A 55,591-nucleotide genomic window follows, 5' to 3' on the forward strand; every position below is an offset into this window, starting at 1 on the left:
CGACAGAACGGCGCCGATCAGGAAGCCGATGGCGGCGGTGATCGAAAGCAGCCACCAGGCGAGCACGAGCACGACCACGCCGACGATGGCGATGGTGGTGTATTGGCGCGCCAGATAGGCCTGGGCGCCTTCGCGGATGGCGGCGGAGATTTCCTGCATGCGTGCATTGCCCTGATCGGCCGCGAGGACCGAACGTGTCGCCCAGATGGCGTATAGGATTGAAAGCAGGCCGCAGGCGATGACGGCGGAAATAATGGTCATTGCCGAATTTTCCTCGATTGTTGGCCCAAAAGAACCCCTCCCTGGGCCGTTGAGACAAAGACCGGATTCCGCGCGCGGAATCCACCTCTTCGCATCGGTGTATGCGAAACAGGGCCGCGAACGTCAAGATATTGTTCGGTTTTTGCCCGGCTTTCGCCCAAAAGACAAAACCCGCGACGGCAGAGCCGAAAGGGCCTTCGATTTAGATCGATTGAAATCACGCTAGGGAACCATCCAGGGCAAGACCTCCGGTCTCCCCGAGGATCATTCCGCTTCGCGGCCCATCCGGCGCGCCGTATAGCGCTCTACCGCCGACAGTCCGTCATAGATCAGCACGGCAAGGGCCGCCACGATCAGGCCGCCCTGCAGGATGAAGGCGAGATTGTTGGATAGCAGGCCGGCGATGATCACCTCGCCGAGTGTCTTGGCGGCCACCGTCGAGCCGATGGTGGCCGTGGCCAGGCTGATCACCACGGAGAGCCTTATGCCGCCAAGGATGATCGGTGCACTGAGCGGCAACTCGACCTTGGTGAGCCTTTGCCAGCCGGTCATGCCGGCGCCACGCGCCGCCTCGACGACGTTAGCCGGCAGCGTCGTCAACCCGGTCAGTGCGTTCTCGAAGATCGGCAGCAGTCCATAGAGAAACAGCGCGATCAGCGTCGGCTTCTCGCCGAAGCCGACTGCCGGCACGGCGAGCGCCAGCACCGCCACGGGCGGAAAGGTCTGGCCGATGTTGACCAGGCTGCGCGACAACGGCAGAAATTCGACGCCAGCCGGCCGGGTGACGAGGATGGCGAGCGCCACCGCGACGATGGTGGCCGCGACGGTCGCGATCAACACGGTGCGCAGATGCAGCAGCGTCAGCGTCAGCAGGCTGCCCTGATTGTAGATTACGGGAGCGTTGTTTTCGGTCAGCGGCTTCAGCAACGGCTCGAACCACCCCGGACTGGTGATGAAGGCAACAAGCAACACCACCAGCGCAAGCCTGAGCAGCAGCGGCAGCCAGGCCTTCATGCCGGCCTCGCCGCGCGCTTGACCAGTCCGTCCACGGTAACGCGGCCGATCGGCTGGCCGTCGGCACCCTTCACCGGCAGCGCCGGCCTGCCGGACCAGAGAAGTTCCGCGAGCGCGTCACGCTGGCTGGCGTCACCGGGGATCGCCTCGCCTTCGGCACCGCCCTGCTCCACCGCATCGCGTACCCGCCCCAGCGACAGCAGCCTGAATGGTTTTTCGCTGGCTCCGACCAGGGTTTCGACAAAGCTGCTGGCCGGGTTCGCCAGGATCTCCGCCGGCCTTGCATATTGCACGAGCTTGCCGGCATCCATCACCGCGATCTTGTCCCCCATGTGCACGGCCTCCTCCATGTCATGAGTGACGAGGATGATGGTGGTGCCGAAGCGCTTCTGGATTGCCAGCAGATCTTCTTGCGCCTTGGTACGGATGATCGGGTCGAGTGCGCCGAACGGCTCGTCCATCAACAGCACGTTGGGTTCGGCGGCGAGCGCGCGGGCAACGCCGACGCGCTGCTGCTGGCCGCCGGACAGTTCATGCGGGTAGCGCGGCCCAAATTCCTGGGGGTCGAGTTGGTAGAGCGTCATCAGCTCGTCGACGCGGGACTTGATGCGTGCGTTGTCCCAGCCAAGCAGCACCGGCACGGTAGCGATGTTCTGCGCCACCGTGCGATGCGGAAACAGGCCGTGGCCCTGGATGGCGTAGCCGATGCTGCGGCGCAGTTCGTACCCCGGCACCGATCGATTGTCGGCACCATCGAGCTTGATGACGCCGGCGGTTGGTTCGACCAGCCGGTTGATCATGCGCAGCAGAGTCGTCTTGCCGGAGCCCGAGGTGCCGACAATGACACAGACCGTGCGCGGCTCGACGACCATCGAGACGTCGTCGACGACAGTGGTCGCGTCATAGCGCTTGGTGATGCCTTCGATTTCGATCATGCCGTTTCAACCCTGCGCTTGGTGGCGGTCATTTCGATCACGGCGTCGAGGATGATGGCGGCGGCAAAGGCGAGTGCCACGGTCGGCACTGCGCCAAGCAGCACCAAATCCATCGCCGTCTGGCCGACACCCTGGAAGACGAACACGCCGAAACCGCCGCCGCCGATCAGCGCGGCGATGGTGGCAAGGCCTATATTCTGCACCAGCACAATGCGGATGCCGGTGAGGATCACCGGAAAGGCCAGCGGAAACTCCACACCGAAAAGGCGCTGGCGGTCCGTCATGCCCATGCCCCGCGCCGCGTCATTGGCGGCACGCGGCACGCCGGCAAGGCCGACCACGGTGTTGGCCACCACCGGCAGCAGCGAATAGAGGAACAGGGCGACGAAGGCGGGCGCCGTGCCGATGCCCCTGATACCGAGCGCGGCGGCTCCCGGAACGTGGGCCGCGACCCAGCCAAGCGGCGCGATCAGCAGCCCGAACAGCGCGATCGAGGGAATGGTCTGGATGATGTTCAAGACGTTGAGGACGCCGGCCCGCAGGCTCTCGACACGGTGGCACAGGATGCCGAGAGGCAGGCCGACGATCACGGCGGCAAGCAACGAGCCGAGAGCAAGAGTCACATGCTTGGAGCCTTCGGCCCAAAAGCTGTCGGCGCGGTTGGAGTATTCCTTGAGGATCGAGAGGCTGTCCCAGCGTCCCGAAATCAGCAGCAAGCCGATGGCCAGCGCCGCAACGACAAGCACGCCGACGCGCGCAGAGGGCGACAGGTTGAGCCGGGTCAGCACGTCGGCGAGCAAAAGCGTGAAGGCGAAGATGAGAATCCAGAAGCCGGATGCCGGCGAGACCCGAGCAAAGGTATTGCCGGCTGGAGTGAGGAATGTGCCGGCGACGCCGATGAGCAGCGCCAGCGCGACAAGCGTCACGACGCTCGCTGCAAGGCGCAAGACGAGCGGCGTTTTGAGCAGCGCGATGATTGCCGCCACGACAATGATTGCGAGCAGCAACGGCCCTATCGCCTGCGGCAGCGCCTCGACGATAGAGCGTGCCTGGCCGGGAACGATGCGGTTCGCGCGGAAGGTGGCGAACGGCGCGAGAAACGCGGCGTAAGCAGCGAGTGCAGCGATGACCACGCCGAGCTTATCGAAACGCGGGGTCATAAGGCGCCTCGCCCTGACGTCGCTATCGACGCGTCGCTATTTCAAAAACCCGTTCTTCTTCAAAAAGTCCTCGGCGACGCCCTTGACCGGCTCGCCGCCGACCTGCACGCGGCCGTTCAGCTCCTGCAGCGTGACGAGATCGAGCTTGGCGAAGACCGGCTTCAGCAGCGTTTCGATCTCGGGATGCTCCTTCAGCACCGCCTCGCGGATGATCGGCGCCGGCTGATAGACCGGCTGCACGCCCTTGTCGTCAGTCAGCACCACGAGGCCCGATGGCGCGATGCCCCCGTCGGTGCCGTAGACCATGGCAGCATTGGCGCCGCTGGTCTGGTTGGCGGCGGCCGCGATGGTTGCCGCCGTATCGCCACCAGAGAGGGTGATCAGCTGGTCCGGCTTCAACGTGAAGCCGTAGGTAGTCTGGAAGGCCGGAAGGGCTGCCGCCGAATTGACGAACTCGGCGGAGGCCGCCAGGACCACCTTGCCGCCGCCGGCGACATATTTGCCGAAGTCCGACAGCGTGACGAGCTTGTTCTCGTCCGTCACTTCCTTGCGCAGGGCGATCGCCCAGGTGTTGTTGGCCGGCGCCGGTGACAGCCAGACGATCTTGTTGGCGTCGTAGTCGAGCTTCTTGGCCGTCTCATAGGCCTTGGCGGCATCCTTCCACACGGGATCATCGGCCTTCTCGAAGAAGAAGGCGGCGTTGCCGGTGTATTCGGGATAGATGTCGATCTCACCGGCGGTGATCGCCTTGCGCACCACGGGCGTGCCGCCGAGCTGGATGCGGTCCGTGGTCTTGATGTTGTTGGCGTTGAGGACGAGCTGGATAATGTTGCCGAGCACGCCACCCTCGGTGTCAATCTTCGAGGAGACGACAACCTGAGCGCTCGCGGAAGCCGCCGTGATGGCGAGCGCCATAGCCGCGCTGGCCAGAACCTTGACTGAAAACATTGTGAAACCCCTTGCTGTGAACCGGAATGCGGTGGCCGCATATGAGCATGGCTTCAACGGCCAGTCGGGGCACACGGTTTCATAAGAAGGGGGACCAGCGCAATATTTTTGTTCCGGACGCGCCGATTTGGGCCTGGCGGCAACAGCGGGCTGGCGATTGGCCGCTATCGGGTGAATAATGCCACGAGGGTGGCGGCAAACACGGAGAGCGTGTCATGGCCATACACAAGGTCGGTTATCTCATCGGCAGCCTTGCCCAGGCATCCATCAACCGCAAGCTCGCGAAGGCGCTTGTTCAACTTGCCCCTCCCGAGCTCGAAATGACGGAAATCGGCTTCAAGGATCTGCCTCTCTACAGTTACGACTACGACGCCAATTTCCCGCCGGCCGCCCAGGCTTTCAAAAAGGCGATCGCCTCCGTCCAGGCCGTGCTGTTCGTCACCCCGGAGTATAATCGCTCGATCCCCGGCGGACTGAAGAACGCGATCGACTGGGCCAGCCGCCCCCACGGCAAGAATTCATTCGCGCGCAAACCGTCGGCCGTCATCGGAACATCGCCGGGCGCGATCGCGACCGCTGTCGCCCAACAAAGCCTCCGCAGCGTGCTGAGTTTCTGCAACTCACCGCAGATGAATGCGCCCGAAGCCTATATCCAGTTCACGCCGGGACTGATCACGGATGACGGCGAGGTGACGGTTGAATCCACTGAGGATTTCCTGCGCAATTACATGGCTGAGTTCCATATGTTCATAGCGCGGGTGCTTCAGGTTCTGCCGCCGGACGCATAGCTTTCAAATTCGCGTCAAGCCGGCCGCAAGCTTGTGATCTTCAGCGCGCCGAGTGCCACGAAGCAAAGTGCGGCGACGGGAAAGATCATCCAGTTGAGCATGGTCCAGCCCCAGGCGTTGTAGACCATGCCCGACATCAGCGACGCACAGGCGACGGAGCCGAACAGGACGAAGTCGTGGAAGCCCTGCACCTTGCCCTTTTCGGAAGGGTGGTAGCTGGCCGCCACCATGGCGGTGGCGCCGATGAAGCTGAAATTCCAGCCGAGGCCGAGCAGGATCAGCGCCGTCCAGAACTGCCACAGCGCCAGGCCCGACAAGGCAACGACGGCACAGCCGATCAGCAACAGCAGGCCGATGGCGACAATGCGCTCGGCGCCAAAGCGATGGATCAGCGAGCCGGTGAAGAAGCTCGGCCCGAACATCGCCATGACATGCCAGGAGATGCCCAGCGTCGCATCGTCCTCCGACAGGCCGCAGCCCACCATGGCGAGCGGCGCGCCGGTCATGACGAAACTCATCAGCGCATAGCTGCCGACGGCGCAGAAGAGCGCCGCGACGAAACGCGGCTTGGTGACGATTTCGGAAAGGGGTCGGGCATCGCCGTCGGCAACGTCCACCTTGCTCGCGGTCCTCGACGGCAAACGAAGGAACGACAGGATGACGGCGCCGACAACCGCCAGCGGCAGGATCGAGGCGAAGGAACCGGCAAACATGACTGGTGCGAATAATTCGCGCGTGAAGATGACGATCTGCGGCCCGAGGATGGCGGTGATGATGCCACCGGCGAGCACGAAGGAGATGGCGCGGGCCTTGAACGCCGGCGGCGCGTTGTCGGCCGCGGCAAAACGGAACTGCTGGACGAAGGCGCCGCCGACACCGATGACGAGCAGCGCGAACGCGAACAGCCAAAAGCTGCCGTGGAATAAAGCCAGGGTGGCGACCAGCCCGCCGAGCGCGGTGACCACGGTTCCGGTCATGAAACCGCCACGCTGCCCCAGCCAGCGGATAATGGCGGCCGCGGGCAAGGCGCCTAGCGCCACACCGAGATTGAAGCCGGTGATCGGCGCGGTCGCCAGGGATTTGTCGGCGCCGAGCAGATATTGCCCGGCCAGCGCGCCCATGGAAATGGCGATGGGAGCCGCCGAGCCGATGATCGCCTGCGAGGCGGCGAGGATCAGCGCGGTGCGCCGCGCCTCCTTGCCCGCCTCGACGGCGATGGCGGTCACGAAGCGTCCTTGCCGCGTCCCTCGCCACGCACCCGGCGTGACACGCGGTCGAGCACGGCATTGACCAGCTTCGGCTCGTCTTCCTCGTAGAAGGCCTTGGCGATGTCGACATATTCGGTGACGATGACCGCGACAGGAACGTCCTCGCGCTTCATCAGTTCGTAGACGCCCGCGCGCAGAATGGCACGGAGCGTCGAATCGAGGCGCGACAGCGGCCAGTCGTCGGTCAGGGCCTGGCGGATGATCGGATCGATGGTCTTCTGGTTCTCGACGACCCCGGTCAGGATGGCACGAAACCACTGCGCGTCCGCCTCGCGATAGAGCGCGCCGTCGACTTCCTTGCCGAGACGGAACGCCTCGTACTCGGCGGTGATCTCGAACACGCCGCTGCCGGCGACATCCATCTGATAGAGCGCCTGCACGGCGGCCAGACGGGCAGCGCCGCGCTTGTTGGCGTGGCGCACCGCGGGCTGTCCGGGCGAAGCGGGTTCGCTCACGATTGCGCTCCCAGTTGTTCCTTCAACGCGATCATGGTCAGCGCCGCGCGCGCGGCAAAGCCGCCCTTGTCGCCTTCGGAGCGCTTGGCCCGCGTCCACGCCTGCGCATCGTTCTCGGTGGTCAGGATACCGTTGCCGATGCAGACCGAGTCCTGCACGGACAGGTCCATGAGCGCACGGCTGGATTCATTGGCGACGATGTCGAAATGATAGGTATCGCCACGGATAATGGTGCCGAGTGCGACAAAGCCGTCATAGCCCGTCCCGCCTTCGGCCATGCCGTCGAGCGCGAAGGTGATCACCGCGGGAATTTCAAGCGAACCGGGAACAGTGACGACGTCGTAAGTCGCGCCCGCTTCGTCGAGTGCGCTTGTCGCGCCATCGAGCAGTGCGTCGGCAAGGTCGTCGTGAAAGCGCGCCTCGATGACGAGGAGGTGAGCCTTCTTCTTGGGACGAATGAACGCCTTGCCGTGTTGGGATGTGCCAGCCATAGATGTCTCCGGAGTCGCCGGTGACTTAGGCCGAAGCCGGTTTGATCGCAAGCGGAAGATTGCCCGACGCGTATCAGATTGCCGTGGGTCGGACTGTCCCGCAGGCGATCAAAGCCCCTCTTTCGCGGCCTCCGCCAGCCGGGCAGCGTAGCGGGCCATGGTGTCTATCTCGAGATTGACGCGGTCGCCTGCCTTGCGCTCGCCCCAGGTGGTGACGGTCAGCGAATGATGGATCAGAAGCACGTCGAAGCGGGTGCCCTCGACCCTGTTGACCGTGAGCGAGGTACCATCGAGCGCGACGGAGCCTTTCGGCGCGATGAATTTCGCCAGATCGCGCGGCGCTTCCAGTGTGAAGCGCACCGCATCGCCCTCATCCCGGCGTTCAACGATCTCGGCGGTGCCGTCGACATGGCCCGAAACGATGTGGCCGCCAAGCTCGTCGCCGATCTTCAGCGCCCGTTCCAGATTGATCCTGGTGCCGGACTTCCAACCGGACGCCGTGGTCAGCCTGAGCGCCTCCTCCCAGGCCTCGACCTCGAACCAGCGCGCGTTCGAGCCGCTGTCGGGCAAAGCCGTGACCGTCAGGCAGACGCCACCGCAGGAAATCGACGCGCCGATGGCGATGGTCTCGGGATCATAGGCGGTGTCGATGCGCAGTCCCACCCCTTCCCGCAGCGGCTTGATGGCGGCCACGGTGCCGATATCGGTGACAATCCCGGTAAACATCGATCGCTATCCCTGAAAATCCCTGATCCATTCGGCGTAACCGTCTTCGCCGAACCGCATCTCGCGCAGCTTGCGAAAACCCACCGGGACATGGTCAGCGTCGACAGGCGATGCAATGCCATCTTGGCCGATCGCTTCCGGACCATGGAACAGCACGATGCGGTCGACCAGCCCGTCGGCCAGGAAGGCGCTCGCCACCTTGGCGCCGCCCTCGACCAGCACGCTTGCCATGCCAAGCGCCGCCAAATCCTCGAGCAGCTCCGGCAACGCGACGCCGCCCTCGTGCGTCTCCGTACCGATGAAGCGCACGCCGGCGCGCTCGAGCACGGCCCGGCGCTGCGGGTCGGCCTCCAGGCAAGCCGCCACGTAAAGAGGTACGCGATCAACGCCCGACACCAGCTTCGAGCCCTCCGGCAGCCTGATCTGGCGGTCGAGCACGATGCGTGCCGGCGAGCGGTTCTCCAGTCCGGGCAAACGCACCGTCAGCGCCGGATCATCTTCCAGCGCCGTGCCGATGCCGACCAAGATGGCGTCCGCCTCGGCGCGCATGAGGTAGACTTCGCGGCGCGCCATGTCGCCTGTTATCGCGACCTGGCCGGCGCCTTCCCTGCCGATCTTGCCGTCGCTGGAAAGCGCAAGCTTCAGAATTACTTCCGGGCGTTTTCTCAGAGAGCGAATCAAATAGCCCGCCATCTGTTCGGCAGCTTCCGTGGCGAGGACCTTTTCGACCACTTCGACACCGGCCTCGCGCAGGATGGCGTAACCCTTGCCGGAGACCCGCGGATCGGGATCACTGGCCGCACCCACGACACGCGCGATGCCGGCACTGACCAGCGCGTTGGCGCAAGGCGGCGTGCGGCCGTGATGGGCGCAAGGCTCGAGCGTGACATAGGCGGTGGCGCCACGCGCGAGTTCGCCGGCCTCGGCAAGCGCCTCGGTCTCGGCGTGCGGCCGGCCGCCGACGGCGGTGACGCCGGTTCCGACGATCATCGGCCCGGTCCCATCATCGCGCACGATCAGCGTGCCGACGGAAGGGTTGGTCGAGGTGCGTCCGGCGTTCTTGCGCGACAGCCGCAAGGCCGCGGCCATGAAACGGCGGTCAAGGGCCGCTTGTTCGGCCTCGCTGCGTTGCGGTGCTGCCATGCTCAGCCGGCGTCCTCTTCGCTCTTTTCCTCGTCCCCCTTCAGCTCGCCGAGCAGCTCGTGGAAATCCTTGGCCTCACGGAAATTGCGATAGACCGAGGCGAAGCGCACGTAGGCGACATCGTCGAGCGATTTCAACGCATCCATGACCAGCCGGCCGACCTCGCCCGAGGCCACTTCCGTTTCGCCGGAGCTTTCCAGTTGGCGCACGATCCCGGTCACCGCGCGATCGATGCGCTCGGGATCGACATTGCGCTTGCGCACCGCGATCTCGACCGAGCGCAACAGCTTGTCGCGGTCGAACGGCACTTTTCGTCCCGACTTCTTGACCACGACGAGGTCGCGCAACTGCACGCGCTCGAACGTCGTGAAACGGCCGCCGCAATCGGGGCAGACACGCCGCCGGCGGATCGCCGCGCCATCCTCGGCGGGGCGCGAATCCTTCACCTGCGTATCTTCGGACTGGCAATAGGGACAGCGCATGGAGAGCCTTGGGTTCGCGAATCTGGTGGGGTGAAAGGCTTAGAACCTTTCCAGTGCGGATTGAAGCAGTTCCGCTTTTCCACGGCCTGCCGTACCTCAGAGATAGCGAGGCGCGAGGAAGATTGCCAGCACGGCAAGCAGTTGCGCCGGCCAGCCCGCTATGGCGCCACGTCCTTGGTTGGAAAGCCACAAGACGCGCCGAGATTGCGATAGGCCTTTGTAAAACCGTCCATCGGAATGCTGGCGACAGCCTGCTTGCCGAAAGCCACATCGAGCGAGGTAACCTGGCGCATGGCCCGCAGCAGCGCAAGACTGGTCTTGGCCTGGTTGTCAATCGTCCAGCTCGGACGGCCGTTGACGGCGTCATTGGAATAGACAGTCGTCGAAACCTTGACGCCGGGATCGCCGAAAGTCGCCGCGATCTTCTTGCCGGTTAGCAGGCTCTTGTTGTCGATGGTGATCAAGATTGCCGGATAAGCATCGGGCGGCAGCGCGTCGCCGGTCGAGATCGACAATGTCAGCGTGCCCGAATTGCCACTCGCATCGAAGAAGGCTGTGGAAGCCGCGCAGGTCTTGTGCGCGTCCTGGCCGGTGTCGAGCGTATCGACCATGGTCGTCCACCGGCCGAAAGTGCTGGTGGCAGGCATGTCCGCGGCGGGCTGCGTCTGCGCCAAAACGGGGCCGCAGGCGGCCAGCCAACCGAAGGCGCCGAGAGAAGCAAGACAGAAATTGCGCATCATCAATTCTCCGGTTCGATGCGTCACCCGATCAGGGGTGACGCGATGCCGGTGGATAAAAGATGACGCTTCGCGCCCGGTCAACCGAGATAAGGGGTCAACCGAGATAGGGATAGAGGGGGAATCGATCGGTCAATGCGACGACCTTGGCCTTGACCGCCGCCTCGACCGCGGCATTGCCTTCGTCGGAATTGGCGACCTTGAGCCCATCCAGCACCTCGGCGATCAGCTTGCCGATCTCGCGGAACTCGGCCTGGCCGAAGCCGCGCGTGGTGCCGGCGGGCGTGCCGAGCCGCACGCCAGAGGTAACGAAGGGCTTCTCTGGATCGAAGGGGATGCCGTTCTTGTTGCAGGTGATGTTGGCGCGGCCAAGGGCCGCCTCGGCGCGCTTGCCGGTGGCGTTCTTAGGCCTGAGATCAACCAGCATCAGGTGGTTGTCGGTGCCGCCGGAGACGATGTCGAGGCCCGTTTCCTTGAGGCTGGAGGCAAGCGCCTTGGCGTTGGCGGCGACGCTTTCGGCATAGACCTTGAAGCTTGGCTTCAATGCTTCCCCGAAGGCCACCGCCTTGGCGGCGATGACATGCATCAGCGGTCCGCCCTGCAGGCCGGGGAACACCGCCGAGTTCATCTTCTTGGCGATATCCTCGTCGTTGCAGAGGATCATGCCGCCGCGCGGGCCGCGCAGCGATTTGTGCGTGGTGGTCGTCACCACATGGGCGTGCGGCAGGGGCGAGGGATGCACACCGCCGGCAACGAGGCCCGCAATGTGCGCCATGTCGACCATCAGATAGGCGCCGACGGCGTCGGCGATCTCGCGAAAACGCTTCCAGTCCCAGATGCGCGAATAGGCTGTGCCGCCGGCCAGGATCAGCTTCGGTTTGGTCTCGTGCGCGGTCTTTTCGATGGCATCCATGTCGAGCAGATGGTCGTCCTTGCGCACGCCATAGGAGACGACCTTGAACCACTTGCCGCTCATGTTGACCGGCGAGCCATGGGTGAGATGGCCGCCGGAATTTAGGTCGAGGCCCATGAAAGTGTCGCCGGGCTGCAGCAGCGCCAGGAACACCGCCTGGTTCATCTGGCTGCCGGAATTCGGCTGGACGTTGGCGAAGTTACAGCCGAACAGTTTTTTGGCACGCTCGATGGCCAGTTCCTCGGCCACGTCGACGAACTGGCAGCCGCCATAGTAGCGTTTGCCCGGATAGCCCTCGGCATATTTGTTGGTCATGATCGACCCCTGCGCCTCGAGCACGGCCCGCGAGACAATGTTTTCGGAGGCGATCAGTTCGATCTCGTGGCGCTGGCGACCGAGCTCGTTGCGGATGGCGCCGAAGATCTCCGGATCGGCATCTTCCAAAGTGGTTTCGAAGAAGGATTCGAATTTGTTGGACGCCGCCGCTGCTGTTGCCATGGCCTGAGTTCCCCTAGGGTTGGAAGGGCAAATTCGTGCACGCCGTCGTCCCGAACCACTCAACGGCCTTGGGCGACATGCATTGCGTTCGCCGGGCCATTAACACAGTTGTTTTGGGCTCGCCACGTTTGCAGCGCGAAATTTGCTGGCCGGTTTGCGCCAACGGATCGCGGCGGATCGCTATTTCCTGTCCCGCCGCTGCTTCAACAAGGCCTCGGTCAAGGTGATTTCAGAAAACAGCGCGCGCATCGTGTGATCGTTGATCTCCTGGCTGCGGAACATGGCGCGCAGCGCTGCACGCTCGGCTTCGATGCCGGCCGCCCTGAGTTCCAGTTCCAGCCTGCCGGCCTCGCGAGCCTCGGCGCGGGCCTCGTCGGCTTCGTCCGAAGCCGCGATGCGTCTACGGTAGCCTGCCACGATGCTGTCGGCGACGGCCAGCCGGGCCTGGACCGCCTCGCCCTCGCCTGCCTCATTGGCGATGCTCTCGATCATGGCGATCGCCGCATTGGCGGCGCACACGCGCGCCCGGCGCTCTTCCGCCGCCGCCGGATCCTTGCCCGGCTCGACCAGCCCCCGCGCTATCCTGGGCAAGGCAAGGCTGGCGATCAGAAGCGAGCAGATGATGACGCCGGCGGCAAGGAAGATCACCACATCGCGTGCCGGAAAGGGAGAGCCGTCCTGCAAAGCGAGCGGCAATGACAGGATGCCCGCCAACGTGATGGCGCCGCGCACGCCGGCCACGGAGCCGGCAAGCCGGACGCGAAATCCGAACGGCTCGGACTCGCGTTTGCCGATGCGCGCCGCGATCGCCTGGGCGATGTCGCCGACCCAGATCCACAGGAAGCGCAGTCCGATCAGGCAGAGCGTCAGGATCAGCACCGTCGCCACCGGCTCGATCAGCCAATGACGGCTGGACAGTTCCGGTGGGACCTTGCGGATGACGTCGGGAAGCTGCAGGCCGAGCAGGATGAACAGAGCGCCGTTGAAGACGAAGGTGAGCGTCGCCCAAAGCGACAGGGTCTGCATGCGCGCCGACACGCCGAGGAAGCGGTACATGCCAGAAGCCCCGGTCAGCAGGCCGGCGGTGACCGCCGCCAGGATGCCCGAGGCGCCGACATGCTCGGCGCCGAGATAGGCGACGAAAGGCAGCAGGATCATGACGAGAACCTGCGCCTCGGCCGGCACGCCGCCGATGCGGTTGAGCAGTTGCAGCGCCTTGGCGGCGATGAACAGCGCCGCGACACCGGCCAGGATGCCGGCGGCGACGGCGTAGAGGAAGCTGAGCGAGGCTCCCGCGAAGGAGAAGCTGCCGGTCAATGCCGCCGCCACCGCAAAGCGGAACATAACCAGGCCCGACGCGTCGTTGAGCAGCGACTCGCCCTCCAATATGTGCATCAGCCGGGACGGAACCACATTCCTGTCGACGATCGCGGACACAGCCACGGCGTCGGTCGGCGACAGAACGGCAGCCAGCGCGAATGCGACGACGAGCGGAATGCTCGGCACCAGCCAATGCAAGGCATAGCCGAAGCCGACAATGGTGAAGAAGACGAGCCCGATGGCGAGATCGAGTATGGGTCCGCGCAAGGCGACGAGTTCGCGTTTGGGCGCCGCGAAGGCGTCGCCGAACAGGAGCGGCGGGATGAACACCAGCAGAAAAAGCTCCGGATCTATCTCGACATGCAGGCCCTTGGCCGGCCAGGCAAGGGCCGCGCCGATGGCGATCTGCAGCACCGGCAGCGGCACCCGAACCAGCCGGACGAGCGCGCCCGACAGCGCGACGAAGACGAGCACGACGAGAATGAAGATGGCGACGTCCATGGCATGATCCCGGCTGTTTGCCGACCATCGCCAATCGCCTGAGCTTCGTCCAGCCGGCCGAATGAGTGGATCTGACGGCGTCCGCAACAAAAAAGCCGCCCCTGAGAGCGGCTTTTTAAAAAAATATCAGCTCGTTACAGCGAAGACGTGATCTGCAGTTCGCTGTTGCCGTCGAGCGCATAGACGTCGTCGCGGAACTGGACGACGCCGGGTCCTGTCGACCAGGCAGAGAGATAGAGGAAATGCACCGGCACCGGGTTGGTGACCTGGATCGGCGTGTTCTGGCCGGTCTTGATGGCCGCCTCGAAATGCTGGCGATCCCAGCCGGGCGTGTCGCGCAGGATCCAGGTGACGAGATCGCGCACGTTCTGGACACGCACGCAGCCCGATGAATCGAAGCGCATCATCTTGCCGAACAGGCTCTGCTGCGGCGTGTCGTGCATGTAGACGCCGTCCGGGCTCGGGAAATTGATCTTGACCGACGCCATGGCGTTTTCGGAACCGGGATCCTGGCGGAAACGGTACTTGGCCGCATCGTCCGTCGACCAGTCCACATTCATCGGATCGACTTCGCTGCCATCGGGCGCGAACAGGCGGATATGGCTGTTCTTGAGATAGTCGGGATCCTTCCGCATCAACGGAATAATGTCCTTGCGCACAATCGAGACCGGGGCGTTCCAGTACGGATTGACGATGATCTCGTTGATCTTGGAATTGACGATCGGCGTCTGGCGATCGATCTTGCCGACGATCGCGGTGTGGCGAAGCACGACGCGGTCGTTCTCGACCGCTTCGATCTGCGCCGCCGGAATGTCGACCAGAACATAACGGCTGCCCAGCGTGCCGGCCTTTTCCTTCAGCCGCTGCAGATTGGTCTGCAACTGGCCGAGCCGGATCTGCGCCGAAACGTTCATCGCGGCGTAGGTGTATTTGCCCATCGAACCGTCAGCCGGCAGGCCGTGGCGCAACTGGAAACGCTTGACCGCCGAGTCAACATAGGAATCGAACGCTGTCGAAATGCCGGCGCTCTGCGACAGGTCGCCCGCAACCATCAGGCGCTTGCGCAGCGGCACCACGTCCGGATCGTCGACGCCGAGTTGCAGCTTCTTGGTCGCGGGAACGTCCGTCCAACCGCCCTGCCCGACAATGTTCTGATACTGCGCGACCGCCTGCTCGGTGAAGGCGACGGTCTGGGGACTGAAGATGGGCAGCGTCGAGGCCACCTTGCCGCCTTCGCTGGCGCGGGCATCGAACTGATCGTCCCAGTTGCCGCGGGCCGAGGATTTCAGGATATCCCCGATCACATCCTGCGCATTCGCACGCCCAGCCATCACGGCGGCGGCGAGCGCGGAGGCTCCGGAAAGGAAAAAGCGGCGGCTGGTTCTCATGGACGTTCCAGACATTCTTGTAGCGGTTCGATCACTTGCTGCGTCGACCATCGCGCGATCTCGCCCGCACTCTAAAATCGGCAATCTTAACAATTAGCCAACCATGGGCCGTATCACATTGGCGACCAAGGCAAGGGGCGCGACACGGTTGCGGGTGGACGCATGGTCTTCACCACAGCATCACTGCCGCTCTCGGTTCCATTGGAATATGGCGGCAACGTGGCCTTGGCCCGTAATTTGCTTTGGCCGAACGCGCGAAAAGAGAAGACCGGTGCTTTTCGGCACCGGCCCTGACTGGAGGTCGCTGTTTCGGCCACGCTTCTGCGGCGGGGCTCCGTTTCCAGGATGCTCTTACATCCGGTAGGCAATCGTGTCGTTCCAGAAGCGGTCGAGGCGCTGCAAAGCGCGGTTCATCTGCTTGAACTCGTCGGTGTTGATGCCGCCGACCTGTTCGATCGAGCCGACATGGCGCTCATAGAGACCGGCAACCACGTCTGCCACTTCATTGCCTTTCGGCGTCAGCGAGACACGGACCGAACGGCGGTCGATGCGCGAGCGCTGGTGATTGATGAAGCCGAGATCGACCAGCTTCTTCAGATTGTAGGAAACGTTGGAGCCGAGATAATAGCCACGCGAGCGCAGTTCGCCGGCGGTCAGCTCGGAATTGCCGATGTTGAAGAGCAGCAGCGCCTGGATGGCGTTGATGTCGGAGCGGCCGTTGCGGTCGAATTCGTCCTTGATGACATCAAGCAGACGGCGGTGCAGGCGCTCGACCAGCTGCAGCGATTCCATGTACAGGGAACGGATAGCCTCGCGGCGATCGTCGGAAACGTTGGCGGTCTTCGCCGCCGGACGCGAATTGATCATTGTCTTTGCCTCTCGTTTGTCGCCTTGGTGATTTTTTGTTTTTCACCTTGATCGCGACACTATCGAATACTCATAAAATTCGACTTAAACGCTAGGGCTAACAAGAGCTTACCGGTAAGAGGTTTCGCAAGACGCTTAACGAACGGTCACCCGAGCAAGGATGATTAACCTAAAGATTTAGGCAATGATCGCCGCGCCGGATTCAGGCGGTCGCCAGGTCGTCAACGCGTACAAGGGCTTGCAGCGTGTCGCGGCGAACAGGATTCGCCCGACCTGCCGCAGGCTTCTGATTTTATGCATGTCGTTGTCCCGCAACCGAGGACACTTCGGGGCGACATGCATTAGTGCCGTGCCGGTCGTTTCTGCAGGTATATGACGACGCGAAAGACGATATAGAGCAGCGCCACGCAGGCATGCGAGACGATAATCAGCAGACGATGGCCGAAAAGCTCGGGAAAGCCGGCATACATGACCGTCTCCGTGACCGCGCAGATGAACCAGATCACCGGACCCCAGGACGCCAGCATCCACAACCCCGCCGCGGCGAAGGGAAAGAACACGGCGAGCATCACCGCCGCCACCTGCCAATGCACCGGCATAAGGTCGAACCGCCACAGCGAGCCCGGATAGAAGCCGATCAGCTTGATCCAGTAGAGGATGCCGAACAGCAGGCAGTAGCCCGCGATGACGCGCTGGAACCAGGCGAAGATCACCTCGACCGTCGAGGGCTGCAGGATGACGCGTCTCGATGTCACTTCGCTCACAGCTCGAGCTCCCGATCGCCGAGCGGGGCAAAATAGGCCTCGACATCCGCCTCGCTAACCGCATCGATCGCTGCCGGCCGCCATTGCGGCTTCGAGCCCTTGTCGATGATGGCGGCACGGATGCCTTCGTAGAAATCGTGGCCGGCCAGCATCCGGTTCAGGATGCGGAACTCCATCCTCATGCAGTCGTCCATCGACAATGTCTGCCCGGCGCTGATCTGTCGCCAGGCGACGCGAAGGCTGGTCGGCGAGCGCGTGCGGATCGTTGCCAGCGTCCCGGTGGCGAATTCGTCATTGCCCGCGCGGTCCAGGCTGTCGATCAGATCCGGCAGCGACGGTTGGGCGAAATGGCGGGAGATCGCCTCCAGGATCGGCCTGTCGGTCTCCCGCTTGGCCGAGACAAAGAAACCGCGCAGCACCGATTCCGGATCGCCCGTCAGCGCCAGCCGATCGAGGAAGCTTGCCTGGTCTTCAGCCTTGATGGTGTGGGTGGCCAGCCCCGACCACAGCGCATCGCCATAACGAATGCGGTTCCCGGTCAGCGCCAGGTACATGCCGAAGGAACCGCCAAGGTCGGGCAGCAGATGACTGGCGCCGACATCCGGGAAAAAGCCGATGCCGACCTCCGGCATGGCGAACTGGGCATTCTCGGTCATCACCCGGTGCGAACCGTGGAAGGAAATGCCGACCCCGCCGCCCATCACGATACCGTCGATGAGCGCCACATAGGGCTTCTTGAAACGCGCGATGTAGGCGTTGAGGCGATACTCGTCGGCGAAAAATTCGACCGGTGGGTTTCCAGCCCGGCCGGCTTCGTAGATGTGCAGGATGTCGCCCCCGGCCGAAAACGCCCTGCCCTCGGCCTTGACCACGACGACATCCACACCCTCGTCGCGCTCCCAAGACCGCAGGGCCTTGCCCAGTGCCTTGATCATGCGATGGGTTACGGCGTTGAGCGCCTGCGGCCGCGTCAGCGTGACGACCCCGGCCCTGCCCAACCTTTCGAAGCGAATTTCGTCGCCTCCACCAAAATCCATCGCCAGAGAATCCTTGTTCCCGCGCCTGCGGGACTGAAGTGCTAAAGGCGGCACATGGGTGCGTCAATGGCTGCAGCCTGGCCGCCTCGATCTTGGCGGCTAGCGGTCGCCGATGCTAGACATTGGTGGCCGGTACTACAGGCCGAGAGCAGGATACTTAGCCATGCCGCAATTTTTGCGCTTTGCCTTTGTTCTGAGTTGCCTGTCGTTTTTGTGGGCAACCAATGTCCCCGCGGGGGCAGCCGACCTTGGCGACCTTTACCACTCGCAGACCATTGTCACCGGCCAGGGTGAAGAAAATCGTCAGCTCGGCTTCAGGACCTGCCTCGACAAGGTGCTCGTCCGTGTTTCGGGCGATCAGCGGCTGCTTGCCAGACGCGAAATGGACGCGCTGCGCGACAAGGCCGGCAGCTTTGTCGACTCGTTCCGCTACCATGACCGGATGGAGGGCATTCCGATCCATGACGAGCAAGGGACGCATGACCGGCCGCACGATCTCACCTGCTTCTACAAGCCTGATGTGATCGACAGGCTGCTGGCGTCGCTCGGCAGCAGGCCCTGGCTTGGCGAGCGGCCGACACTCACCGTCTTCCTCACGACCGAACAAGGCGCGCGGCATTTCATGCTGAGCGCCGAGGAAGGGCGTGGCGAGACGATGCGCGAATCCTTCGTCAATGCCAGCGGGCCGATGCTGATGCATGTCGCGTTTCCCAAGGCCGCGCAACTTGCCGGCTTGGGCGAAGAAGCGCTGCGCGCGACGGACATGGCAAGGCTGGATCGAGTGGCCAAGCAAGCCGGAGGCGACCGAGCGCTCGCCGGCACCATCGTGTGGAGCGACAAGGAACTGGGCTGGGTCGCCGATTGGCGACTGGCCGATCACGGCAAGACCTATCGTTGGCAGGTGCGCGGTGTCAGCTTCGACGACGCGTTCCGTGTGGCAATCGGAGGCGCGGCACAGATCCTTTCGGGCAACGGGCAGCCCTGAACCAATAGGCGTGGCGGGACAGCGCTGTGGCAGCTTTCGGCGCTGGCACAAACGTGTCGCATTGGTCAGCACAAGGGCTCGTGGTAAAAGCCGCGGATCCGGAGTTTTGGCCATGAACAAATTCACCCCAGCAAAAGCTGCCGGCACGCGCAGCGTCGATGACGTCACCGGCAGCCGCCGCCTGCGCCGCATGCGCAAGGCCGACTGGTCGCGCCGGCTCGTGCAGGAGAACAGGCTGTCGGTCGACGACCTGATCTGGCCGATCTTCGTCGTCGAGGGCAGGAATGTCCGGGAGCCGATTGCCGCCATGCCCGGCGTCTTCCGGCTGTCGGTCGATCTTGCCGTCAAGGAGGCCGAACGCGCGGCCAAGCTCGGCATCCCGGCCCTTGCCACCTTCCCCAACGTCGATCTCGGCCTGCGCGACCAGACGGGTTCCCACATCCTCGACCCTGAAAACATCATCAACCGCGCCACACGCGCCATCAAAAACGCGGTACCCGAGATCGGCATCATCACAGACGCCGCACTCGACCCGTTCACGAGCCATGGCCATGACGGCATCCTGCGCGATGGCATCATCGTCAATGACGAGACCGTCGAACAGGTCGCGGCGGCGGCCGTCATCCAGGCAGCGGCCGGCGCCGACATCATCGCGCCGTCCGACATGATGGACGGCCGTATCGGCGCCATCCGCGACGCGCTCGACGCCAACGGTTTCCAGGACGTGGCGATCATGTCCTACGCCACCAAATTCGCCTCGGCCTTCTACGGCCCCTATCGCGAGGCGGTCGGCACCGCCGGTCTGCTCAAGGGCGACAAGAAGACCTATTATATCGACCACGCCAATTCGGACGAGGCGGTGCGCGAGGCCGAACAGGACCTCGCCGAGGGCGCAGACATGCTGATGGTCAAGCCCGGCCTGCCCTATCTCGACATCATCCGCCGGCTGAAGGACGAATTCCAGATGCCGACCTTCGCCTACCAGGTCTCGGGCGAATATTCGATGATCAAGGCGGCTGATTCCAATGGCTGGATCGATGGAGAAAAGGCGATGCTGGAATCGTTGCTCGCCTTCAAGCGCGCCGGCTGCGACGGCATCCTGACCTATTTCGCGCCCGAAGTGGCTGTGATGCTGAAGGGGTAGCCCGACTTCCCGGGCAAGGCACTTCAGTAGATGTCACCACTCTTTCAACTGGTCGGCGGTTCTATCGAAAACCCGCTGACAAAAACTGGCGACTGCAGCTATGATGGAAGCATGGCCGGAAGCGGCCGGCAGCCCGCACCTCGGCCAAGAGGTATGGCGAACGCCTCCTGAGGATGCTTCCTGACCCGTTTCACCGTCGGGCGAAGGTGTCGGCATTGCGGGCACTGACGAAGGCTTCGCCGTGACCCGAGGAAACGGACATGCTTGCCTATCGCGACGCCAAGACGATGGCGAAAGCCATGCGGGAGGCGCTTGCCGCCCGCGACCTGACGATCAGCCACAGCGAGGCCCTTGAGATCGTCGCGCGCCAACCGACCGCCAATGAGGCGGCGGCCGTAGCTTGGCGGCAATCGGAAATACCTTTTCCGGCTCGAAAAACCACTTGCAATTCAAAATCAGTTTGCTAGAAGAAACCACTTGCAAAAGACAACCGGTTCTCAAGGAGGAGGTTCTCATGTCCAAACTTCGCGTCAACGCTTTCAGCCTGTCGCTTGACGGCTATGGCGCCGGTCCCGATCAGAGCCTTGAAAATCCGCTCGGTGTCGGCGGACCGGCCCTGCACAAATGGGCTTTCAGCACCCGCACCTTCCGCAAGATGTTTGGCCAGGAAGGCGGCGAGACAGGCGTTGACGAAGACTTTGCGGCGCGCAGCTTCGAGAATGTCGGCGCCTGGATCCTCGGCCGCAACATGTTCGGGCCGATCCGGGGCGAGTGGCCTGACGACAGCTGGAAGGGTTGGTGGGGCGACAATCCGCCCTATCACGTCCCGACCTTCGTGCTGACGCATTACAAGCGCGATCCCATCGTGATGGAAGGCGGCACGACTTTTTATTTCGTAACCGACGGCATCCATTCGGCTATCGAACAGGCCAAAGCCGCCGCGTCAGGCAAGGATGTGCGGGTCGGCGGCGGCATCTCCACCATCCGGCAGTATCTGCAGGAAAAGCTGATCGACGACATGCACGTGGCGATCTCGCCGGTGCTGCTTGGCAGAGGCGAGAACCTTTTTGCGGGCCTCGACATGCTGAATCTTGGCTACCAGTGCAGCGAACAGGTTGCGACGGCACTGGCCACGCACGTCGTCATCAAACGGGCGTAAGGTGGAGAAACCCTCGACGAAAGCCCATTTCTCCCCGTCACTATACGGGGAGAAAGACAAAACTCTCGCTCAATACTTCTCCGGCACGTAAAGCTCGCGCGGCAGCACCTGGCGCTCGTATTCCGGGTTGAAGACGCGCTCCGGCAGCGTGATCTCCTCGTGCGGCACCTCTTCATACGGCAGCTGCTTGAGCAGATGGTCGATGCAGTTCAGCCGCGCGCGCTTCTTGTCGTTACCCTCGACGATGAACCAGGGCGCCTCGGGAATGTTGGTGCGGGCGAAGGTCTCCTCCTTGGCCTTGGTGTAGTGTTCCCAGCGCACCCGCGACTGCAGGTCCATCGGCGACAGCTTCCACTGTTTCATCGGGTCGTGGATCCGCATCAGGAAGCGCATTTGCTGTTCCTCGTCGGTGATCGAGAACCAATATTTGACCACGGTGATGCCCGAGCGCACCAGCATGCGCTCGAACTCCGGCACGTCATGGAAGAACTCCTCGACCTGCTCGGGGCTGGCAAAACCCATTACCCGTTCGACGCCGGAGCGGTTGTACCAGGAGCGGTCGAGCAAAACGATCTCGCCGCCTGCCGGCAAATGCGGGACATAGCGCTGGAAATACCATTGCGACTTCTCGCGTTCGGTCGGAGCCGGAAGCGCCACGACGCGGCAGATACGCGGATTGAGCCGCTGTGTGATGCGCTTGATGACGCCGCCCTTGCCAGCGGAGTCGCGGCCCTCGAATATCACCACCAGTTTCTTCTTGTGATAGGCGACCCAGGATTGCAGCTTGATCAATTCGGACTGGAGGCTGATCAGGTCGCGAAAATACTGCATGCGATCGATCGAAGGCGGATGCGAGTTCTTGTAGATCTTGGCGATCTCCATCGAGAGGGCCGGCTCCGACATTTCGAGCTCATAGTCCTCGTCGAGCGTGTCGGCGAGCTCGGCTTCAAGCCAGTCCTTGGCAGGGGAATTCTGTTTCAGCTCGGTCATATCAACTGCTCCGCTTGCAAGCCCTGTCGGTTACCACTGGGCGCTCCAAATTGCTGGCCGGCGGCCGGGAATGGAAACACCTGAGCCGACTTCAATATAGGCCGGCGGTGACGGTTTTATTGCAGCACAGGCGCAATTGCCGACGTTGCAAATTCCGCGATGTCTGATCGATCGACCGTCGTCGCATGGCGACAAGCCGGCCGAATTGTCCTACAAATGCGCGGTCGCCTTCCAGGCCTGCCTTGCCGGCACGCCTCTTCAACAAAATCGTGAGGATCTGACATGGAATACCGCACCCTTGGCCGTTCCGGCCTGAAGGTTTCGACACTGACGCTTGGCACCATGACATTCGGCGGCGCCGGGCCCTTCGCCGCGGTCGGCAACAGCGATCTCGCCGAAGCCAAGCGGATGATCGATATGTGCATCGATGCCGGCATCAACCTCATCGACACCGCCAATGTCTATTCCAACGGCCTCTCCGAAGAGATCATAGGCGAAGCTCTCGGCGGCAAGCGCAAGAACGATGTGCTGATCGCGTCCAAGGCGCGGATGCGGATCGGCAAGGGCCCGAACGACGAGGGCCTGTCGCGCCATCATCTGATCCGTGAATGCGAGAGCAGCCTGAAGCGCTTGAAGACCGATGTCATCGACATCTATTTCGTCCACCAATGGGACGGCCTCACTCCGCTCGAGGAGACCGTTGCCGCGCTCGACAGTTTGGTCAGCCAGGGCAAGGTGCGCTACATCGGCTGCTCCAACTATTCCGGCTGGCAGGTGATGAAGGCGCTTTCCATCAGCGACAGCCGTCACCAGCAACGCTTCGTCACCCAGCAGATCCACTATACGCTGGAAGCGCGCGAGGCCGAGTACGAGCTCTTGCCGATCTCGGTCGACCAAGGGCTGGGCGTTTTGGTCTGGAGCCCGCTCGCCGGCGGCCTGCTGTCGGGCAAATACCGCCGCGACAGCCCGACCGCTCGCCAGCTTGCCGGCTGGTCCGAGCCGCCGATCCGCGACGAGGACCGGCTGTGGCGGATTGTCGATGTGCTGATCGAGATCGGCAAGGATCGTGGCGTCTCGGCGGCGCAGGTGGCGCTCGCCTGGCTGCTCGGACGCCCTGCCGTCTCCTCGCTGGTGATCGGTGCCCGCAATGACGTTCAGCTCAAGGACAACCTTGCGGCGGCGGCCCTGAAGCTCGGCACCGAAGAACGCCAGCGCCTCGACGCGGTCAGCCGGCCGGCTCTGCTCTACCCCTACTGGCACCAGCAACTGACAGCGAAGGATCGCTTCGGCCCAGCCGACCTGGTTCTCGACCGCAGCGATATCTGATCAGCGTCAGGCAGAGAGCAAGAGCTAGCCGCCGATAAACCGCCAGAGTTCGGGATCGGGTTCGATCTGGCCGCCGAGCACGAAATATTTGTAGAGGACGAGCAAAGAGATCGCATGCTCGTCCCGTTCATTGGAGAATTTGCGGCAATAGGCATTGGCTGCGGCGATGATGCGCTCCGCCGCGGCCGGGTGCCCTTCGAAATAGCGCACTTTTTCGCCGAGATCGGCAAAATCCGGGTCGAGCGGCGCATAGTGGATACCGGCCTCGAGCTGGCTCTCGCCAAACCATGTTTCGTAGGTCGGCGGCGGCATCAGACAGAGCGAGTTGGAATTCATGATCCATTTGAGGTTGGTCGCCACGTCATTGCCCTCCAGCGAGACGATGTAGCGATAGCGCAGGTGCTGGCTGATGCTGAGGAAAGGCTTGCTGTACTTAGCCGGTGCGCTGCGCTTGTGCGAACCGGCATCGCAGAACGGCAAGTCGCGCGCGACATCCAGGAACCGTGTCCTGATCGGGTTGTTGAGGTCGCCGCGCCAGACCACGGCAGGGCGCTTGTCGGCGAAGGCGACGGTATCGAGGGGCATGTGGAAGTGGCGGAATTTGTTGAACTTCATGACGACGGCATTGCCGTTGTCGGCGCGGATCGGCCGGTCCTTGACGAGGGTCGGCAGCTTGGGCACGCCGATGACATCGCCGAACTTCAGGTCGATGAGCAATGATCGATCGAAATAGCGGGCAAATTCCTTCAGGTCGTAATAGTACATGCTCGGTTCAAACGGTATCTTGTCGATGCGCACAGCATCCGGGCCTGGTGTAAAAGCGTCCTGCAGCTTGTTGTAGTGATTCAGTCGCCGGCGCACGGCCTCGTCCGAGAGCCTGGCCTGCTGCAGGCGGCTGGCCAATCGCCGCCGGAAGATCGCCTGGGGCGCGATATCGCGCATGACGTTCCGCGCATAGTAGAAGACCTTTGCCGTCGTTCGTTGGAGGGTGGCCATGGACTCTTTTGATCAAAGATAAACGCGGTTGAACAAGTGAAGGTCGGGATGGTTCCCGCAGCATGATTGCCCTACCATCCAGCCACGCATTCCGATAGCGCCCGAATGCGGCTGGCGGCCTCGACCGAGCGCCGCAACTAGCCCGTTATGTAGCGCCACACCTCGGCATCCGGTTTGATCTGGCCCGACAGCACGAAGTATTTGTAGAGCACCAGCAGGGAGATCGTCTGCTCGGTCTGTTCGTCGTCGAATGTCCGGCAATAGGCGTTCGCAGCCGCGATGATGCGCTCCGCCTCCGCCGGATTCCGCTCGAAATAGGCGACGTGGTCCTCAAGGTTCGAGAAATCCGCCGCGAGCGGCACATAGTGGACGTTGGCTTCGAGCTGCCGCTCCGCAAACCATGTCTCATAGGTCGGCGGCGGCATCATGCAGAGCGACTTCGAATTCATGATCCATTTGAGATTGGTCGCCACGTCGTTGCCCTCGAGCGAGACGATGTAGCGATAGCGCTGGTGCTGGCTGATGCTGAGAAAAGGCCTGGCGTATTCGGGCGGTGCGTTCGGCTTGTGCGAACCGGCATCGCAGAACGGCAGGTCGCGCACAGCGTTCAGAAATCTTGTCCTGATCGGATTGTTGAGATCACCGCGCCAGACAACGGACGGCAGCTTGTCGGCGAACGACATCGCGTCAGCCGGCATCTGGAAATGACGAAACTTGTCGAGTTTCATGATGATCGCGTTCTTGTCGTCAGCACAGATTGGCCGGTCCTTGACGATCGAAGGCACCTTGGGGACATTCCTGACGTCGCCGAATTCCAGGTCGATGAGCAGGCCGGGATCGAAGTAGCGGGCGAACTCCTTCAGGTCGTAATAGTACATGGTCGGCGTGAAGGGCAGTTTGCCGATGCGCATGGCATCGGCGCTTGGCGCGAAACCATCCTGCAACTTGTTGTAGTAATTCAGCCTGCGGCGCGCCGCCTCACCGGAAAGCCTGGCCCTTTCGAGACGGCCAGCCAGCCGGGCACGAAACAACGCTTGCGGAGCGACATCGCGCGCGACGTTTCTCGCATAATAGAAAACTCTTGCTGCGGTCCGCGAAATTGTGGCCATCGGTCACTTGATCAAAACAAACGGGCGGTTCTCAATCCATGGCGCCCGCATGTCCTACATCATTGTGGCGCCGATCTGGCAAGCGCCCGCATCTCTTCGATGCCAGCAGCCACGCATTATCGCTTCGGCTGTTGTGTTTGACGGCTAATGCTCCTAGGCAGGCTCAGGGCCGCAAGGCAGTCACAAAAAGGAGCCGACATGGCGCGAGCACCAAACTACGATCAGGAACGCAAGGAGCGCGACCGCCAGAAAGCGGCCAAGAAGGCTGAAAAGCTGGCGGCCAAGGTTGCCGCGCGCGAACGTACGAAGCCTGAAACCGAGACTGAGACCGAAACGAAGGATTAACGGCATCCGGCCCGCTAATGCGGGCCGAGCCTCAAATCCAATTGTCAGCCCAAACCGCGAGCTAATATCAGGCTGGCGCCTTGTCGCTGATGAAGACATCCACTTCCCGCGCCGCGGCGATGAAAGCGCGCCTGGCATTCATCGCCGGCTTGTCGCCGGCGAGCGCGTCGTGACAGGCCTGCAGCGCCGCACGATGCTTGGGGCTGCGCTTGCCGGGCCAGTTGTTGAGGAGGTAATCGGAAGCCTCCCTTGCCGAACGCAAGAGCTGAGTGCTTCCCGCCGTGACGGATTTGACGGTCACGGGTGTTTCAAACCGGTTGTTTTCCATCGCCGCTCTTACGCCATCGGCTTCCTTGAAGCGAGGCCGAAAGTGCGCTTCACGTCAGACCCGTCTGTTTTTCCGGCCAGCGCGCCGCAGCGCATGGACCGCACTAAGCGGCGACGACGGCAAATCCCCTGGCGCGAAGGCCACGTCGGTCGTTGGCAAGCGACGTCACCAGCCGATCACGGCTGCCGACGATGTGGGCCGACAGCAGCCGCGCGGCTTCATCAGCCTGACCGAGGCGTGTCGCGGCAAGAATGGCGCGATGTTCGACCCAGGCACGGCCAAGGGCCGTCTCGTCACGCACTTCCAGCCAGCGGGCGCGCGACAGGCGCGTCATCGCGTCACGAACCGCCCGGAACAGGAATTCGTTGCCGGAGAGCCGCGCCAGCTCGATGTGAAAATCCATGCCGACACGATGCCACTCCTCGCGCGGCGTATTTTCGTCGCAGGAATCGAGCATCGCCTCGATGACATCGATGGCGCTCTTGTCGGCTTGCCCGCACGTCAGCCGCAATGCCGCGATCTCGACCGCCTCGCGATAGACCGCAACCTGCTCGAGTTCGGCCAGATTGATGGGCGAAACGGTCCAGCCGCGCCCGTCCCTGCCGACCAGCCCCTCGGTCTCCAGCCGCAGCAGCGCCGCTCTGACAGGCGTGCGCGAGGCGCCGAATTGGCTTTCGATCCAGCGTTCGGTCAGCCGCTCTCCCGGCCCGATCTCGAGCGCCAGGATCATCTCGCGAAGCTGCCGTTCGACATTCTGCATCTGCGACATCGCGCGCCCTTTCCGAAGCCGCATTGACAGCGGCCGGCGTGAAGTTCATGACGGAGACCAGTTTGGTATCCCAAAATGGTATCCGCAACAAGCGCTGATACCGGGCAGGCAGGGCATGACGCAGGAAGACACGCAGCAAAGCGGCTACAACATTCACTGGCGGCGCAATCTCGCGGTCTGTTTCGCGGGCTCGTTCAGCACGCTCATCGCCATGACCCTGCTGTTGCCATTCCTGCCGCTCTATGTCGAACAGCTCGGCGCACAGGGCCACGCGGCAATCGTGCAGTGGTCCGGCGTCGCTTATGGCGCCACCTTCTTCGCCGCGGCCACAGTAGCGCCGCTGTGGGGGCGCCTGGGTGACCGCTACGGGCGCAAGGTGATGCTGGTGCGCGCCTCCTTCGGCATGGCGATCTGCATGTCGCTGACGGGCATGGTCGAGACGGTTTCGCAACTGGTGCTGCTGCGCCTGCTGATCGGCTTCGCGGGCGGCTACTCCTCCGGTTCAACCATACTGGTGGCCATGCAGACGCCGAAGGAGCGTTCCGGCTGGGCGCTTGGCGTGCTGTCGGCGGGCATTACGGCGGGCTCGCTGGTCGGTCCCCTGTTGGGCGGCGTGCTGCCGCCGGTGATCGGCATTCGCGCCACCTTCCTCTTGTCAGGCGGTGTGATCTTCCTCGCCTTCCTGGCAACGACCTTCCTCATCAAGGAGAGCCCGCGTCCGAAGCCAGCCAAACCGGTGTCGGCGGCAAAGCCGAAAAGCGGCTGGTCGCAGATCCCGGACAAGCGCCCGGTCGTGGCCATGCTGACCACCGGCATGCTGCTCGCCTTCGCCACAATGTCGATCGAGCCGATCATCACCGTCTATGTGCAGCAGCTCATCGAGGACCAGAGCAGGGTGACGCTCGTCGCCGGCGTTGTGATGTCGGCCGCCGCGCTGGGCACCATCCTCTCGGCGTCTTGGCTCGGCAAGCTCGCGGACCGGATCGGGCACTGGAACGTTGTCGTGGGAGCACTGGCGGTTTCGGCGCTGCTCCTTATCCCGCAGGCTTTTGTCACCAATAGCTGGCAGCTTATCGGCCTGCGTTTCCTGATGGGCCTGGCGCTGGGCGGCCTCCTGCCCTGCATCGCCAGTGTCATCAGGCACAACATCCCCGACGGCGTTGGCGGCAACGTGCTTGGCCTGGCGATCTCGGCGCAGTATGTCGGACAGGTCGCGGGGCCACTGGCCGGCGGTTTTGTGGGCGGCCATTTCGGCATGCCGGCGGTGTTTCTCGGCACGTCGGTGCTGATGGCGCTCGGGGCGGCCTACAACTGGACCGTCCAGTCGCGGCGGACGCGGCATATGGCGCTGGAAGCGCGCAAGCCCTGACGCTTGCTGAAGAAAGAAGGAGCACGCCGGCCATGAACCCCGATCCAAACGGCAGCCGCCTCCTCGTGCTTGCCGGCGGCCTCGTCGGCGCGGCGGGGGTGGCGCTTTCGGCGGCCGCCGCCCACCGCGGCGGCGCCTTTACCGGCACCGCCGCGTCGTTCCTGCTGATGCATGCGCCGGTCTTCCTCGCCATCGGCCTTATCGGCGCGAACCGCTGGCTGCGCATCGCCAGCCTCGTTCTGCTCGCCGGGCTGCTCCTCTTCGCGGGCGATCTTCTCGCCCGCGATTTCTGGGGCTCAAGGCTGTTTCCGATGTCGGCGCCGATCGGCGGCACCCTGCTCATTGCAGGCTGGCTGGCGATAGCGATCTCGGCCGTGGCACGTCCACGACCCTGAAATGATTGCTTGAGGTCAATCCCGGCGGCGTTCCGGGCGGACCCAAAGGGCACGGCCGCCAACAGCAGGTTTCACCCGCCGTCGCGCTTCCGGTCGCTCGGTGGCCGGTGCGATGCCCCAGTAGTTGCGGTAGATATCTTCGAACAGATGCTTGATGGGATGCATGACTCATCCTCCTTGTCTTTGAATCGATCCAATCGTCGGGCGCGAAAAAGCCGGTTTGATCAGCTCCGCTTGCGCGCCACCAAGAAGCGAAGATCGCGAACCCATGGGCCCGTCTCACCACGATGCCTAGCCTTGTTGGTGGCTGACCCGATATTCCAGTCGTTGCGGTAGATGTCGGCGAACAGGTAGTTGACGGGATGCATGGCGCTCCTCCCTTTTTGGCTATTCAGCAGAACAAGCTGCCACTTGGATCGATTCAAACCTAGGATCGAAACCGGCGCAGGTCAAGCAAAATTTGAATCGATCCAACGAAAATACTAGATGCGGCGGAAGAACGTGCTACATGGATGTCAGGAGGCACGCACAAATGGCGTCACTCACCGCAGGCAATCGACGACCCGTACGGCTGGCCGACATCGCCAAGGCCGCCGGTGTTTCGCACGGCACCGCGTCCAACGTATTCAGCCGCCCCGAGATCGTGCGCGAGGAAGTCCGCGAACGGGTTCGCGCCGCGGCCGAGGCAATGGGTTATGGCGGCCCCGATCCAAAGGGCAGGCTGCTGCGGGCCGGCAAGGTCAACGCCATCGGCGTGGCCACCGCCGAGCCCCTCTCCTATTTCTTCGACGATCCGTTTGCGCGCGTCATGATGGCGGGCATCTCGCAAGCTTGCGATGCGACCGGAGCCGGCATTTCCCTGGTCTCGGCCGCCAACAACGAGCAGCTTGCCTGGAACATCCAGAGCGCTCTGGTCGACGGCTTCATCGTCTTTTGCATCGAAGGTGGCTCGCGCCTGGTGGAGTTGGCACGTGAGCGCAAGCTGCCCTTCGTCGCGCTCGACCTCGACTCCGAGGACGGCTCGGTCGCCGCGATCGGAGTCGACAACATCGCCGGCGCCGGCATGGCGGCCCGCCATCTCACGGATCTCGGCCATCGCCGCTTCGCCGTCATGGCCCTGCCCTTCGCCGACAACAGGACGGGCCTTGTTTCGGCCGAACAGGTTCGGGCGGCGACCTATGCCGGAACGCGCGACCGCCTCACCGGCTATCTCCGGGAGCTTTCGCGGGTTGGCGTCGACATAACCAAAGTGCCTGTCTACGAGACCGCCAACGACGTGGCGAGCACGAAGGCGGGGCTCGAGACCATCTTCGCCTCCGACACGCCGCCCACCGCCATTCTGGCCATGTCGGACAGAATAGCCCTGGTGGCGCTCGAATGGCTGAGCGCACGCGGGCTGAGCGTGCCTGACGACGTTTCCATCGTCGGCTTCGACGGTGTTCCGGAAGCAGCGGTGTCCGAGCCGCCATTGACCACGATCGCCCAGCCGATTGCCGAGATGGGCCGCCTTGCCGTCAGGGCGATCCTGGAGAGCGACGGGCCGGTCAGCCGGCATCAACTGCCGGTCGAACTGATCGTGCGAGCCTCGACGGCCTCGCCACGCGGCTGAACCGCACGGCCGAACCGCCTACCGATTGGCTCTTGCCATGGCAGTCCCCAAAGGCGCACGAACCGGCGCGGGAACCGTTTGGGCCGTGCGGGCCTTGCCCGAACCGCCGATGGTCGACAGCCATTCGAGATAGAAGGCGAGCGCGAACTGCATGGCGATGCCGGCCGATATCAGCAGGCTGTCATAGACGAGCCCGCCCGGATTGATCAGCGTCATCACCTGCGCGACCATGGCGATCACCGTGCCGGCGATGAAGACCGGCAGCGATCTTTTGCCCAGTATGGCCAGCGGATGGTCGGGGCTGGTGCGGAACAGGTTTGACACCGTCGGCAGGGCGACGACGAGGTAGCTGACCGCCAGGATGTGCAACAGCCGCGGCAACGACAGGAAGGTCTTGTCGAAGCCGCCGATCACCACCGGCAGGTTGAACCACGTTAACTGTCCCCAGAGCGGGCTATGCACCCACACCAGAGCCGCCAGCACATAGGTCGCGGCCGCGCCGACAAGCCAGCGGTTGACCGGAATGACACCGCCGCGCCTGACATGCAGCATGGCGGCAAGGCCGATGTTGAACAGGAACTGCCAGGACAACGGGTTGAGGAACCAGAAACCGGGCTCGGGGTAATTGGGCGGAGCGATCTCCCAAATTCCGGCAACCAGCCATAGCGTGCCGGACACGACAAGCGCCGCGACGGGCCTGGAGCTGACGAACAGGACGAACGCCGGCGCCATCAAAAGCAGCGCTGCATAGACCGGCAGGATGTTGTTGTAGCCGAGCTGATGGCCGAGCGTGACGATGCCGACCAGCACTTGCGGCGTGTTTTTCATCAAGGGCTCGATGTTGATGAGCGTCAGCAGTTCCGGCCGCCTGGCAAACACCGCCACGGCGCAGAACAGGGCCATCACCACCATCGTCGTGACGATGTGGGCGACGTAGAGCACGCCGGCCCGCCGCCACATTTTCAAGGTCGCCAGAAGCCGGCCGCCCGGCCGGAACTTTGTGCCGTAGGCGAGTGCGACCGAAATGCCTGATATCAGCACGAACGCCTCGGCCGCGTCCGAAAAACCGAAATTCTTGTAGGTCAGGGTCTCGAAAGCCGTGCCTGGCACATGGTCGACGAAGATGGTGAGCAGTGCCAGCGCGCGCAGCACATCGATACGCGTGTCGCGTTCAAAGACACGCAAATCGCGATCTGGCGAAACAGGGGTAGTCATCGACAAAAGGCCTCAAAGCTGGTTGTTCATGTCCAGCAATGCGACCCCCGACGCACCGCTTCGATTCCTCCCACAGGGAGTGTATCGGCGCAGAAACGGGCCGGAATGAGCCTGGTTCAATCAACTTTCGCGGAGCATGAAAATATTGCGTTTTGAAGCCGGCAAATTGAGCGAAACCTCATATAATCAACGGGATGCGGTATGACTGGCGCCAGTGTCGAAAATGGCCCTCTGATGCTGGATCTAGCCTTTCCCTATCGCCTCCTCGGTGCCGGCAAAAGCGGCCGCGCGTGCCTGTTCCTGCTGCATGGATCGGGTGTCGACGAGACAAGCATGGTGCCGCTGGCGAGGCGCATCGCGCCCGACGCCCCCCTGATCGCGGTACGGGGCCGCATCCCGCAGGAGGACGGTTTTCGCTGGTTCGAGCGAATCACGCCGACGCGCTTCGGCCAGCAAAGCATCCGTGTCGAAACCGCCGCCTTCGCGGCATTCGCAAGCGAAGTCGCCGCGCGCCATGGGCTCGATCTCGCCCACGCGACATTCATTGGCTATTCGAACGGCGCCAATCTGGTTTCGAGCCTGATGCTGCTCCATCCCGGTATTGTCCGGAGCGCGGCGCTGCTGAGGCCAATGCCGGTGCTCGACAAGGTGCCTTCAACGGACCTCATGGGCACACGGACGCTGATCATTGCCGGGGCGGCGGACGAGACCTACGGGCCTTTCGCGTTGGCGCTGGTGACGCTGCTCAGCCGGCACGGTAGCGAGATCGACGCCCGGATCGTTCCATCAGGCCACGAAATCGGCGACCCGGACGCCGCGATCGTCGAGCGATGGCTGGCCGGAGCGGCACAGGGAGGCTGACCGCCTTTGCGACCGCTCGCTGCCCAATCAGCGTTTGGCCACCATTCGAACTTCTGCCCCGGCGATCAGCAGGCCAAGCCCGCTTTCAAACAGCGCCTCGTGTCCGCCGGCACGGTAGTGCACCAAGGCTTCATGCAAAAGCGGATGATCATGCGCCGCCGCATCCAGCGCTTCGCCACGCCCCGGACCTGACGGATTTTCGGCTTGCTCCTCCATGACACAGCCGACCGTGTAGCGGCCGACCGTCATCAGCAATTCCATGGCTGGAACCGCCGCCATGCCCTCGCCCGCCAGGAATTCCAGCAGCCGCTCGAAGTGGCAACAGAATGGAGGGGAGTGTACGGCTCCCCCCGAACTTGCACCAGACAGGGCTACCCTCTTCCCATTCTGTTCCAGGCGTCGAGGCCGGCGATCTTGTAGGCCTCGGCCAGGGTTGGATAGTTGAAGGTGTTGTTGACGAAGAAGTCGACCGTGCCGCCGAGATTGATCACCGCTTGGCCGATATGAATGAGTTCGGTGGCGCCCTCGCCGACAATGTGCGCGCCGAGCAGGCGCCGCGTCTCGATCGAGAACAACAGCTTCAGGAAGCCGGTGTCGACGCCCATGATGTGGCCGCGCGACGTCTCACGGAAGCGCGCGACGCCAACCTCATAGGCGCCGCCGCTTTGGCGCACCTGCTCCTCGGACTGGCCGACCGTCGATATCTCCGGTACCGCGTAGATGCCGTAGGGAAAGGTTTCCGGCGGCGCGGGCAGGGTCACGCCAAAGGCATGGCAGGCGGCCACCCTGCCCTGCTCCATGGAGGTCGAGGCGAGGCTTGGAAAGCCGATGACGTCGCCGGCCGCGTAGATGTTCGGCACGCTGGTCTGGAAAGTCTGGGGATCGACCTTGATGCGGCCCCTGGAGTCGGCTTCGATGCCGACCACGTCGAGGCCGAGGCTGCCGACATTGCCGGTGCGGCCGGCGGCGTAGAGCACGACCTCGGAGCGGATGGTGCGGCCATCGGCCAGTTCCACCTCGGCGGCATCCGGCTTGGAGCGGATTTCCTTGACCGCGCTGCCCAGTCTTATCGTCATGCCGCGGTCGCGCATCTGGTGGATGAAATCGTCGACGATCTCCCGGTCGACGAAATCGAGGATGGAGTTGCGCGGCTCGACCAGCGTCACCGGTACGTCGAGCGCGGAAAAGATCGTGGCGTATTCGACGCCGATGACGCCGGCGCCGATCACCGTCAGCGTGCGTGGCAGGCGGTCGAGTTCAAGCATTTCGTCGCTGTCGAAGACACGGGTCTTGTCGAAGGGCACGTCGGCCGGCCGATGCGGCCTGGTGCCCACGGCGATCAGTGCGTTGGCGAAACCGACTTCGCTGTAGTCGCCATTGTCCGATGTCAGGCTGACCTTGTTGGAGCCCAGAAATTTCACCGCCGCGCGCGCGCTTTTGACCGTGTTGCGCATGAACTGGTGCTGCAGCACCTCGACCTCATGGTCGAGCGTCTTGTGCAGGCGCTCGATCAGGTCGCCGACCGAGATATCCTGCTTGACCCGATAGCCGCGTCCATAGAAGCCGCGCTCGCGCCAGCCCGAGAGGTTGAGCACCGTTTCGCGCAGCGTTTTGGAAGGAATGGTGCCGGTGTGCACCGAGACGCCGCCAAGGCGCCGGCCCCGGTCGACCACCAGCACCGATTTGCCGAGTTTGGCCGATTGCACGGCAGCGCGGCGGCCGGAAGGGCCGCTGCCGATGACCAGCATGTCGTAGTCCATATTGCCCCGTCCCCTCGGCGTCTTGTTGCGCCGCAGCAAGCTAACGCCATCCGTGCTGCAAATTCAACCGCTTCGGACCCTCAGCCCATTCTGTCCCGCCTGGCGCCGCGGCGAAACGGTCCGATCTTGATTCCACCATGAGCCTTCACCATTTCTGGTGCGGTGGGGCGCAGGCTAAGCAGGCCCCTGTTACGAGGAAATGACATGAACGCTCGCGTTCTCGACGGCGAAATCATCAACACCCGGCTCGACGATGTCAGGGCTTTTGAAGGCGTGCGCACAAGGCGCATCCTGGCTTTCGTGCTCGACTATCTGATCGTTGGCCTGCTGAGCATTCCGGTCGCCATCCTGGTGTTCTTCCTCGGGCTCTTGACCCTCGGCCTGGGCTGGATGCTGTTCGGCGTCCTGGTGCCGGCAGTCGCCATCCTCTACATCTGGAACACGTTGGGTAGCGCCGACCAGGCCACCACGGGCATGAAGATGATGGGCATCCGCCTCGACCGTCTCGACGGCACCCGCATCGACGGGCTGACCGCGGTCGTCCATTCCGTATTGTTCTGGGCCGGCAACGTCATCCTGTCGCCGCTGGTCCTGCTGGTGACCCTGTTCTCGGACCGCAAGCGCACGCTGCACGATCTTTTGCTCGGCACTGTCGTCAGCCGCACCGGCCGCTGAAACCGCCCTGAAGCAAAGCCGCAGCCCCCTTGAGCGCAAATGTGAAGGTGTTGAGTTGCCCACACCTTCACAATCCTGTTGAATTTTTCGCCGCCGGAGCCAAAGGTAGAGCGATTCGAAGGAGTGTTTCCAAGGCTCGATGACGCAGCACCCGACCCAGTCGCCGCAGTTCTTCCTGACCGCGCCGTCGCCGTGCCCCTATCTCGACGGCCAGTTCGAGCGCAAGGTGTTCACGCATCTGGTCGGCGACAAGGCCTCGGAGATGAACGACCTGCTCACGCAAGGCGGCTTCCGGCGCTCGCAGAACATCGCCTACAGACCAGCCTGCGAGACCTGCCGCGCCTGTGTGTCGGTGCGTATCCTGGCACAGGAGTTCACCGCCAGCCGCAACATGAAGCGCGTGCTGCAGCACAATTCCGACCTCGTCGGCGCCATGCACAACGCCGAGCCCTCGACCGAACAATATTCACTGTTTCGCGGCTATCTCGATGCCCGCCACCGCCGCGGCGGCATGTCCGACATGACGGTGCTCGACTACGCCATGATGGTCGAGGATACCCATGTCGACACCAAGGTGATCGAATACCGGCGGCGCGGACCCGACACCTTCATCACCGGCAAAGGCCAGGGTGAACTCATAGCGGTGGCGCTCACCGACAAGATGGCCGACGGCTTGTCGATGGTTTATTCCTATTTCAATCCCGATTTCGAAAGCCGCTCGCTCGGCACGTTCATGATCCTCGACCATATCGCCCGTGCCAAGGCGATGGGGCTGCCCCATGTCTACCTTGGCTACTGGGTCAATGGTTCGCGCAAGATGAATTATAAGATGCGCTTCATGCCGCAGGAGCATCTCGGCCCAAAAGGCTGGGAGCGCTATACCAACGAAGCGGTCTGACGCTGAGTTTTCCCCCGATCCACGCTTAAACTGTTTCAAGGCAGGGGATGCTGGTCTTTCAGCCGCTCGGCTGGAGAGAGTGCGCGCTTGCGCCGACCGGCCGCCTGCAATTCAATTGCGAAAGTTCCTGCATGTCCTCTCACCATGATCACCAGAAGGGCCTTCTGATAACCGCCATCGGCGGACTGATACTGACCGTCGACATACCGTTGATCCGCCTTGCGGATGGCGGCGCGTGGACCATCCTTTTGCTGCGAACCGGAACCACCTTCATCGCCGCGATGATCATCTGGTCGGTCTGGCGCGCGCTGAGCCGGAATGTCCCGCCGCTTATCCCCGGCTGGTCCGGGCTGATCGTGGCGATATGCTATGGGCTGACCTCGATCACCTTCGTTACCGCGGTCTTCCACACCTCGACCGCCGACCTGGTGTTCATCCTGGCCTTCAACACCGTCTTCGCCGCACTCTTGTCCTGGATATTCCTACGGGAAAGGCCGGGAGCGGTGACGATCGCGGCCATGCTGGTCATGATCCTCGGCGTGCTGGTCATCGTCGGCGGTTCGGTTGGCAGCGGCAAGCTGTTCGGTGATTTCATGGCGCTGTGCTCGGCTTTCTTCATCGCGGTGGCCATCACCCTCTCGCGAGCCAGCGGCAAAGATATGGGATTCACCTCGCTGATCGGCGTCCTTCTGCCGCTTGGGCTGGCGGCCTTCATGGTGAGCGGCGAAGGCTTTCACGTAAACGCGCCATGGTGGATCATCTTCAACGGCGCCGTCATCATGCCGATCTCGTTCTTCTGCCTCGCCGCCGGGCCGAAATACATTTCAGGACCGGAAGTGGCGATGTTCTACCTGCTCGAAACCGTGCTGGCGCCGATCTGGGTGTGGATGATCTTTGCCGAGACGCCGACCCGCAACAGCCTGATCGGCGGCGGCATCCTGATCGTCACGCTCGTCGCCCATTCGCTCTGGCAGTTGCATGATGGGCGCAAGCGCCGCGGCGACCTCGCGGTACACCATCCGGCGTAGAGTCGAGATTCAGGCGCTGGCTTTCTTGACCACGCTGGGTTCGGGCAGGACCTCGATTTGTGGACCGGCTTCGATTTCATTCGGCGGCACGATCTCGTCGGCCAGTTCCACCTCGCGCAGCCACTCGCGCCAGATCGCGACCAGCAGCGCCATCAGCACCGGGCCGATGAACAGGCCGAGAAAACCCATGGTCTTGACGCCGCCGATCAAACCGAAAAAGGTCGGCAGGAAGGGCAGTTTTATCGGGCCGCCGACGAGCTTGGGGCGCAACGTCTTGTCGACGACGAACAACTCGACCGTGCCCCAGATGAACAGCGCCAGGCCGGCCATCGGCGAGCCGCTGGCGGCGAGGTAGATCGAGACCAATGTGAAGGACAATGGCGCACCGCCTGGGATGAGCGCCATCACGCCGGTCAGCGCGCCGAGCGTCACCGGCGACGGCACACCGGCCAGCCAGTAGGCGATGCCCAGCACCAGTCCCTCGCCAATGGCGATTACCGTCATGCCGGTCACGGTCGAGGAAATGGTCGCCGGCACGACGCGCGAGATCCGTTCCCAGCGGGTGGGCAGGATGCGCTCGCCGAGGCGGTCGATCTGGCCGGCGAAATTCTCGCCGTCGCGATAGGCGAAAAACAGGGCGATCATCATGAACAGCAGCGTCAGAAAGAGGCTGAAAGCGCTGCCGCCGGCGGCGAGCGCACCGCGGTAGATGCTGCCTATATTGGCGCCGCTGACCAGCTGGATCAGTTCGCCGATGCCGCCGGGATGGCCGAGATTGGTCGTCCACTGCTCGTTCAGCCATTCACCCACCACAGGCAGGGTGGCGATCCAGTGCGGCGTCACCGCACCGTGGCGGTTGGTCTCTATCGCCCAGCCGACCCATTCGCGCACCTCGTTGATGGCATAGGTGCCGGCAAGCGCGATCGGTATCACCAGGAAGGCCAGGATGAACAGGATGGCAAATGTGGCGGCGATGGTTCGGTTGCCGCCGACGCCGACCAGCAGCCGTCGGTAGAGCGGCCAGCTGGCGAAGGCGATAACGAGGGCGGCCAGCACCGGGAACAGGAAGCCATGGAAAAAATAGACGCCGGCGGCAACGATCAGCACCAGCAGCCAGCGCGCCGCCGAGAGCGGCGGTATGACGGCCGAACGAAGCGGTGTGGACAGCCCGAAGAGGCGCTGCTGCCGTTCCGGCTTCTGGATCTTTGCTTCCTTCAAACGCCCTGTTCTCCCCGGCCCATCCGGTCAGTTATGCACCGATATAGTGCAGCAATCGTGACGATACTCCAAATGGTGATGGCGCAGCTGCCAATCTCCCCGCTCGTGGGGAATCTCCTGCAGGACAGAGGGGGCGTGAACCTCTGATCTGATCTTAAGGACCGAGAATTGCGAGAGGTGTAGCCAGCCATTTGATGCGCTGGCGGGACAGCGCCTCCTCTGGCCAGCCGGCCATTTCCCCCACGAGGGAGGAGATCGGCAGCTTCTAGCCGAACTTCCCAGTCCTTGGGAATCCCTTAGGCACCATCCGTCCCGCCGACGCCCGGGCGCCGATCCATTCAGCCAATTCCTCGCGCGACCGGGTGAAGGTACGGTCGGCCGAATCCTGCCAGGAGAGACCGGTCTCCAGCGTGAACGGCTTGAGGTCGAGCAGGCCGCCGTCCTTGTATTTCTGCAGCCGCACACCCTTGCCGCGACCCATCTCCGGAATTTCCGAGAGCGCGAACACCAGCATCTTGCGGTTCTCGCCAACGATGGCCAGGTGATCGCCGGTGACCGGCACGCAGCGCTTGGCCTCGTCCGGCGCCTTGACGTTCATCACCTGCTTGCCCTTGCGGGTGTTGGCGACCACCTCTTCCTCGGGAACGATGAAGCCGTTGGCGTCGAAAGAGGCGAGCAGCAGCTTGCGCTTGGGATCGTGGACGAAGGCGGTGACGATGTCCTGGTCATTGTCCATGTCGACGATGATGCGGATCGGCTCGCCATGGCCGCGGCCGCCCGGCAGCCGGTCGGCGCCGATCGTATAGAACTTGCCGCCGGTCGTGAAGACCAGAACCTTGTCCGTCGTCTGGGCATGGAAGGCGAGCTTGAGGCTGTCGCCCTCCTTGAAGGTCAGCGTCGAAAAATCGGCCAGATGGCCCTTCATCGCCCGCAGCCAGCCTTTTTCCGAAACCACCACGGTGACCGGCTCGCGCTCGATCATGGCGTGCGCGATATCGGTCAGGTCGTGCTCGGGCGCGTCGGCGAACTGCGTGCGGCGCTTGCCGAGCTCGGTCTCCGGACCGAACTTGTCGCGAACCTGAGTGACTTCCCACTTGATGGTCGACCATTGCTTGGCATCGGACGCCAGCAGTGCCTCGATCTGCTTCTTCTCCGCGGTCAGGCCGTCGAATTCCTTGCGGATCTCGAATTCTTCCAGCTTGCGCAAGGCGCGCAGCCGCATGTTGAGGATCGCTTCGGCCTGGGTGTCGGTGAGCGACCAGCGGGCCATCATGACCTGCTTGGGCTCATCCTCCTCGCGGATGATCCTGATCACCTCGTCGATGTTGAGATAGGCGATCAGGTAGCCGGCAAGGATTTCCAGCCGCCTCTCGATCTCGCCGAGGCGAAATTTCGAGCGACGGATGAGGACGTCGCGGCGGTGGTCCAGCCATTCCTGCAGCACGCCCTTCAGCGACAGCACGTTGGGCACCTTGCCGCGCGACAGCACATTCATGTTGAGCGGGAAACGGCTTTCGAGCTCGGTCAGCTTGAACAGCGATTCCATCAGGATGCCTGGGTCGACCGAACGGCTCTTCGGCACCAGCACGACGCGGATGTCCTCGGCGCTTTCGTCCCTGATATCCTCGAGCAGCGGCAGCTTGCGGGCCATCAACAGCTCGGCGATCTTCTCGATCAGCCGCGCCTTCTGCACCCCATAGGGGATTTCGGTGACGACAATGCTCCAGGTGCCCCTGCCCTGGTCTTCCTGGTTCCATTTCGACCGCACGCGAAACCCGCCGCGGCCGGTCTCATAGGCTTCGAGGATCGAGGCACGGCTGTCGACGATGATGCCGCCGGTCGGAAAATCCGGGCCCTGGACGAAATCCATCAGCTTCGCCACCGGCGCATCGCGATGCTCGATCAGATGCAGCGCCGCGTCGCAGAGCTCTGCGGCATTGTGCGGCGGGATCGAGGTCGCCATGCCAACCGCGATGCCGGACGAGCCGTTGGCCAAGAGATTGGGGAAGGCACCGGGGAGCACGACCGGCTCCTCGTCTTCTTCATTGTAGGTCGGCCGATAGTCGACCGCGTCCTCGGTGATGCCGGCAAGCAGATCGGTGGCCACGTCGGTCATACGCGCTTCGGTGTAGCGCATGGCGGCGGCGTTATCGCCGTCGATGTTGCCGAAATTGCCCTGGCCGTCGACCAGGGGGTAGCGCATCGAAAAATCCTGCGCCAGCCGCACCAGCGCATCATAGATCGACTGGTCGCCATGCGGGTGGAACTTGCCCATCACCTCGCCGACGATACGAGCGCATTTGGCGAACCCCTGGTCGGGGTTGAGGCGCAACAGGCGCATGGCGTGCATGATGCGGCGATGGACCGGCTTCAGTCCGTCGCGCACATCCGGGAGCGCCCGGTGCATGATGGTCGACAAAGCATAGGCGAGATAGCGCTCTTCCAGCGCCTTCTTCAGGTCGACCGGTTCGATATGATCGCCGCCGCCATTGTCAGGCGGCAAAAGCCTTTTTCCCATGGGCTGCACCTAGCCGAGCGGGTGATTCGCGGCAAGAGGCGCGCACCGGGCCAGTCGATTTGCGCGCAATTCTGCAACAGAAAACCGCAAGGTCGAGCTTGCCGGCCAACATCAATCTGTTACATGCCGCATCTATTGCGAAGCACGCTGGCGGCTCGACCTTCATGCCAAATTCACTGCATTCTCCAATAGCGGTCGGATCGGGTTTGCCTTTCAGCGCGATTTTCGACCATTGTGCCGGGACACGCCTTTTTCCCGTCCAGTTCGTCACGGAATGGTGATGGCGCAACGAATCGAAAAATAATTTCAGGACACTCTCAGGGACCTTGCGATGACAATCAACCGCTCAACTCTCCGGAAATTCGCACTTTCGACCTTCTTGCTCACGCTGCCGCTGAATGCGGCCCTTGCCCAGGACGCGGCGGTCGCGGACCGGCTGAAGGCAGCACTCTCCGCCCAGGGCGTCGACATCTCCTGGACCGGCGTGACCGGCGACAACACCAGCATGGTGCTGCAGGGCGTGTCCGTGAAACCGGCCGCGGAAAAGGAAGCGCTGACGATCGGCGACGTCAAGCTCGAGAACATCACCGAAGCCAATGGCGGCTATGATATCGGCACCGTGTCGACCTCGGCCTTCGAACACAGCAAGGACGGCGTCACCCTGGATCTCAGCCCCTTCGTCATCCACGACATGACGGTGCCGGCCGACGGCTCCACCAGCCCGCTTGGCTCGCTGATGATGTACAAATCCGCTGAACTCTCGAACATGACGGTCAAGGTCGCCGACAAGACCGCTTTTTCGATGGACGGGCTTGCCATCCAGATCACGCCGCCCGCCGACGGCAAGGCGATGGAATTCACCGCCAACACGGAGAAATTCACGGCCGATCTCTCGCTGGTCGAGGACCCCAAGTCCAAGGACGTCATCAACGCGCTCGGCTACCAGAACATTTCGGGCAATCTTGAAATGGCCGGCACCTGGCAGCCGTCGGACGGCAAGATGGAGCTGTCGAAATACGACATATCCGTCGAGAATGCCGGCACGCTCGGCATGACCTTCGACCTCGGCGGCTACACGATCGACTTCATCAAGTCGCTGCAGGAAATGCAGAAGAAGATGGCCGCACAGCCGGAAGGCGCCGACAATTCGGCGCAAGGCATGGCCATGCTCGGCCTGTTGCAGCAGCTTTCGTTCAACAGCGCATCGATCCGCTTCGACGACGATTCGCTGACCGGCAAGGTGCTGGACTATGTCGGCAAGCAGCAGGGCATGTCGGCCAAGGACATCGCCAACCAAGCCAAGGCAATCGTGCCGTTCGGCATGGCGCAGCTCAACAATCCCGAGCTGACGGCCCAGGTTACGGCGGCTGTCAGCAAATATCTCGACGATCCGAAGAGCCTCGAAATCTCGGCCGAGCCGCCGGCATCGGTGCCGTTCGCGCTGATCATGGCGGGCGCCATGTCCAACCCGCTCGACCTGCCGAAGACGCTCGGCGTGACCGTCAAGGCGAACGAGGACTGATCGAATTAGCTGCCTTCTCCCCGTCACTATACGGGAAGAAGGTGCCGGCAGGCGGATGAGGGGCAGCGCCGACGCTTGCGAATATGAATTCCAGTCTGAAACGATTGCCTGTCAGAAGGCCTCGGCTGCTACGATCGCTCGCAAATCCCCAGCATCCGCGCTGCCCCTCATTGTCCTGCCGGACATTTCTCCCCGTATAGTGACGGGGAGAAAGGGCAGTTGCACCCGTCAGTCCTTCTTCACCGGCGCTACCCGCAGCGCCAAATCGCGAAGCTGCTGCGGCGAGGCTTCCGACGGCGCGTTCATCAACAGGTCGTAAGCCTGCTGGTTCATCGGGAACATGGTGATCTCGCGCAGGTTCTTCGCCCCGACCAGCAGCATGACGACGCGGTCGACGCCGGCGGCCATGCCGCCATGCGGCGGCGCGCCATACTGGAAGGCACGGTAGAGGCCGCCAAAGCGCTCCTCGACCGTGGCGCGGTCGAGCCCGACCGTCTCGAACGCCTTGACCATGGTTTCGGGCAGATGGTTGCGGATACCGCCACTGGCGATCTCGAAACCGTTGCAGACCATGTCGTACTGGAAGGCCTTGATGCCGAGCAGATCCTCGCCGTTCAGCGCATCGATGCCACCCTGCGGCATCGAGAACGGGTTGTGGGCGAAGTCGATCTTCTTCTCCTCCTCGTTCCATTCGAAGAACGGGAAGTCCACGATCCAGCACAGTTCGAAGCGTTCGCGGTCGACGAGGTTCAGCTCCTCGCCGGCACGGGTGCGCGCCGCGCCGGCGAACGACACGAACTTCTTCGGATCACCGGCGACAAAGAAAGCGGCGTCGCCGTCGGCAAGACCGAGTTGCAAGCGGATCGCCTCGGTACGTTCCTCGCCGATGTTCTTGGCGAGCGGGCCGGCGCCTTCGAGCTTGTCGCCTTCCTTGCGCCAGAAGATGTAGCCCAGGCCCGGCTGGCCCTCGCCTTGCGCCCAGCTATTCATGCGGTCGCAAAAGGCGCGGCTGCCGCCGGTCTTTGCCGGAATGCCCCACACCTCGGCCTTCGGATCGTTGGCCAGGATGTTGGCGAACACCTTGAAGCCGGAATCGCGAAAATGGTCGGAGACGGCTTGCATCTCGATCGGGTTGCGCAAGTCCGGCTTGTCGGAGCCGTATTTGCGCATGGCGACATCATAGGGGATGCGCTGGAATTTCTGCGTCACCGGCTTGCCGTTGGCGAAGGTCTCGAAGACGCCGCGCATCACCGGTTCCATGGTCGACAGCACGTCGTCCTGCTCGACGAAACTCATTTCGAGGTCGAGCTGGTAGAATTCGCCGGGCAAGCGGTCGGCGCGCGGGTCCTCGTCACGGAAGCAGGGCGCGATCTGGAAATAGCGGTCGAAGCCCGACACCATGATCAGCTGCTTGTATTGCTGCGGCGCCTGCGGCAGCGCGTAGAAGGTGCCGGGATGGATGCGCGACGGCACCAGGAAGTCGCGCGCGCCTTCCGGCGACGAGGCGGTCAGGATCGGCGTCGAGAATTCGGTGAAGCCGACCTCGCCCATGCGCTTGCGCATCTCGGCGATGATCTTCGTGCGCGCCACGATGTTCTTGTGCAGTGTCTCGCGGCGCAGGTCGAGGAAGCGGTATTTCAGCCTGATGTCCTCGGGATAATCGGGCTCGCCGAACACCGGCAGCGGCAATTCCTTGGCCGCCGACAACACCTCGATCTCGCGGGCGAAAATCTCGATCTCGCCGGTCGGCAAATTGGCGTTCGTGGTCTCGGGCAAGCGCGCCTTGACCTCGCCATCGACGCGGATCACCCATTCGCCGCGCAAGGTCTCGGCGATCTTGAAGGCAGGCGAATCGGGATCGGCGACGATCTGGGTCAGGCCGTAATGGTCGCGCAGGTCGATGAACAGCAGGCCGCCATGGTCGCGCACGCGATGCACCCAACCCGACAGGCGAACGGAATTGCCGACGTCGCTCTTTCGCAACTGGGCACAGGTATGGCTGCGGTAACGGTGCATGGTCATGGATAAAAGTCCGGGATTGTGAGTGGCGGGCCAAAGCATCGCAGCCCGGCCCAAAATTTGCGCGAAAAGCGCATGAGAGGCATGGTTTGTCAAGGCAAAGGGACGGAGGGGCGATCTCTCAGCTTGGAACTTCGGCTTTCAATTTATGGCCGGTCATGTGGCGGAACGGTGAACCGCCTGTCGCGTTAGCGCATGATGGACCGAGAGGAGGCAAACGTGTTTTCCTGGAAGGGCACTTGGCGCAATCAATACGGTTCGGTTGTAATTATTGAGGACGATAGTGAGGGTTTGATCCGCGGTGTCTTCAAGACAGCGTTGCCCGACAGCAGCTTTTCCGGGATGGAAGTGCCTCTTCACGGGGCCGCTCATGGAGATGTGATCGGCTTTACTTCCGCGGCGTCAGGAAAGACGGGGCCGGCGGCGGTCAGCTATACCGGCATTTTTCGAGACGGCAAGATCGAGATGTTGTGGCACACGGTGGCTGGCCTGGCTCTTTCAGCCGATGCCGAGGGTGAGCCCGCAAAGCTGACCACGGTTGGAACATGGCGCGCCTTCGGGACCAGCCTAGACATTTTTGAGCGCGTCGATTGATACTCTGACCGATTAACCGGCGCTGCCGGTCGCCATCGACATCTGTTTCATCCGCCGAGCTGAATTCGGGCCGAGGCCTTGCCGCCTTTTCATTGGCAAATGCCGCTGGCATCGACGGAGACGATGGTCCAAAAAGGATCAACGATGAGCGGCTGTATTCCTTATGTCCTCCATCCGTCCCCTGATCCCGCTTCTTCTCGCCGCAGGCATCCTCCTCGGCGGCAATGGGCTGCAGAGCACGCTGATCGCGCTGCGTGGCGCGCAGGAAGGGTTTTCGGCTTCCGACATCGGCCTGATGGGCACCTTCTATTTCGCCGGCTTCCTGCTCGGCTGCCTGGCCATCACCCGCATCATGAAGGCGGTGGGCCATATCAGGGCGTTTTCGGCGCTGGCGGCGATCGCCTCCGTCGGCACCTTGCTGCTCGTGCTGGTTCTCGGTCCGGTGATGTGGTGCGCGGTGCGCTTTGCCGGCGGCTTCTGTTTCGCCGGATTGTTCACCATCGTCGAAAGCTGGCTGAATTCCGGCGTCACCAACCGCGACCGCGCCCGCGTGCTGGCGATCTACCGGATGGTCGATACCGGATCGGTGACATCAGCCCAGTTCCTGATTCCCGTCTTCGGCGCCGGTGGCTTCACCATCTTCGCAATCATGTCGATCATGATCACGCTGTCGTTGGTGCCGGTCTCGCTCGGCGACCGCTCCAACCCGACGCCGCCGGAAGAGGTCAAGCTCGATCTGGCCCGCGTCTGGCGGATTTCGCCTCTGGGCTGCTTTGGCTGCATCGCCGTCGGCGTCACCAACAGTGCCTTTCGCACCTTGTCGCCGGTCTATGCGGAGCAGATCGGCATGTCGGTCGGCGATGTCGTCACCTTCGTCAGCGTCGGCATTTTCGGCGGCGCCATCATCCAGTATCCGCTCGGTTACCTCTCCGACCGCTGGGATCGGCGCCGGGTGCTGCTGATGACGACCTGCTGCGCGATGCTTTCGGCTCTGGCGCTGGTGTTCATCGCCGGCAGCAACCCGCTGCTCAACTTCATCATCATCTTTATCTTCGGCTGTTTCGCCATGCCGCTGTATTCGCTGTCGGCGGCACATTCCAACGACCGCGCGGATGCCGGCGAGTTCGTGCTGATCAACGCCGCCCTGATGCTGTTCTACTCCTTCGGCGCTATTGGCGGCCCTTTCGCGGCCTCGACCGCGATGCAGTATTTCGGGCCAAGCGCGCTGTTCGTCTTCAGCGCCGTGGTCTACGCGATCTTCATTGCCGTCATCCTCTACCGCATGCAGGCACGCTCTGGAGTACCGGCGGGCAAGCGCAGCCGCTTCACGGCGCTGTTGCGCACGTCGACCATTTTCGCGCGGCTGGCGAGGAGAAATAGTGATCCAGACAGTCCGGAAGGGCCGTGACGATGGCGCCACAGCTTGACGAAAGCCTTCCCGGCTGAAATCTAGGAAGACCCTACTCCTGCCAAAAGCGATTTGATGCACGTCATCACCACCCAGAAAGAACTCGAGACCGTTCTCGCCGCTTTCGAAAAGTCGGATTTCGTCACCGTCGACACCGAATTCATCCGCGAAACGACCTTCTGGCCAATCCTGTGCCTGATCCAGATGGCCGCGCCCGGCGTGACCGCGCTGATCGATCCGCTGTCACCTGACATCGACCTGGCTCCCTTCTTCAGGCTGATGGCCAACGAGGCGGTGGTCAAAGTCTTCCATGCGGCGCGCCAGGACATCGAAATCATCGTCCATCTCGGCGACCTCGTTCCGCACCCGGTGTTCGATACCCAGGTGGCGGCGATGGTCTGCGGCTTCGGCGACAGCGTTTCCTACGATCAGCTGGTACAGCGCATCACCGGGGCGCGGCTCGACAAGTCGTCGCGCTTCACCGACTGGCGCCATCGGCCGCTGTCCGACAAGCAGCTTGATTACGCGCTGGCCGACGTCACGCATCTGATCGAGGTCTATCAGCACCTCAACGCCGAGCTGGCGCGGGAAAACCGCGCCCACTGGCTGAATGAGGAGATGGATGTCCTGACCTCGCGCGAGACCTACGATCCGCACCCCGAGGATGCCTGGAAACGGCTGAAGATGCGGCTTCGCAAGCCCCAGGAGCTGGCGATCGTGCAGGCCGTGGCGGCATGGCGCGAACGCGAGGCGCGCGAGCGCGACGTGCCGCGCGGCCGTGTGCTCAAGGACGACGCGATCTACGAGATCGCACAGCAAGGACCGCGCGATGCGCCAGCCCTTGCCAAGCTGCGCACCACTCCCAAGGGATGGGAACGCTCCTCGACGGCGACGGCATTGCTCGGCGCGGTCAACACCGCGCTCGCCCTGCCCAAGGAGCAGATGCCGAAACTGCCGAAAAACTTCCAGCCGCCCGAGGGCTCGAATGCGGCCGCGGAACTGTTGAAGGTGCTGCTCAGGATCGTCGCCGAAAAACAGGGCGTCGCCTCGAAGGTGCTGGCCTCCAGCGATGACATCGATCGCATCGCCGCCGAGGGCGAGGATGCCGATGTGCCCGCGCTGCAAGGATGGCGGCGCGCCGTGTTCGGCGAACACGCGCTGAAGCTGGTACGCGGCGAGATCGGCATCAAGTTCGACAATCGCAAGATCGCGGTGTTCGATCTATAGGCGCCGGCCTTTCCCCCTTCCCTTTTGGAGAAGGTGATTGGCGCAGCTCATACGATCGCGAGCAAGTGCAGGGCCAGCCAGATCCAGCCCAGCGCCAGCACCACCGCGCCCAGCACGAAGGAGCGGTTGCGCACCAGCAGCTTATTGCTGGTCAGGTGAAACCAGGCGTGAAAATAGCGCGACGCGACAAAAATCCACATCAGTGCGAGGGTGATGTAATTGACGCCGTTGGTCATGTGCAGTGTCAGGCACAGCACGTAGAAAAGCACCGGCAGTTCGAATTGGTTGATCAAATTGTTCGCGACGGTGACAGTAGAGGCCGGCTCGGTCGAACGAACCTTGTACTGGCCGACCTTGGCTTCACCCGACTTGACGGCAAAATAGCGGCGCCGGCCCATGACGATATAGACGATGTAGATCAGCAGCACGTGAGCCAGCACAGGCCAGAAGATCGTGGTCTGGTTCATGAAGTCGCCCCTGCCCTGCCCCGCTTCAACTCCGACGTCTTTGGCCTGCCAGCCAGAAAGCGGCAATGACGATGACCGGGACGGCGAGAAGCGCGAATTTGGTGACGATCAGCGCCGAGGCAAAGGACAGCGAGTCCGGATTGGCGTAGAGGAAATCGGACAGAAGGCGCGCCACGGCGATGTTCTGGGCGTAGTCGGCGAGCGTATAGGGCAGCACCAGGACCAGCGCGAAGACCGCCTGCATCTGCGCCGGCAGCACGCGGAAATTCTTCAGGCGCCGGCCAGTTGCCAGGATCAGGCTGACCAGCGTCAGCGACAACAGCGCCGGAAACAGAAGATCGAAGGTCAGGTAGTGCCAGACTAGGATGATCTCGCTGCCGCGCCGGCCAAGCGCCGTAAGCCAGGCCATGCCTTCGTCGGGCGTGAATCCGAAATAGCGCATGTCGAGCGAGGCCAGGCCCCCGCTCAGTCGACGGAAATAGAAGAACTCCATCCCTGTCATGGCGACAAAAACCGCCGCCGAGAGGAAGCAGAACGCCCCGACATGGCGCGACAAGCGCAGCACCATGGAGGTCAAGTTCGCCCAAAGTCCGGAAGAATCAGGCTCCGCCGGGATAGTTGGGGCTTTCGCGGGTAATCGTGACGTCATGGGCGTGGCTTTCACGAAGTCCGGCGTTGGATATGCGCACAAAGGTGGCGCGGTCGCGGAAATCGGCAAGGTCGCGGCCACCAACATAACCCATAGCGGCTTTCAGCCCGCCCGCAAGCTGGTGCAGCACGCCAGACACAGGTCCTTTATAGGGAACCTGCCCTTCAATGCCTTCCGGCACCAGTTTCAGCGTGTCGCGCACCTCGGCCTGGAAGTAGCGATCGGCGGAGCCCCGCGCCATGGCGCCGACCGAGCCCATGCCGCGATAGGCCTTGAAGGAGCGGCCCTGGTGCAGATAGACCTCGCCCGGGCTTTCGTCGGTTCCGGCAAGCAGCGAGCCGATCATGGCGGCGCTGGCGCCGGCGGCGAGTGCCTTGGCGAGATCGCCGGAATATTTGATGCCGCCGTCGGCGATCACCGAGGCGCCTGATTTGTGCGCCGTCTCGACCGCCGACATGATGGCCGAAAGCTGGGGAACGCCGACCCCGGCCACAATGCGGGTGGTGCAGATGGAGCCCGGACCAATGCCGACCTTGACGGCGTCGGCGCCGGCGTCGATCAGCGCCCGCGTGCCTTCCGCGGTGGCGACGTTGCCGGCCAGGATTCGCACGGAATTGGAAAGCTTCTTCGCCCGCGTCACCGCGTCCAGCACGCGCTGCGAGTGGCCATGCGCTGTGTCGATCACCAAAAGATCGACGCCGGCCTCGATAAGACGCTCGGCGCGCTCGAAGCCGTCATCACCGACGCTGGTGGCGGCCGCGGCGCGCAGGCGCCCCTGCGCATCCTTGGTGGCGTGCGGGTTGAGCTGCGACTTCTCGATGTCCTTGACGGTGATCAGCCCGACGCAATTGCCCGTTTTGTCGACCACCACCAACTTCTCGATGCGGTGCTGGTGCAGAAGCCGCTTGGCCTCGTCCTGGTCGACGTTCTCCTTGACCGTGATCAGGTTCTCACGGGTCATCAATTCGTAGACCTTTTGCGCCGGATCGGAAGCGAAGCGCACATCGCGGTTGGTCAGGATGCCGACCAGCCGCCCGGTCTTGTGGCCACCGGCGCCGCCATTCTCGACCACCGGAATGCCCGAGATCGAATAGGTGCGCATCAGCGACAATGCGTCGGCGAGCGTGGCGTCGGGCCCGATCGTGACCGGGTTGACCACCATGCCGGATTCGAATTTCTTGACCTGCCGCACCTGCTCGGCCTGTTCAGCGGGCGAGAAATTGCGATGGATGACGCCGATGCCGCCGGCCTGCGCCATGGCGATGGCGAGCCTTGCCTCGGTGACCGTGTCCATCGCCGCCGACAGGATCGGCACGTTGAGATCGATGTCGCCGGCGATGCGGGTGCGGATGTCGGTCTGGCCGGGCATGACCTCGGAATGACCGGGCTGCAAAAGCACGTCGTCAAAGGTCAGCGCCAGTGCGCCGGTGGACGTTTCGATGATTTTTGCCATGGCCAGCCCTTTGAATGCGAAAAAGCGCTGGACCGGAATGGACAGCGCCGACTCGTTATTCCCTTTCAGGATTGGCGGTGGCTGGTAACACGTCGCGGGACGGATGAAAAGCCGATCGTTGCGTCGTTCCGCGTTCTAGTCGCCAGGCTTCCCCGCTAGAGCATCAAGCAATGGGTGACGCGGCGCTGCGAAAGGACTGACGACAGTGACCGCGCCCCATGTGAAGCCGTCTTGCAGATCTTCCGAGACCAGCAGCCGACAGCCAGCTTGCGAGGCCGTGGAGAAAATGACCGAGTCCCAAATGCTGAGTCGATGATCGGTAGCCAGATCAGCGGCCATCATCATCACGTCTTGCGTCGTCGCGGCAACGGAAAATGCGTCGCTCCAGCTCAGAAGGGCATCCCGTGCCTCCAGGGGCGGTCTTCCTGCTTTGCGGATCAAAACGTTGAAGAGTTCACCAAGAACCTGAACAGGAATAACCGCGTCATCTTGCCGGAGATCGCGCAGCAATTCGAGAACGATGTCGCGCTTCTCCGCACCGTTCACCCCTTCCGCGCAAGCAAGGATATTCGTATCGAGCGCGATCTTCAACGCTCGTCCTCATAAAGCTCATCGCGCGTCCACTGCCCGGCATTCATGACAGGCTGGCGCTCAAGGCGCGACAACAACGCCGCGCGCGATCGGGCAGCTACACCCTCCTGATGATCCGCGGGCACGATCCGAGCGACCGGACGCCCGTGACTGGTCACCACGTAGCTTTGTCCTTCGCGAACGCCGCGCAGTAGGAGAGAAAACCTGCGATTGGCATCGGCCGCCGAAACACCTTTTTCCATGGCAATGTCCCCATAGTAGTTATATTCACTACAATAATGATGTGTGTCGTTCCATGCAAGGTGTCCCTTGCCTGGCAGGGATCTCTGCCGGCATGGGGCATGCCAAAGCGAAAGGCCGCATCCTTGCAGTCGCACAAAAGTGACAGCAATTTAACACGACATCACCCTCTGGCCGTGATAACCGCCCTGCGTGCCGGCTTGCCCCAGCCGACGACACAGAGAATCAGTCCGGACGCGTCTTGTGAACCGCACCATTCCGCTTATATTGGCGGTCGCTCTCTTCATGGAAAACATGGATTCGACCGTCATCGCGACATCGCTGCCGGCGATCGCCATCGACATCCACACCAGCCCGATCGCGCTCAAACTGGCGCTGACGGCCTATCTGGTGTCGCTGGCGATCTTCATTCCAATCAGCGGCTGGATGGCCGACCGCTTCGGCGCCAAGACCATCTTTCGTGCCGCGATTGCAGTGTTCATTGCCGGTTCGGTGGCGTGCGCCCTCTCCGGTTCGCTGCCCGCCTTCGTAGTCGCGCGTTTCCTGCAAGGCATTGGCGGCGCCATGATGACCCCGGTCGGGCGCCTGGTTCTGGTGCGCGCCACGCCCAAGAGCGAGCTGGTCGCCGCCATGTCGTGGCTGACCGTTCCCGCACTGGTCGGCCCGCTGGTGGGTCCGCCGATCGGCGGCTTCATCACCACCTACTTCACCTGGCACTGGATCTTCCTGATCAACGTCCCGATCGGCCTGATCGGCATTTGGCTTGCCACCCGCTTCCTGCCGGAAACCGAGGCAACCGAGACGCCGCCGCTCGATTTCGTCGGTTTCGTCCTGAGCGGGCTGGCCGCTTCAGGCGTCGTCTTTGGCCTGTCTGTGGTCAGCCTGCCTTATCTGCCGCCGGCGACCGGCTTCATCACGATCGCCGTGGGACTGCTGTCGGGCGCGCTCTATCTCATGCATGGGCGCCGCGCCAAAAATCCGCTGCTGGCGCTCGAACTCTTCCGTAACCAGGTGTTCCGGTCGTCGGTGCTTGGCGGCTCGCTGTTTCGCATCGGCATCGGCGCCGTGCCGTTCCTTTTGCCGCTGATGTTCCAGATCGGGTTCGGGCTGACACCGTTCCAGTCCGGCATGATCACCTTTGTCTCGGCGATCGGCGCCATTGGTATGAAATTCGTCACCGCGCTGATCTTCCGCGTTGTCGGCTTTCGCCGCGTGCTGATCGTCGGCTCGCTGGTCGCTGCCGCATCGATCGCCATCTACGGCCTCTTCACCCCCGAAACACCTTACGCGCTGATGCTGGCTATATTGCTGGTCGGCGGCTTCATCCGCTCGATGTTCTTCACCGGCGTCAACGCGCTCTCCTATGCCGAGGTGTCGGCCGAGGATACCAGCAAGGCAACGCCGATCACGGCGGTGTTCCAGCAGCTCTCGATCGCGCTCGGCGTGGCGCTCGCCGGCGGCATTCTGGAAGTCTCGACCTCGATCCATGGCGGCCCGCTGACGCTGCGCGACTTCCATACCGCCTTCTTCATCGTGGCGGCGGTGTCGGCGGCGGCGTCGCTGTCGTTCATGCGGATGGCGCCCGACGCCGGTAACGCCGTCTCCGGCCATGGCCGGCTGACGACGCCGAAGACGCTGGAACCGGTCAGATCGCCGGGAGAGTGAGGCAAAGTCGCCGTAGAGCGATCAGCCGCGGCGTCCCCGGTCCTTCGCCATGGCTCCGGGCGCTCGAGTCCTTCGGAACGTCCACTGGACGTTCCGATCCGCCTGGCGGACCGGCGGGGGGCCTTTCAGCCGTCGGCGTCCCCGGCCCTTCGCCATGGCTCTGGGCGCTCGAGTCCTTCGGAACGTCCACTGGACGTTCCGATCCGCCTGGCGGCGGACCGGCGGGGAGCTGGCCTTTCAGCCGTCGGCGTCGCCCGGCCCTTCGCTATGGCTCGGGGCGCTCGAGTCCTTCGGAACGTCCACTGGACGTTCCGATCCGCCTGGCGGCGGACCGGACTCTCGCCCCTTAAAATCCTTGGCCAACAGATAGAGCTCCACTGATTCATCGCGTGAGGCCGGCGGCTTGACGTGATGGACGGAGCGGAAATTCTTCTTGAGCATCGAGAGCAACTCATTTTCGGCGCCGCCCTGGAAGGTCTTGGCGAGGAAATGGCCGCCCGGCTTGAGGACCGAGAGCGCGAAATCGGCCGCCACCTCGCACAGATGCATGGTGCGGATATGGTCGGTCCGCTTGTGGCCGGTGGTCGGCGCCGCCATGTCGGACAGCACGACATCCGGATCCCCGCCCAGCGCCTCGGCCAGCCTTTGCGGCGCGTCGGCGTCCAGGAAATCCATCAGCAGCACCGGCGCACCGGGCACGGCGTCCATTTCGAGATAATCGATGCCGATGACATGCGGGTTTTCGGCCGTCGATTTCGTGCGCGCGGCCGCGACCTGGCACCAGCCGCCGGGGGCGGCACCCAGATCGATTACTTTCATGCCGGGCTTCAAGAGGTGGTGCTTGTCGTCGATCTCGATCAGCTTGTAGGCCGCGCGCGAGCGATAGCCGTCGGCCTTGGAGCGCTGGACATAGGGATCGTTGATGTGGCGCTGCAGCCAGCGGCGCGACGATTCCTTCAGGCCGCTTTTCTTTTTGATCCGCGTCTTCAGCACGCGAATGCTGGCGGATCCTGGCTTTTCTGGTTTCTTCGTCATTGCCTGATTTCTTGTTTGAGCATGATCATGATGCCCTGGCACGCCCGTCATTGCGCCAGACGCCGTCATCGGCCATCAGCTCACTCAATATTCCTTCGCGCAAGCCCCGGTCGGCGACGCGCAGCCTCTCCGAGGGCCAGACGGCGCGGATTGCTTCGAGGATGGCACAACCGGCCAGCACGAGATCGGCGCGGTCGGCGCCGATGCAGGGGTTGGCGCAGCGCTGCTGGAAATCCCAGCCGACCAGTTTCTCCACCATGCGGTCGACGCTGTCGCGGTCCATCCACAGGCCGTCGACCCGTCGGCGATCGTAGCGCTCGAGGTCGAGATGGACGCCGGCCAGCGTCGTCACCGTGCCCGAAGTGCCCAGCAGATGAAAATTCGGGCTGGCCTTGAGATGGCTCAACCGATCGCGGCCATCGAAAGCGGCCAGCCTGCCGGCGACGTCGTCGACCATGGCGGTGAATATCTCGCGCGTCACGGTGCGGCCGCCAAAGCGTTCCGCCAACGAGACGACGCCGACCGGCAGCGAGGTCCACGAGACGATGTGATTGGCCAGCCGCGGCGAACGGCGGCCGGTGAGATCGATCAGCGCGATCTCGGAAGACCCGCCACCGATGTCGAACAGGACGACGCCCTGCGTGTCGCGCTCGACCAGCGAACCGCAGCCGGAAACCGCGAGACGGGCTTCGGTCTGGCGGTCGATGATCTCGAGCTTCAGGCCGGCTTCGCGTTCGACGCGATCGAGGAACTCCACGCCGTTTTCGGCTGTTCGGCAGGCTTCGGTGGCGATCAGCCTTGCCTTCCTGATCTTGCGACCGCGCAATTTATCGCCGCAGACCTTCAGCGCCTCGACCGCGCGGTCCATCGCCGGCTGGCCGAGCCGGCCATTGGCGGTGAGCCCCTCGCCCAGCCTGACGATGCGCGAGAAGGCATCGATGACGCGAAACTGGCCGTGACGCGTGGGAACGGCGACCAGCAGCCGGCAGTTGTTGGTGCCGAGGTCGAGCGCGGCGAAGACGGGAAGCTCGTGCACCGGGGGCCGGCGGTGGCCTTGTTCGGGGCGAGGCAATGAAGCGGCGGGCGAGATTGTCGCCGCGGCAACAGGCTTCAAATCCACCGCCGCGACATGAGCCTTGCCTTGCACCGGCGATTGATTGTCCCCTGGGCGCGCCTCGTCACGCGCAAAAACCTTGCGTCCACGCCTTCGCTTGCGCCGTTTCTTGGGCTTGCCCTTCTGGGTCGCGTCGCCAGCCTGCCCATTCACGGAGCGAGGCTCCGTTGGGCGGCGTTGCTGCCAACCGGCTGTCCCCGGGCCTGATGGCCCCAGGGAAGCGCTGGACGCGCCCACCTCCGGCGCGCCTGCGCCGGTGTCGCGGTCTTCCACTGTCGTTCCTTCCGGCGCCGCGCGAACCGGTGAAGGACGCAGCAGGCGCTTTGGCATGTTTCAAGTTGCCGCCAGACTAACAGCGCCGTGCCCGATCACCAAGAGCCGCATGCTGAATTTTGCCGGCTGGGTGCGCGGGCCTGTTTTTGCACTGGCGTAATGTACCGGCAAGGCTGGGCTGGTAGCGAAACACCGTCGCGGCGCGCGGCAAACAGGGACGGCGTCAGGCGCGACAAGTGTTCGCGGTTGAATAGCCGGCTTCAATGAGGCATCTCTGAAATGAATGGGAAATCCGGGGCGGACGGCCTCTCGACGGAAAGGAAGCGGATACGCAACGCATGGCAGTCGGGCAATGAACTGGAAACGCTATTTCTGGCCGGTCGTCGGCATCGGCGCGGTGATCTTCTCCCTGCTGCTGCTCTGGCATGAATTGCGCGGCATCTCGCTCGACGACGTCTGGGATGGGCTGGCGGCCATTCCAACTCGTGGCTGGATGCTGGCGGGCTTGAGCTCGGTCGTCGCCTATGCCGCGCTCGCCGGCTACGATCACATCGCGCTGCTGCATATTGGCAAAAAGGTGTCGTGGCTGTTCGTGACACTCTGCTCCTTCACCACCTACGCGCTGTCGCACAATATCGGCGGCTCGGTGTTCTCCGGCGCCGTCATTCGCTACCGTGCCTACGGCACAAGGGGGCTGACCGGCCAGGAAGTCGGCGTGCTGGTGGCGATCTGCTGGATAACCTTCGTGCTGTCGACGTTACTGGTCTCCGGCCTTGTGCTGGTGTTCGAGCCGCGGATCATCGACCGCTTTTCCGGCATTGCCCATCACGGCCTGTCGGAGGCGGCAGGCATTGCGATGCTGGTCCTCATCGCAGCCTATGTATTCGGCAGTTGGCTGCACCTGCGCCCGCTGAGGATCGCCGGGTTTCAGTTGCACTATC

Annotated in this window: 57 protein-coding genes and 1 pseudogene (2 of these 58 cut by a window edge); 20 read left to right on the top strand and 38 right to left on the bottom strand. The window is 63.1% G+C overall.

Annotated features, from left to right (window positions below):
• From MESAU_RS22055 to osmF, 5 genes are all read right to left on the bottom strand, one after another.
• Window positions 1-261, bottom strand: partial view of a sodium-translocating pyrophosphatase gene (locus MESAU_RS22055; protein ID WP_015318236.1) — the 5' portion only. It extends 1,881 nt beyond the left edge of the window; only the first 261 of its 2,142 coding nucleotides appear in the window; it begins with the start codon at window positions 259-261; its stop codon lies beyond the left edge, outside the window.
• A gap of 264 nt (window positions 262-525) precedes the next feature.
• Window positions 526-1,275, bottom strand: coding sequence for an ABC transporter permease (locus tag MESAU_RS22060; RefSeq protein ID WP_015318237.1), 750 nt, complete (start codon window positions 1,273-1,275; stop codon window positions 526-528).
• On the bottom strand, window positions 1,272-2,210 hold the full coding sequence (locus tag MESAU_RS22065; RefSeq protein WP_015318238.1) for an ABC transporter ATP-binding protein: 939 nt from the start codon (window positions 2,208-2,210) through the stop codon (window positions 1,272-1,274). Before MESAU_RS22065 ends, MESAU_RS22060 begins: the two co-directional genes overlap by 4 nt.
• Window positions 2,207-3,370 carry an ABC transporter permease gene (locus tag MESAU_RS22070; protein ID WP_015318239.1) on the bottom strand — a complete coding sequence of 388 codons (1,164 nt, stop codon included), beginning with the start codon at window positions 3,368-3,370 and terminating at the stop codon, window positions 2,207-2,209. Before MESAU_RS22070 ends, MESAU_RS22065 begins: the two co-directional genes overlap by 4 nt.
• Window positions 3,371-3,406: 36 nt before the next feature.
• Window positions 3,407-4,318 carry a glycine betaine ABC transporter substrate-binding protein OsmF gene (gene osmF / locus MESAU_RS22075; RefSeq protein WP_015318240.1) on the bottom strand — a complete coding sequence of 304 codons (912 nt, stop codon included), beginning with the start codon at window positions 4,316-4,318 and terminating at the stop codon, window positions 3,407-3,409.
• 215 nt (window positions 4,319-4,533) lie between these two features.
• Here osmF and MESAU_RS22080 point away from each other — a divergent pair, with 215 nt between their 5' ends.
• The gene (locus MESAU_RS22080) at window positions 4,534-5,106 is read left to right on the top strand and encodes an NADPH-dependent FMN reductase (RefSeq protein WP_015318241.1); all 573 of its coding nucleotides are present in this window, start codon (window positions 4,534-4,536) and stop codon (window positions 5,104-5,106) included.
• 14 nt (window positions 5,107-5,120) lie between these two features.
• Here MESAU_RS22080 and MESAU_RS22085 read toward each other — a convergent pair whose 3' ends face one another.
• From MESAU_RS22085 to MESAU_RS22145, 13 genes are all read right to left on the bottom strand, one after another.
• On the bottom strand, window positions 5,121-6,332 hold the full coding sequence (locus tag MESAU_RS22085; RefSeq protein ID WP_015318242.1) for an MFS transporter: 1,212 nt from the start codon (window positions 6,330-6,332) through the stop codon (window positions 5,121-5,123).
• Window positions 6,329-6,829, bottom strand: coding sequence for a transcription antitermination factor NusB (gene nusB / locus MESAU_RS22090; RefSeq protein WP_015318243.1), 501 nt, complete (start codon window positions 6,827-6,829; stop codon window positions 6,329-6,331). The genes MESAU_RS22085 and nusB overlap by 4 nt, the downstream gene beginning before the upstream one ends.
• Entirely contained in the window at window positions 6,826-7,320 is a 495-nt protein-coding gene (gene ribH, locus MESAU_RS22095; protein WP_015318244.1) for a 6,7-dimethyl-8-ribityllumazine synthase, read from the bottom strand. The genes nusB and ribH overlap by 4 nt, the downstream gene beginning before the upstream one ends.
• 108 nt (window positions 7,321-7,428) lie before the next feature.
• Entirely contained in the window at window positions 7,429-8,046 is a 618-nt protein-coding gene (locus MESAU_RS22100) for a riboflavin synthase (RefSeq protein ID WP_015318245.1), read from the bottom strand.
• Between the two features lie 6 nt (window positions 8,047-8,052).
• Window positions 8,053-9,189: a bifunctional diaminohydroxyphosphoribosylaminopyrimidine deaminase/5-amino-6-(5-phosphoribosylamino)uracil reductase RibD gene (gene ribD / locus MESAU_RS22105; RefSeq protein ID WP_015318246.1), complete on the bottom strand. Its 1,137-nt coding sequence runs from the start codon at window positions 9,187-9,189 to the stop codon at window positions 8,053-8,055.
• A 2-nt stretch (window positions 9,190-9,191) separates the two neighbouring features.
• The gene (gene nrdR, locus MESAU_RS22110) at window positions 9,192-9,671 is read right to left on the bottom strand and encodes a transcriptional regulator NrdR (RefSeq protein ID WP_015318247.1); all 480 of its coding nucleotides are present in this window, start codon (window positions 9,669-9,671) and stop codon (window positions 9,192-9,194) included.
• A 158-nt stretch (window positions 9,672-9,829) separates the two neighbouring features.
• On the bottom strand, window positions 9,830-10,408 hold the full coding sequence (locus tag MESAU_RS22115) for a hypothetical protein (RefSeq protein ID WP_015318248.1): 579 nt from the start codon (window positions 10,406-10,408) through the stop codon (window positions 9,830-9,832).
• A 97-nt stretch (window positions 10,409-10,505) separates the two neighbouring features.
• A complete protein-coding gene (gene glyA, locus MESAU_RS22120) occupies window positions 10,506-11,819 on the bottom strand; it encodes a serine hydroxymethyltransferase (RefSeq protein WP_015318249.1) in 1,314 nt (437 codons plus the stop codon).
• A 180-nt stretch (window positions 11,820-11,999) separates the two neighbouring features.
• Window positions 12,000-13,640 carry a Na+/H+ antiporter gene (locus MESAU_RS22125; protein ID WP_015318250.1) on the bottom strand — a complete coding sequence of 547 codons (1,641 nt, stop codon included), beginning with the start codon at window positions 13,638-13,640 and terminating at the stop codon, window positions 12,000-12,002.
• A 134-nt stretch (window positions 13,641-13,774) separates the two neighbouring features.
• Complete coding sequence (locus tag MESAU_RS22130) at window positions 13,775-15,028, bottom strand: L,D-transpeptidase family protein (protein WP_015318251.1); 1,254 nt, start codon at window positions 15,026-15,028, stop codon at window positions 13,775-13,777.
• 351 nt (window positions 15,029-15,379) lie between these two features.
• Window positions 15,380-15,895 carry a transcriptional regulator LdtR gene (gene ldtR / locus MESAU_RS22135; protein WP_013896002.1) on the bottom strand — a complete coding sequence of 172 codons (516 nt, stop codon included), beginning with the start codon at window positions 15,893-15,895 and terminating at the stop codon, window positions 15,380-15,382.
• 341 nt (window positions 15,896-16,236) lie between these two features.
• Window positions 16,237-16,659, bottom strand: a complete 423-nt coding sequence (locus MESAU_RS22140; RefSeq protein WP_015318253.1) for a DUF6163 family protein — start codon at window positions 16,657-16,659, stop codon at window positions 16,237-16,239.
• Window positions 16,656-17,696 carry an enoyl-CoA hydratase/isomerase family protein gene (locus tag MESAU_RS22145; RefSeq protein ID WP_015318254.1) on the bottom strand — a complete coding sequence of 347 codons (1,041 nt, stop codon included), beginning with the start codon at window positions 17,694-17,696 and terminating at the stop codon, window positions 16,656-16,658. The genes MESAU_RS22140 and MESAU_RS22145 overlap by 4 nt, the downstream gene beginning before the upstream one ends.
• 163 nt (window positions 17,697-17,859) lie before the next feature.
• Here MESAU_RS22145 and MESAU_RS22150 point away from each other — a divergent pair, with 163 nt between their 5' ends.
• The 4 genes and pseudogenes from MESAU_RS22150 to MESAU_RS22165 all read left to right on the top strand — a co-directional run bounded on the left by MESAU_RS22150 (window position 17,860) and on the right by MESAU_RS22165 (window position 20,984).
• On the top strand, window positions 17,860-18,681 hold the full coding sequence (locus MESAU_RS22150; protein ID WP_015318255.1) for a DUF2066 domain-containing protein: 822 nt from the start codon (window positions 17,860-17,862) through the stop codon (window positions 18,679-18,681).
• Between the two features lie 112 nt (window positions 18,682-18,793).
• A complete protein-coding gene (gene hemB / locus MESAU_RS22155; protein ID WP_015318256.1) occupies window positions 18,794-19,825 on the top strand; it encodes a porphobilinogen synthase in 1,032 nt (343 codons plus the stop codon).
• Window positions 19,826-20,085: 260 nt separating this feature from the next.
• Window positions 20,086-20,196: pseudogene (locus MESAU_RS30405) on the top strand (glyoxalase superfamily protein); the annotation flags it as partial.
• Between the two features lie 143 nt (window positions 20,197-20,339).
• Window positions 20,340-20,984, top strand: coding sequence for a dihydrofolate reductase family protein (locus MESAU_RS22165; protein ID WP_015318258.1), 645 nt, complete (start codon window positions 20,340-20,342; stop codon window positions 20,982-20,984).
• Window positions 20,985-21,053: 69 nt separating this feature from the next.
• Here the strand turns inward: MESAU_RS22165 and ppk2 are convergent, their stop codons facing one another.
• On the bottom strand, window positions 21,054-21,974 hold the full coding sequence (gene ppk2, locus MESAU_RS22170; protein WP_015318259.1) for a polyphosphate kinase 2: 921 nt from the start codon (window positions 21,972-21,974) through the stop codon (window positions 21,054-21,056).
• Between the two features lie 282 nt (window positions 21,975-22,256).
• Here ppk2 and MESAU_RS22175 point away from each other — a divergent pair, with 282 nt between their 5' ends.
• Window positions 22,257-23,300, top strand: a complete 1,044-nt coding sequence (locus tag MESAU_RS22175) for an aldo/keto reductase (RefSeq protein ID WP_015318260.1) — start codon at window positions 22,257-22,259, stop codon at window positions 23,298-23,300.
• Window positions 23,301-23,324: 24 nt separating this feature from the next.
• On the opposite strand, the gene MESAU_RS22180 is transcribed toward MESAU_RS22175, so the two are convergent.
• Window positions 23,325-24,296 (bottom strand): glycosyl transferase family 90, encoded by a 972-nt coding sequence (locus MESAU_RS22180; protein ID WP_015318261.1) that lies wholly within the window; start codon window positions 24,294-24,296, stop codon window positions 23,325-23,327.
• Between the two features lie 137 nt (window positions 24,297-24,433).
• Window positions 24,434-25,405, bottom strand: a complete 972-nt coding sequence (locus MESAU_RS22185) for a glycosyl transferase family 90 (protein ID WP_015318262.1) — start codon at window positions 25,403-25,405, stop codon at window positions 24,434-24,436.
• A 198-nt stretch (window positions 25,406-25,603) separates the two neighbouring features.
• On the opposite strand from MESAU_RS22185, the gene MESAU_RS30410 reads away from it, so the two are divergent.
• The gene (locus tag MESAU_RS30410) at window positions 25,604-25,750 is read left to right on the top strand and encodes a hypothetical protein (RefSeq protein ID WP_015318263.1); all 147 of its coding nucleotides are present in this window, start codon (window positions 25,604-25,606) and stop codon (window positions 25,748-25,750) included.
• Window positions 25,751-25,817: 67 nt separating this feature from the next.
• Here the strand turns inward: MESAU_RS30410 and MESAU_RS22190 are convergent, their stop codons facing one another.
• Complete coding sequence (locus MESAU_RS22190; protein WP_245262889.1) at window positions 25,818-26,051, bottom strand: DUF982 domain-containing protein; 234 nt, start codon at window positions 26,049-26,051, stop codon at window positions 25,818-25,820.
• 130 nt (window positions 26,052-26,181) lie between these two features.
• A complete protein-coding gene (locus MESAU_RS22195; protein ID WP_015318265.1) occupies window positions 26,182-26,847 on the bottom strand; it encodes a GntR family transcriptional regulator in 666 nt (221 codons plus the stop codon).
• Between the two features lie 115 nt (window positions 26,848-26,962).
• On the opposite strand from MESAU_RS22195, the gene MESAU_RS22200 reads away from it, so the two are divergent.
• Together MESAU_RS22200 and MESAU_RS22205 are read left to right on the top strand one after the other, a co-directional pair.
• On the top strand, window positions 26,963-28,216 hold the full coding sequence (locus MESAU_RS22200) for an MFS transporter (RefSeq protein ID WP_015318266.1): 1,254 nt from the start codon (window positions 26,963-26,965) through the stop codon (window positions 28,214-28,216).
• A 32-nt stretch (window positions 28,217-28,248) separates the two neighbouring features.
• On the top strand, window positions 28,249-28,611 hold the full coding sequence (locus MESAU_RS22205; protein ID WP_015318267.1) for a DUF423 domain-containing protein: 363 nt from the start codon (window positions 28,249-28,251) through the stop codon (window positions 28,609-28,611).
• 15 nt (window positions 28,612-28,626) lie between these two features.
• Here MESAU_RS22205 and MESAU_RS31535 read toward each other — a convergent pair whose 3' ends face one another.
• Window positions 28,627-28,776 carry a hypothetical protein gene (locus MESAU_RS31535; protein ID WP_015318268.1) on the bottom strand — a complete coding sequence of 50 codons (150 nt, stop codon included), beginning with the start codon at window positions 28,774-28,776 and terminating at the stop codon, window positions 28,627-28,629.
• Window positions 28,777-28,835: 59 nt separating this feature from the next.
• A complete protein-coding gene (locus tag MESAU_RS31540; RefSeq protein WP_015318269.1) occupies window positions 28,836-28,979 on the bottom strand; it encodes a hypothetical protein in 144 nt (47 codons plus the stop codon).
• A 164-nt stretch (window positions 28,980-29,143) separates the two neighbouring features.
• Here MESAU_RS31540 and MESAU_RS22210 point away from each other — a divergent pair, with 164 nt between their 5' ends.
• Window positions 29,144-30,220 (top strand): substrate-binding domain-containing protein, encoded by a 1,077-nt coding sequence (locus MESAU_RS22210; protein ID WP_015318270.1) that lies wholly within the window; start codon window positions 29,144-29,146, stop codon window positions 30,218-30,220.
• A gap of 18 nt (window positions 30,221-30,238) precedes the next feature.
• On the opposite strand, the gene MESAU_RS22215 is transcribed toward MESAU_RS22210, so the two are convergent.
• Complete coding sequence (locus tag MESAU_RS22215; RefSeq protein WP_015318271.1) at window positions 30,239-31,435, bottom strand: OpgC family protein; 1,197 nt, start codon at window positions 31,433-31,435, stop codon at window positions 30,239-30,241.
• 201 nt (window positions 31,436-31,636) lie between these two features.
• Between MESAU_RS22215 and MESAU_RS22220 the strand changes: the two genes are divergently transcribed.
• A complete protein-coding gene (locus tag MESAU_RS22220) occupies window positions 31,637-32,296 on the top strand; it encodes an alpha/beta hydrolase (protein ID WP_015318272.1) in 660 nt (219 codons plus the stop codon).
• A gap of 27 nt (window positions 32,297-32,323) precedes the next feature.
• Here MESAU_RS22220 and MESAU_RS22225 read toward each other — a convergent pair whose 3' ends face one another.
• The gene (locus MESAU_RS22225) at window positions 32,324-32,692 is read right to left on the bottom strand and encodes a TetR/AcrR family transcriptional regulator C-terminal domain-containing protein (protein ID WP_083883058.1); all 369 of its coding nucleotides are present in this window, start codon (window positions 32,690-32,692) and stop codon (window positions 32,324-32,326) included.
• The gene (sthA, locus tag MESAU_RS22230; RefSeq protein WP_015318273.1) at window positions 32,668-34,056 is read right to left on the bottom strand and encodes a Si-specific NAD(P)(+) transhydrogenase; all 1,389 of its coding nucleotides are present in this window, start codon (window positions 34,054-34,056) and stop codon (window positions 32,668-32,670) included. The genes MESAU_RS22225 and sthA overlap by 25 nt, the downstream gene beginning before the upstream one ends.
• A 204-nt stretch (window positions 34,057-34,260) precedes the next feature.
• Here sthA and MESAU_RS22235 point away from each other — a divergent pair, with 204 nt between their 5' ends.
• From MESAU_RS22235 to MESAU_RS22245, 3 genes are all read left to right on the top strand, one after another.
• A complete protein-coding gene (locus MESAU_RS22235) occupies window positions 34,261-34,731 on the top strand; it encodes an RDD family protein (protein ID WP_015318274.1) in 471 nt (156 codons plus the stop codon).
• A gap of 139 nt (window positions 34,732-34,870) precedes the next feature.
• On the top strand, window positions 34,871-35,629 hold the full coding sequence (locus MESAU_RS22240) for an arginyltransferase (RefSeq protein ID WP_015318275.1): 759 nt from the start codon (window positions 34,871-34,873) through the stop codon (window positions 35,627-35,629).
• A gap of 131 nt (window positions 35,630-35,760) precedes the next feature.
• Entirely contained in the window at window positions 35,761-36,657 is an 897-nt protein-coding gene (locus MESAU_RS22245; protein ID WP_041163860.1) for a DMT family transporter, read from the top strand.
• A gap of 9 nt (window positions 36,658-36,666) precedes the next feature.
• Here the strand turns inward: MESAU_RS22245 and MESAU_RS22250 are convergent, their stop codons facing one another.
• Both MESAU_RS22250 and parC read right to left on the bottom strand, forming a co-directional pair.
• Window positions 36,667-37,875, bottom strand: coding sequence for an AI-2E family transporter (locus tag MESAU_RS22250; RefSeq protein ID WP_015318277.1), 1,209 nt, complete (start codon window positions 37,873-37,875; stop codon window positions 36,667-36,669).
• A gap of 265 nt (window positions 37,876-38,140) precedes the next feature.
• Window positions 38,141-40,393: a DNA topoisomerase IV subunit A gene (gene parC, locus MESAU_RS22255; protein ID WP_015318278.1), complete on the bottom strand. Its 2,253-nt coding sequence runs from the start codon at window positions 40,391-40,393 to the stop codon at window positions 38,141-38,143.
• A 331-nt stretch (window positions 40,394-40,724) separates the two neighbouring features.
• On the opposite strand from parC, the gene MESAU_RS22260 reads away from it, so the two are divergent.
• A complete protein-coding gene (locus MESAU_RS22260) occupies window positions 40,725-41,915 on the top strand; it encodes a hypothetical protein (RefSeq protein WP_015318279.1) in 1,191 nt (396 codons plus the stop codon).
• Window positions 41,916-42,143: 228 nt separating this feature from the next.
• Here the strand turns inward: MESAU_RS22260 and aspS are convergent, their stop codons facing one another.
• Window positions 42,144-43,931, bottom strand: a complete 1,788-nt coding sequence (gene aspS, locus MESAU_RS22265) for an aspartate--tRNA ligase (protein WP_041163861.1) — start codon at window positions 43,929-43,931, stop codon at window positions 42,144-42,146.
• A 222-nt stretch (window positions 43,932-44,153) separates the two neighbouring features.
• On the opposite strand from aspS, the gene MESAU_RS22270 reads away from it, so the two are divergent.
• The 3 genes from MESAU_RS22270 (at window position 44,154) to rnd (ending at window position 47,163) form a co-directional block, all read left to right on the top strand.
• Window positions 44,154-44,528 carry an avidin/streptavidin family protein gene (locus MESAU_RS22270; protein ID WP_015318281.1) on the top strand — a complete coding sequence of 125 codons (375 nt, stop codon included), beginning with the start codon at window positions 44,154-44,156 and terminating at the stop codon, window positions 44,526-44,528.
• Window positions 44,529-44,691: 163 nt separating this feature from the next.
• Complete coding sequence (locus tag MESAU_RS22275; protein WP_015318282.1) at window positions 44,692-45,936, top strand: MFS transporter; 1,245 nt, start codon at window positions 44,692-44,694, stop codon at window positions 45,934-45,936.
• A 75-nt stretch (window positions 45,937-46,011) separates the two neighbouring features.
• Window positions 46,012-47,163, top strand: a complete 1,152-nt coding sequence (gene rnd, locus MESAU_RS22280) for a ribonuclease D (RefSeq protein WP_015318283.1) — start codon at window positions 46,012-46,014, stop codon at window positions 47,161-47,163.
• A gap of 47 nt (window positions 47,164-47,210) precedes the next feature.
• On the opposite strand, the gene MESAU_RS22285 is transcribed toward rnd, so the two are convergent.
• From MESAU_RS22285 to MESAU_RS22305, 5 genes are all read right to left on the bottom strand, one after another.
• The gene (locus MESAU_RS22285; protein WP_015318284.1) at window positions 47,211-47,630 is read right to left on the bottom strand and encodes an MAPEG family protein; all 420 of its coding nucleotides are present in this window, start codon (window positions 47,628-47,630) and stop codon (window positions 47,211-47,213) included.
• A gap of 25 nt (window positions 47,631-47,655) precedes the next feature.
• Entirely contained in the window at window positions 47,656-48,198 is a 543-nt protein-coding gene (locus MESAU_RS22290) for a hypothetical protein (protein WP_015318285.1), read from the bottom strand.
• Between the two features lie 31 nt (window positions 48,199-48,229).
• Complete coding sequence (gene guaB, locus MESAU_RS22295) at window positions 48,230-49,732, bottom strand: IMP dehydrogenase (RefSeq protein ID WP_015318286.1); 1,503 nt, start codon at window positions 49,730-49,732, stop codon at window positions 48,230-48,232.
• Between the two features lie 135 nt (window positions 49,733-49,867).
• Window positions 49,868-50,323, bottom strand: coding sequence for a PIN domain-containing protein (locus MESAU_RS22300; protein ID WP_015318287.1), 456 nt, complete (start codon window positions 50,321-50,323; stop codon window positions 49,868-49,870).
• Complete coding sequence (locus MESAU_RS22305) at window positions 50,320-50,565, bottom strand: type II toxin-antitoxin system Phd/YefM family antitoxin (RefSeq protein WP_015318288.1); 246 nt, start codon at window positions 50,563-50,565, stop codon at window positions 50,320-50,322. The genes MESAU_RS22300 and MESAU_RS22305 overlap by 4 nt, the downstream gene beginning before the upstream one ends.
• A 241-nt stretch (window positions 50,566-50,806) precedes the next feature.
• Between MESAU_RS22305 and MESAU_RS22310 the strand changes: the two genes are divergently transcribed.
• Window positions 50,807-52,228: an MFS transporter gene (locus MESAU_RS22310; RefSeq protein ID WP_015318289.1), complete on the top strand. Its 1,422-nt coding sequence runs from the start codon at window positions 50,807-50,809 to the stop codon at window positions 52,226-52,228.
• Window positions 52,229-52,465: 237 nt separating this feature from the next.
• Here the strand turns inward: MESAU_RS22310 and MESAU_RS22315 are convergent, their stop codons facing one another.
• On the bottom strand, window positions 52,466-53,263 hold the full coding sequence (locus tag MESAU_RS22315) for an RlmE family RNA methyltransferase (RefSeq protein WP_015318290.1): 798 nt from the start codon (window positions 53,261-53,263) through the stop codon (window positions 52,466-52,468).
• 25 nt (window positions 53,264-53,288) lie between these two features.
• Window positions 53,289-54,650 (bottom strand): Ppx/GppA phosphatase family protein, encoded by a 1,362-nt coding sequence (locus tag MESAU_RS22320; protein ID WP_041163863.1) that lies wholly within the window; start codon window positions 54,648-54,650, stop codon window positions 53,289-53,291.
• Between the two features lie 352 nt (window positions 54,651-55,002).
• Here MESAU_RS22320 and MESAU_RS22325 point away from each other — a divergent pair, with 352 nt between their 5' ends.
• Window positions 55,003-55,591 carry the 5' portion of a lysylphosphatidylglycerol synthase domain-containing protein gene (locus tag MESAU_RS22325; protein WP_015318292.1) on the top strand. 344 nt of this gene lie beyond the right edge of the window, so the window shows 589 of its 933 coding nt (coding positions 1-589); the start codon lies at window positions 55,003-55,005; its stop codon lies beyond the right edge, outside the window.

Source organism: Mesorhizobium australicum WSM2073, from assembly GCF_000230995.2.
GTDB classification, from domain to species: Bacteria; Pseudomonadota; Alphaproteobacteria; order Rhizobiales; family Rhizobiaceae; genus Mesorhizobium; species Mesorhizobium australicum.

Bases quoted from the DNA above. Each gene is read 5' to 3' on its own strand.
- MESAU_RS22060 (WP_015318237.1), bottom strand. From the start codon at position 1,275: ATGAAGGCCTGGCTGCCGCTGCTGCTCAGGCTTGCGCTGGTGGTGTTG.
- MESAU_RS22065 (WP_015318238.1), bottom strand. From the start codon at position 2,210: ATGATCGAAATCGAAGGCATCACCAAGCGCTATGACGCGACCACTGTC.
- MESAU_RS22070 (WP_015318239.1), bottom strand. From the start codon at position 3,370: ATGACCCCGCGTTTCGATAAGCTCGGCGTGGTCATCGCTGCACTCGCT.
- osmF (WP_015318240.1), bottom strand. From the start codon at position 4,318: ATGTTTTCAGTCAAGGTTCTGGCCAGCGCGGCTATGGCGCTCGCCATC.
- MESAU_RS22080 (WP_015318241.1), top strand. From the start codon at position 4,534: ATGGCCATACACAAGGTCGGTTATCTCATCGGCAGCCTTGCCCAGGCA.
- ribH (WP_015318244.1), bottom strand. From the start codon at position 7,320: ATGGCTGGCACATCCCAACACGGCAAGGCGTTCATTCGTCCCAAGAAG.
- MESAU_RS22100 (WP_015318245.1), bottom strand. From the start codon at position 8,046: ATGTTTACCGGGATTGTCACCGATATCGGCACCGTGGCCGCCATCAAG.
- ribD (WP_015318246.1), bottom strand. From the start codon at position 9,189: ATGGCAGCACCGCAACGCAGCGAGGCCGAACAAGCGGCCCTTGACCGC.
- nrdR (WP_015318247.1), bottom strand. From the start codon at position 9,671: ATGCGCTGTCCCTATTGCCAGTCCGAAGATACGCAGGTGAAGGATTCG.
- MESAU_RS22115 (WP_015318248.1), bottom strand. From the start codon at position 10,408: ATGCGCAATTTCTGTCTTGCTTCTCTCGGCGCCTTCGGTTGGCTGGCC.
- glyA (WP_015318249.1), bottom strand. From the start codon at position 11,819: ATGGCAACAGCAGCGGCGGCGTCCAACAAATTCGAATCCTTCTTCGAA.
- MESAU_RS22125 (WP_015318250.1), bottom strand. From the start codon at position 13,640: ATGGACGTCGCCATCTTCATTCTCGTCGTGCTCGTCTTCGTCGCGCTG.
- MESAU_RS22130 (WP_015318251.1), bottom strand. From the start codon at position 15,028: ATGAGAACCAGCCGCCGCTTTTTCCTTTCCGGAGCCTCCGCGCTCGCC.
- ldtR (WP_013896002.1), bottom strand. From the start codon at position 15,895: ATGATCAATTCGCGTCCGGCGGCGAAGACCGCCAACGTTTCCGACGAT.
- MESAU_RS22145 (WP_015318254.1), bottom strand. From the start codon at position 17,696: ATGGATTTTGGTGGAGGCGACGAAATTCGCTTCGAAAGGTTGGGCAGG.
- MESAU_RS22150 (WP_015318255.1), top strand. From the start codon at position 17,860: ATGCCGCAATTTTTGCGCTTTGCCTTTGTTCTGAGTTGCCTGTCGTTT.
- hemB (WP_015318256.1), top strand. From the start codon at position 18,794: ATGAACAAATTCACCCCAGCAAAAGCTGCCGGCACGCGCAGCGTCGAT.
- MESAU_RS22165 (WP_015318258.1), top strand. From the start codon at position 20,340: ATGTCCAAACTTCGCGTCAACGCTTTCAGCCTGTCGCTTGACGGCTAT.
- ppk2 (WP_015318259.1), bottom strand. From the start codon at position 21,974: ATGACCGAGCTGAAACAGAATTCCCCTGCCAAGGACTGGCTTGAAGCC.
- MESAU_RS22175 (WP_015318260.1), top strand. From the start codon at position 22,257: ATGGAATACCGCACCCTTGGCCGTTCCGGCCTGAAGGTTTCGACACTG.
- MESAU_RS22180 (WP_015318261.1), bottom strand. From the start codon at position 24,296: ATGGCCACCCTCCAACGAACGACGGCAAAGGTCTTCTACTATGCGCGG.
- MESAU_RS22185 (WP_015318262.1), bottom strand. From the start codon at position 25,405: ATGGCCACAATTTCGCGGACCGCAGCAAGAGTTTTCTATTATGCGAGA.
- MESAU_RS30410 (WP_015318263.1), top strand. From the start codon at position 25,604: ATGGCGCGAGCACCAAACTACGATCAGGAACGCAAGGAGCGCGACCGC.
- MESAU_RS22195 (WP_015318265.1), bottom strand. From the start codon at position 26,847: ATGTCGCAGATGCAGAATGTCGAACGGCAGCTTCGCGAGATGATCCTG.
- MESAU_RS22200 (WP_015318266.1), top strand. From the start codon at position 26,963: ATGACGCAGGAAGACACGCAGCAAAGCGGCTACAACATTCACTGGCGG.
- MESAU_RS22205 (WP_015318267.1), top strand. From the start codon at position 28,249: ATGAACCCCGATCCAAACGGCAGCCGCCTCCTCGTGCTTGCCGGCGGC.
- MESAU_RS31535 (WP_015318268.1), bottom strand. From the start codon at position 28,776: ATGCATCCCATCAAGCATCTGTTCGAAGATATCTACCGCAACTACTGG.
- MESAU_RS31540 (WP_015318269.1), bottom strand. From the start codon at position 28,979: ATGCATCCCGTCAACTACCTGTTCGCCGACATCTACCGCAACGACTGG.
- MESAU_RS22210 (WP_015318270.1), top strand. From the start codon at position 29,144: ATGGCGTCACTCACCGCAGGCAATCGACGACCCGTACGGCTGGCCGAC.
- MESAU_RS22215 (WP_015318271.1), bottom strand. From the start codon at position 31,435: ATGACTACCCCTGTTTCGCCAGATCGCGATTTGCGTGTCTTTGAACGC.
- MESAU_RS22220 (WP_015318272.1), top strand. From the start codon at position 31,637: ATGACTGGCGCCAGTGTCGAAAATGGCCCTCTGATGCTGGATCTAGCC.
- sthA (WP_015318273.1), bottom strand. From the start codon at position 34,056: ATGGACTACGACATGCTGGTCATCGGCAGCGGCCCTTCCGGCCGCCGC.
- MESAU_RS22235 (WP_015318274.1), top strand. From the start codon at position 34,261: ATGAACGCTCGCGTTCTCGACGGCGAAATCATCAACACCCGGCTCGAC.
- MESAU_RS22240 (WP_015318275.1), top strand. From the start codon at position 34,871: ATGACGCAGCACCCGACCCAGTCGCCGCAGTTCTTCCTGACCGCGCCG.
- MESAU_RS22245 (WP_041163860.1), top strand. From the start codon at position 35,761: ATGTCCTCTCACCATGATCACCAGAAGGGCCTTCTGATAACCGCCATC.
- parC (WP_015318278.1), bottom strand. From the start codon at position 40,393: ATGGGAAAAAGGCTTTTGCCGCCTGACAATGGCGGCGGCGATCATATC.
- MESAU_RS22260 (WP_015318279.1), top strand. From the start codon at position 40,725: ATGACAATCAACCGCTCAACTCTCCGGAAATTCGCACTTTCGACCTTC.
- aspS (WP_041163861.1), bottom strand. From the start codon at position 43,931: ATGCACCGTTACCGCAGCCATACCTGTGCCCAGTTGCGAAAGAGCGAC.
- MESAU_RS22275 (WP_015318282.1), top strand. From the start codon at position 44,692: ATGTCCTCCATCCGTCCCCTGATCCCGCTTCTTCTCGCCGCAGGCATC.
- rnd (WP_015318283.1), top strand. From the start codon at position 46,012: ATGCACGTCATCACCACCCAGAAAGAACTCGAGACCGTTCTCGCCGCT.
- MESAU_RS22285 (WP_015318284.1), bottom strand. From the start codon at position 47,630: ATGAACCAGACCACGATCTTCTGGCCTGTGCTGGCTCACGTGCTGCTG.
- MESAU_RS22290 (WP_015318285.1), bottom strand. From the start codon at position 48,198: ATGGTGCTGCGCTTGTCGCGCCATGTCGGGGCGTTCTGCTTCCTCTCG.
- guaB (WP_015318286.1), bottom strand. From the start codon at position 49,732: ATGGCAAAAATCATCGAAACGTCCACCGGCGCACTGGCGCTGACCTTT.
- MESAU_RS22305 (WP_015318288.1), bottom strand. From the start codon at position 50,565: ATGGAAAAAGGTGTTTCGGCGGCCGATGCCAATCGCAGGTTTTCTCTC.
- MESAU_RS22315 (WP_015318290.1), bottom strand. From the start codon at position 53,263: ATGACGAAGAAACCAGAAAAGCCAGGATCCGCCAGCATTCGCGTGCTG.